Consider the following 57,018-nt stretch of genomic DNA (forward strand, 5'->3'; position numbering starts at 1 on the left):
TCGGTTTGCTGTGAGCACCGGGCCGCGTCCGCGGTCGCACCTTCCGCGTCCGGCGAGACACTGATCTGATGCGGATGTCGGCCAAGGCGGAGTACGCCACCCGGGCGATGGCCGAGCTGGCCGTACGCGACCCGGTAGGCCCGCCACTCAAGGCCGAGGAAATCGCCGCAGCTCAAGACATTCCCGCCAAATTTCTCCTCGGAATCCTCGGTGAGCTTCGGGCGGGCAACCTGGTGCGCAGCCGACGCGGGCCCGACGGCGGCTACCTTCTCGCGCGACCGGCGGAGACCATCACCCTGGCGGATGTGATCCGCTGCATCGACGGGCCGCTGGCCAGCGTCCGCGATCTGAGCCTGTCCCTCATGCACTACACGGGGCCCGCCGAACCGCTCACGGATGTCTGGATGGCGTTGCGCTCGAGCATCCGGACCGTGCTCGAGGCCGTGACCCTCGCCGACCTCGCCGGCCGCCGCCTCCCGACACACGTGGCGGCACTCGCCGGTCAGTACCGCCGGGAAGAGCTGGACCGGCACCCGCCAGCTCGGGAGGTCTGACTCCGGCGATGCTCGACTCCGAGCGCGCTCGCCTCGCCGATGCCGGCCGCGAACTGGCCGCCGAGCGGCTCGTCCTGGGCACGGCCGGCAACCTCAGCGCCCGGGTTGGAGGTCACCTGCTGGTGAGCCCGACCGGCGTCCGACTCGGCGACCTTAGGGCCGAAGACGTGGCCATCGTCAACCTCTCCGGACAGGTCCTGGACGGGCCTCGGCCGCCGACGTCCGAACTCGCCATGCACCTGGCGCTGTACGAGCGAGCGGACGTCGCCGCGGTTGTGCACACACATGCCCCGCTGGGAGTCGCCGTTTCGTGTGTCGTCGACGAGCTGCCCTGCCTGCACTACCAGATGCTGACGTTCGGTGGCCCGGTCCGGGTCGCCCCATACGCGACTTTCGGCAGCGCTGCGCTCGCCGAATCGGTGCGCGGCGCTATGCACGAACGCACCGCCGCGCTGATGGCCAACCACGGATCGGTCACCGTCGGACGCGACCTGCGGACGGCTCTCGAGCGGACGGTCCTCCTGGAATGGGCGTGCGCGGTCTACTGCCGCGCCTCGGCTCTCGGCCAGCCCAGATCACTGGGCCCGGACGAAATCGCGGCGGTCGCCGCTGCGGCCAAGGAGCTCGATTACCCCGGGCTGCTCGGGGACTAGGCGCGCTCCACGCCAGCCGGGTCCACTCCCGTTCGAGTCGACGTCACGAAACAATATTTCTCGTTGGGCGGCGGGCGAATCCGGTCGTATATTGGCCGCACGCGAGAAGGGAGGTGGTCCGCTTACATGTGTTTACAACGGACTCGTGAGGTGACTGTCCGCTAGTCGCCGACCCGTGATCTCGTGCGTCGGGTACGGCGCACGGCGAATTCCCGGCAGTCACCCGGCCCTCGAGCGTCGGTCTTAGTCCAACCGGCCCTGGCGATCCAGGAAATGCTCGGGGGCCGCTGCCTGCCGCGGGTCGCTCAGCGAAGCCGGGTCGCTCAGATCAGAGCAATCCAGGTCGCCGCGTCGGCAACACCGGTGACACCGAGGTGGGCACGCTGCTGGAATGCACGCACCGCGGCCACCGTCTGGGGGCCGTCGGAGCCGTCGACGGACAACCGGAAGCCGTGCGCCCGCAGACCAACCTGGAGTTGCTCGACTGTCGTTCCCTGCTCGCCCTGCCGGATCGGAAGCTTGAGCAGCGGGGCCGGGCGGAAGGCCGTCGGGAGCAACCCGTCCAGCCAGAGCGGCTCCTCACGGACAACCTGGCCGGTGTAGGGGGCATTGACGATGGTGTCGTGGCCGACGTAGAGCGCAACGTGGTAAATGGTCGTCGGTTGCACGAGATCGCTCGCATAGAAGACGAGGTCACCGGCCTGTAGCCGATTCAGCGGCACCGCGACACCGGCGCCGTACTGTGCACCGGCTACTCGGGGGACCGCGAGCCCGACCGACCGGTAGGAGGCATACACCAGGCCGGAGCAGTCATAGCCCTTCGGTCCCGTACCGCCCCACTGGTAGGGGTGGCCACGTTGGGCCAGGGCGAAGCGCATCGCGGCGGCGGCGATCGGGTCGGTGCTCGTCCCCGACGCCTTGGCGAGACCGCTCGTGAGCCGGATTACCTCGGAGCGCACCGCGGCCTGAGCGGGGCCGTCCTTTGGGGCGGCGTGGGCACCGGGCGATTGCACCTGAGCCGACGTCGGCTTGACCAAAGTTCCGGTCACCGCGCAGGCCGGGGTGTGCGCCAGCCTGAGGCCGAACCAGGTCAACGGGCCGACCGTTCCGGTGACGGGCTGGTGGAGGCGGCGTTGGGTCGCGACGAGGGCGGCTCGGGTCAAAGGTCCGAACCCGCCGTCGGGGGTGGTACCGATGGCGCGCTGGAGGACAGCCACCGCCGGCCCGACATCACCTTCGGTGAGCGTGGCGCAGGTGGCGCCGACACCGGTGCCAGCCGCTGGCTGGCCGCAGGCGGCCGTGGCCGTACCAAGCGGCAAGGCATGCCACGTCGCACCATCCACGACGCCGGTCACCGCCAGCCGATGAGCCCGTTGAAAACGCTCGACGGCACGGCGAGTCATCGGGCCGTAGTCTCCGTCGGCAGCAACCAGAACCGCCTTCTGGATGGTGGCCACCGCCGGACCGACGGCCCCCAAGGAAAGACTCGCGCAGATGGTGGTGACCGACCGGGCGGGAACCGGGCCGGCCTGGGCTGCTGCGGTCAATGCGGCAGTCGGCACCAGGGCGGCGGCGGTGAGCGCCACGCCGAGCACACGCATGCCCGACGCCTGCCCGATCGAGCTAGCCACGGAAAGGTCTCCTGATGGTTGTGGTGCCGCTGTTGCCCATGTGAAAGGTCGGCGCCGGACCCAGCCGACTTGACCGCCAGGGCGGAAACCGGAGAAATCGACGGCGTCAAACGAGGCGAGGTCGAACGCTGCACACCGGCACGCGGTCGCCGACGCCAGCGAATCTCCGCAAGCGCGGCCGGCCGAACTCCACCTGTTTCAGGTCGTCCGCGACCGCGTCGCGCAGATCGCCCGTCACCAGCACCTGTCCCGCATGCGCTAGCTCGGTGACCCGGGCCGCGACGTTGACCACATGCCCCACCACGTCGTTGCGCTGCACAACCACGTCCCCGTGGTGCGCACCGGCGCGCACGCGCAACGACCCCGGACGTGCCGCCACCAACTCCACGCCGGCGAGCACCGACGCGGAAGCTTCCGGGAACGTCATGAGCAGACCGTCGCCGAGGCGCTTCACGACCCGCCCGCCCCGGCTGCGGACAATGGGTCCGGCGCTTCGATAGTGCTCGACGAGGAGCCGGGCCGCCGCCTCATCGCCTTCAGTGGCGGTGAATCTGCTGAACCCTTCGATGTCGGTAAACATCACCGCCAGCCGACTCGTCGACGCGGCCGGATCCCGCTCCGCGTCCGACGAAGCGGACAGCACCTCCACGGCGGACAGCCCGAGAGCGGCAAGGGTGGACGGCCGCCGCTCGACCAGCCGCGCAAGTGACCGCTCCAGGACTTCGAATGGCGTCGCGCTCGTCATCGGGCCACTGCCCGGCTCGTCGACCCAGTCCCTTCGGAGCAAGCCCACATCCGTCATCCCGGCGAGCAATCCCGGGTCGGTGCGGCGGAGGAAGTCCACCAATCGCCCAGCCATGGCCGTGTGCACCGTTCCGACCACATGACGGCCACCGGCGAGTCGCCTGGAGAGCGGGCGGAAGGGCCGCTCGGGTTGTTCCTCCACGTTGTGATGATGCCCGAGGCGGGGGATCATCACAGACCCGGCTGCGATGATTCCCGGCGTTCGGGAGCCTTCTCAGTGGCGACGGCGTCCGAACGTGGAGGAGATCACGATGCGCTTGACGTTGCACACCTTCCTCACCCTGGACGGCGTCATGCAGGCGCCAGGCGGACCGAACGAGGACCGGGACGGTCAGTTCGAACACGGGGGTTGGTCGTTCCCGTACGGCGACCCGGACTTTGGCCGAGCCATGACCGGTTGGTTCGCCAACGCCGATGCGTTCCTCCTCGGCCGCAGGACCTACCAGATATTCAGCGCTCACTGGCCACTGGTAACCGACCCTGAGGACCCGATTGCGAGCAGGCTGAATTCGCGGCCGAAGTTCATCGCCTCGACGACCCTCGGAGCCGTCGACTGGCCCGGCGCCACGCTGCTCGACAACGACATCGTCGCCGAGGTCGCCGACCTCAAGCAGCAGCCCGGGAACGAGCTTCAGGTGCATGGCAGCGGAGGACTCGCGCAGACCCTGATCGAGCAGGATCTAATCGACGAGTACCGTCTCCTGATCTTCCCGGTCCGCCTCGGATCCGGCAAGAGACTCTTTCGGGAAGGCGCAAGAGCGGCGGCGCTCCGGCTGACATCCACCACGACGACGAGCATGGGCGTGATCATCAGCACATACCAGCCGGCCGGGAGCGCCCAGTACGGCTCGTACGAGAACAGCGCATCCTGAGCTCCGGTGAGACGCGGCGGATACCGTCACGGGCGTGACCTTCGGACTGGAACATCCAATGCTGCTTTACGACGGAGACTGCGCCTTTTGCACCGCGAGTGCCCGCCGGATCTCCGCCCGTTGGCGCGGGCCGGCCACGGCGGTGGCCTGGCAGCGGCTTGGCGGGGAGGGGCTGGCCCGCCTGGGGCTGACGGTGAGCGACGTGGAGCAAGCGGCCTGGTGGGTCCAGCCCGACGGATCGCGGAGTGCCGGCCATCTGGCGATCGCGCACGCGCTCATCGCCAGCGGCGGCTGGCGAGCCGCCATCGGCAGGCTCCTGGGCGCGAAGAAACTGCGCTGGGCGTTCGCTCCGGCCTATCGCGCGGTTGCCCGGCACAGACACCGCCTACCGGGCGCTACCGAAGCTTGTCGCCGGGACGGGTAAACCCCGCTCGCTTTCGCCCGCCCCCTCAACAGCCTCACCCTCCGACCGGGAAGTGTCAGATACTCCCTCCGTGCCCCGGTACAAGGTCACCCTGATCGCCGAGTTGGAGTCGCGACTGCCGCCGGATGCCCAGCTGCTTCGCACCGCGACCGGAGTCGCGGTCGAAATCATCGCCGGAAACTTCGTGAAGTTCAGCACGACCCAGCGCGGACGCGACCACCGCTGTGCCGCCGACCGGGTCACGGTCGACGTAGCCGGGTCGCTCGCACCGACGGCATCGCTGGTGGGTCCCGCGGTTTGGACCGTTCGACGCACCGGACTCCTCGCGCTCAGCGGTCGAAGGACCGGCCGGTCCTTCGCAGGAAACGGCGACGACGATGGGCTGACCGGGGTGCGTGAACCCCGTCGCCCGCTCCCCCCGACCGGGAGTACCTCACTCGTGATCGACAACCAACCTGGGCGAAAGCCCAGGTCAGAAGCCAGATGGAGCCGCCTAACGGAATCGAACCGTTGACCTGCTCATTACGAGTGAGCCGCTCTGCCGACTGAGCTAAGGCGGCGGACGCCTAACGGCCCGTCCAGTCTATGGGTCAGGAGCACACGGTGCCCGGACGGGGCAACTGCCGCGCGATGAGATATGCGTCGACATAGCCGTCGATGCAGCCGCTGCGTAGGTAGGCCGTGTGCCCGTCGCTGTTGTAGCTCAACAGTGTCGTGCGCAGTTGCCGGGCCAACGCCTGGGCCCACTGGTAGGGCGTCGCCGGATCGCGGGTGGTCCCGACGACCAGGATCGGCGGAGCGCCACCGGGCGAGATCGCGTGCGGCGTCTCTGCTGGTGGCACCGGCCAGTAGGCGCAGGCGAGGCCACCCCACTCGATGGCGGCGCCAAAGTACGGAGCGATCCGCTCGTTCCTAGCCGCCGCCCGCTCGTAGGTCGTCAGGTCGGTCGGTGACGGTCGATCGACGCAGTTGATCGCGGTGTTCGATTCGAGTTCGTTGGTGTAGGTGCCATTCGGGTTGCGTCCGACAAAGGCATCAGACAGTGCGAGGATCGGCGCGCCGTTCCCCCGCTCCGCAGCCGCGAGCGCTCGCTCGAGCGCGGGCCATCCGTAGGTGGGGTCGTAAAGAGTGAACGCGAGGCCGCTGAAGAACTCACCGGCGCCTGCGGTCCGGCCGCCACCCCCGGGCAGCGGATGATCGTCCACCGCACGGGTCAGGCGGTTGAGCTCCGCCATTGCGGCGGACACGCTCGAGCCCAGGGGACAGTTCGCCCCTTGCACACAGAACGCGAGAAAGTCGTCGAGATCCGTCTGGAACCCCTCGGCCTGAACCTCGTTGAGCTGGTCGACGGTAAGGGACGGGTCGAGTGCTCCGTCGAGAACGAGCGCCCGGATGTGGCTGGGGAAGAGCTGCACATATTTGGCACCCAGATAGGTCCCGTAGGAGAACCCCAGGTAGGTGAGCTTGGCATCGCCCACCGCCGCTCGGAGCACGTCCATGTCGCGGGCCTCGTCGAGCGTGCTCACGTGGGCGAGCAGTGCTCCACTTTCGTGCTCACAACCACCGGCGAACAGCTTCGCCAGGGTCACGAGGTTCGACAACTCGCCAGGTGCATCCGGAACCGGATCGGCCGCGACCTCCTCGTCCAGCGCGTGCGGGGACAGGCAGCGTACGGGAGTGGACTGGCCGACCCCACGGGGGTCGAAGCCAACGATGTCGAAACGGTCCCGGATAGCGGCCGGAAAGCTCTGTGCCGCGTCGAGCACGAACTGGACACCTGAGGCACCGGGGCCCCCGGGGTTGACGAGTAACGACCCGATCCGACCCGCAGTGTCGCGTGCGCGCAACCGAACCGCGGCCACCGTGATCGTCTGGCCACCGGGCTGGCGGTAATCGAGCGGAACGCGCAACGTGGCGCACTGGAACCCGTTGTTGCAACTGGACCAGGACAGCCGTTGGGCATAAAAGGCCCGGAGGGCGGCTGCCGGACCGGTGGCGCTGGGGGCGGCCAGCGCCGACCCGGTAGCGCTGACCGCGGGAGTCGCGGTGCCCCGAGCCGGGCCGTGCGCCGGGCTACTGCAGGCGGCAGCGGCGGTGACGAGGCAGGCCAGTACTGCGGCTAGGCGTCTGCGGATGTCTGCTCCTCTTCCGCGCGTACGGTTCCATCCCGGCGAGAGGTCTCGTAATCCTGCCGGGAGCCGCAAACACTAGCTTTCGGGCAGGCGCACCGGGCCCCGGAGTCGGACAGCCGGACGACGACCTGTTCGGCCGGAACGTTGTAGCCGACGACCCGGCCCGCCCCCTCCGGGGTATCGACGGCAGTGCCCAGTGCGGGAGCTTCGGCCTTGAACTTCTGATACAGCGGGTGCTCGTACTTAAGACAGCACATCAAGCGACCGCACGCGCCGGAGATCTTGAGCGGATTCACCGGAAGATCCTGGTCTTTCGCCATCCGGACCGAGACCGGCTCGAAGTCTTTGAGAAACGTCGAACAGCACAGATCGCGCCCGCAGGGTCCGATGCCGCCCTGCACTCGCGCCTCGTCGCGAGCACCCAGTTGGCGCAGGATGACCTTGGCCCCGAGACTCCGGGACAGGCTACGTACCAGCTCCCGGAAGTCGACCCGGTGAGGCGCGGAAAAGTAGATCGTGAACCGGTCTCCCGACCATCCGGGCGGCCGAGCGGGATCGCGGTCGCGCACGTCGACGAAGTCCACGCCGACGATCTTCATGGGCGCACCCGACTCGCGGACGAGGCGCTTGACCAGTACCCGGGCTTCCGCGCGACGTCGGCGGTTGCGCTCGTCTCGCTCCAGGTCGGCCTGGCTGGCCAGTCCGCCCAGCTGGGGTAGCCCACCGACCTGCTCGTCAACCCACTGTGGCGCCCAGACACACTCGGCGACTTCCGGCCCGTCTTCGGTCGGCACCAGGACTTTGTCTCCCACCCGTGGAGCGTGTCGCCCCGGGTCCAGGTAGTAGAGCCGTCCATGGCGCTCGAAGCTCACGGCGCAGATCATGCCCACGAGCGGGTGACCTCCCTCCGGGATGCGTGTCGATCAGCCTATGTCGCACATCTCGCACCCGCTGGCCGCCGCGGGACGAATCTCAGCTGGCGTGCAGGGCCAGCAGCATGGACTCAACGGCGAGCAACGGCGCCACATTCGCCTCGATCGCCGCGCGGGCATCGAGAATCGCCTCGATCCGGCGCAGACTGGCCTCCGTGGTGGTGGCCGCTGCCGTCGCGGCCAGCGCCGGCCCCAGATCCGCGCAGGTCAACGGGACCGGCGCCGACCCGCGGCCGAGCTGGAGGACGAGCACGTCCCGGTAGAACCCCGCCAGGTCGGTCAGGGCCCGGTCGAGCGCATCGCGCTTGCTTCGGGTGAGCCGGGAGCGCTGCGCGTCCTCGAGGTCCTTGAATGTGCCGGCACTGCCCCTCGGCCGGCGCGAACCACCCACACCCATCGCGACCTCCAGAGCCGACAGCTCACTGGCGTCCCGCTCTACCGTCGCGGCAGCCGCCTCGTTGTCGGCCGCCGCGACTAGAGCTTCCGCAGCGGCGAAGCACCTGGGCACGGTTGCGACTGCCGCCGGAATGGCCAGCACATCGCGCCGGCGGGCCCGCCCCTGCTCGTCGCGGGCCAGCCAGCGTGCACGGCCGACGTGTCCACCGGCAGCCTGCGCGGCGAACTGCGCGATGGCTCGGTCCACACCCTCGCGCCGGACCAGATGGTCGGTTACGGCACGGACCGAGGGGAGCCGCAGGCTGATCAGGCGGCACCTGGAACGGATCGTGGGCAAGAGATCTTCCGGAGAGGGCGCGCAGAGCAGGAAGACACCCCGCGGGGGCGGTTCCTCGATCGCCCGGAGCAGGGTGTTTCCGGTCCGGTCCTCCATGCGGTCGGCGTCCTCGATCACGGTGATCTGCCACCGGCCCAGGCTGGGGCTTCTGGCGGCCCGCGAGACGATCTCCCGGGTTTCCCGGATCGACAGGTGCAGCCCTTCGGGCACGACGTGATCGACGTCGGGGTGCGTCCCAACCTGCACGGTGCGGCAGGAATGGCAGTCTCCGCAGCCACTGGACGGGCATTGGAGCGCAGTCGCGAAGGCCCGGGCGGCTACCGATCGGCCGGATCCGGGCGGTCCGGTGAAGAGCCAGGCGTGGGTCATCGACGCGCCGAGGCGCCCGGCAAGTTCGTCGGCCGCGGACGCCACGGCCTCGGTCAGCCGGGCGATCACTGAGCCCTGGTCGATGAGCCCGTCGTACGCGTTCATAGGTCCGCCCTTGCGGCGGGCCTGGCTGCCTCCGCCGCGGTCGCCGTCACCGGCTTGGGGAGCAATGGCTCGACTCGGGCGCGGACCAGGCTGGCGACTTCGTCGGCGGGCAGCCCCGCGTCCACGACTAGGTAACGGTGGGGTCGGCGGCGGGCGAGTTCAAGGAAGCGCGCCCGTACCCGGTCGTGAAACTCCGTCGGCTCCGACTCGATGCGGTCCAGGGGGGCTCGCCTGCGCGCCAGGCCGAGCTGCGGCGAGACGTCGAGGACGACCGTAAGGTCCGGAACCAGACCATGGGTGGCCCATCGGGAGAGTCGGGCTACCTCGCCGGCGGCCAGGGTCCGGCCGGCCCCCTGGTAGGCCAGCGAAGAATCAACGTAACGGTCGGTGACGACAACCGCGCCTCGGTCTAGCGCCGGGGCAACTACCTCGTCGACATGCTGGGCCCGATCGGCGGCATAGAGCAGGGCCTCGGTTCGCGGGGCCATCGGCTGATCGCGCCGGTCCAGCAATGTGGCCCGCAACTGCTGCCCGACGGTCGTGGCTCCCGGCTCCATAGTGGTTACCACTGGATGGCCGTGCTCGGCAAGCCAGTCAGTGAGCAGCGCCACCTGCGTGGACTTACCCGCCCCGTCCCCGCCTTCGAAGGCGACGAAAACACCGCGGGGGTGCCGGCGCCCGGGTGCGACGAACGCTCCGAGCAGCTCCGACCACAGCGGGACGCCAGGATGATCGTCCATCAGCCGGTAGCAGGCGACGCCGATCACGGCGCAGACGACCCCGGCCCCGAGCAGCGTCACGACGACCCCGTCGACGCGCAGTCCCACGTGGACGAAGTGGAAGCGATGCGGGCCGATGGCTCCGGCGATGAACGGTGTGGTGGCCAGGACAAGGAGCAGGTCGATCCGCATGACCGTGTAGATGAACGAGAACGTCCGGCCGCGGCGATCGTCGGACACCTCGAGCCCCACCAGGGTGATCGCCGTCACCCAAGTGATCCCCGCGAAGAAGCCGACGATGAACGTCATGAGGATGGCCAGCAGGAGGTTCGGCATCACCGCGTCGACCGCGAGCGCGACCCCGGCGCTGATGATCACTAAGCCCATGAGCCGTCGACGCCCCAGGCCCGGGACGACCCGACTCGCGCTGAGCATGCCGATAGCGAGGCCGAGGAAGACGGTTGCGAACAAGGTTCCATAGGCGGCGTTGCCGCCGCCCAGGTCAGCAGCGAACGGTCTCCCCAAACCGATCGTCGCGGCTCCGGCGGCGACCGCCCCGAGGATGCCGATGGTAAGACCGCGTAACCATCGGGACGAGCCGATGAAGCGCCAGCCCTCGGAGATCGATCTGACCATCCCGACCTGCTCGCTGCCCTCGGGAGTGACGCGAGCTCGCGCCCGGGAGATTTCCGGGATCCGGAACACGGTGTATGCGGAGTACAGGAACGTCCCGGCATCGAAGTAGAGGGCGAGATCCACCGAATTGGTTTTTGCCTTCAGATAAGGCAAACCCGCCGCCAAGGCGCTGTTCAGCAGAGAGACGAGGGAGAACACTCCGGCCGCGACCGCCGCCGAGCCGTACGACGAGATAAGCGAGAGCTGGTTGGCCGCTTCCAGCCGATCGCGGGGCACCAGGTTGGGGACCGACGCTTCCTTGGCGGGAATCCAGAACAGGCTGAAGCACTCGGTGAGAAAGGATGCGATGAACAGCCACGACAGTGTGCGCACCAGTGGGATCGACGCGTAGAGGCCGAAGCGCACGATATCCGCGACGACCATCGTGTAACGCCGATCGAAACGGTCGACGAACGCCCCGGCGAAAGGCCCGATGACGAGCGCCGGGAGCAGGCGCACGATGAGGATGCCGCCGACGGCGTACGCCTGATGGGAGTAGCCGTGCACGAGCGCGTAGGCGAGCGCCGTCGTGGCGAGCAGGCCGAGCCAATCTCCGAGGCTGGACAGGGACAGGTTGATCCAGAGCCGGCGGAACGCCGGTATGCGTAAGACCGTGAACAGGCCGGGAGGCTGGACGATAGCCACGTCATCGCCGTCGGATCGGCGGATGGCGTCCGGGCTGGTCATGGTCTCCGGTCTCGAAGGCGCCCAGCGGCCTCCGTTCTCGGGGCCGCTCGCGATTCAGCCTAACCGCCGCCTGGACCCTTCCGTCGGGAAGAACGCCGCCGTGGAGCGGCCGGGCCGCGGGCCCGACGGTCGGCGAGGAGCTCGGCCCCGCGTTCTGTGGTCACCGTAGCGACGTCGTCCCCTTTGCGCAGGCTCGCGTTGGTCTCGCCGTCGGTGACGTACGGACCGAACCGACCCTCACGCACCAGCATCGCCCGTCCGGTCGCGGGGTCGACCCCGAGCTCACGCAGCGGCGGCGCGGCGGCAGCCCGACCGCGACCGCGGGCTTTCGGCTGTGCGAGCAACGCGAGCGCCGCGTCGAGGTCGACGGTGAACAGCGACTCCTCCGATTCCAGGGACCTCGACTCACTGCCCTTTTTCACGTACGGCCCGTATCTACCGTTCTGCGCGGTGACCTCCTCCCCGTCCGGGGCGGTCCCGAGCGTCCGGGGCAGCGAAAGCAGCTGCAGGGCGTCCTCGAGGGTCAGCGAGTCCAGCGACTGGGACTTGAGCAGCGACGCGGTCCGGGGCTGCTCAGCCGAGCCCTCGGGCAGAACGGTAGTCACATACGGACCGAACCGCCCGGACCGCGCGACGATGTCGAGGCCACTGTCGAAGTCGGTGCCGAGCAGCTTGTCCCCGGATGGTTGCTCGAGTAGTTCGACGGCCTTGTCGAGCGTCAGCTCGTCCGGCGCGAGATCCTCGGGGACGCTCGCCCGATCGTCGTCGCGCTGAACGAAAGGCCCATACCGACCGACCCGGACGACGATCGAGCGGCCGGATGCGTCGACCCCGATGGGGATCGAGTTCACCTCACGGGCGTCGATCTCTGCGAGCTGCTCGGAGACCTGGGACTGCAGGCCCGCGGCGGTGGCCTCTCCGGACGCCGACCCGAAGTAGAAACGGGTCAGCCACGGCACCCCCTGCTGCCGCCCGTTCGCGATCTCGTCGAGGTCGTCCTCCATCGAGGCCGTGAACCCGTAGTCGACCAGCCGGGAGAAGTGCCGCTCGAGCAGGCCGACAACCGCAAAAGCGGTGAAACTCGGGACGAGCGCCTGGCCGCGCCGGAAAACGTAGCCACGGTCCTGGATCGTGCCGATGATGCTCGCGTATGTCGACGGGCGGCCGACACCCAGCTCCTCGAGCGCCTTGACCAGGCTGGCCTCGGTGTATCGGGCGGGTGGGTTCGTGGCGTGGCCCTGCGGTTCGATGCCGGCGGCCGTGAGCGATTGGCCGGCGGCCAGGGCTGGCAGCCGGCGCTCGCGATCGTCAAGGTCCCCCTCCGGGTCATCGCTGCCCTCGACATAGGCACGGAGGAAGCCCGGGAACGTGATCATCTTGCCGGTTGCCGCAAATTCGGCGACCTCACCGCCGCTCGACGTGCCGGATGCCCGCACCGACACTGACTGACCCACAGCGTCGGTCATCTGTGAGGCGACGGTGCGTCGCCAGACCAGCTCGTAGAGACGCAACTCTTCGCTGGACAGCTCGCCAGCCAGTTGCGCCGGCGTTCGGAAGCGGTCACCAGCCGGTCGAATCGCCTCGTGCGCCTCCTGAGCGTTCTTCACCTTCTTCTCGTACCGCCGCGGCGCCGCAGGCACGTAGGCGTCCCCGTACATTTCCCGGGCCTGGTCGCGAGCGGCCACCAGAGCGGTGTCCGACAGCGTCGTCGAGTCGGTTCGCATGTAGGTGATGTAGCCGTTCTCGTACAGTCGTTGAGCGATCCGCATCGTGGTCTGGCTTGACAATCTCAGCTTGCGCCCCGCCTCCTGCTGGAGCGTGCTCGTCATGAACGGCGGGTAGGGCGAGCGCCGGTACGGCTTGTCCTCGACGCCGCGGACGCTGAACTCGATCCCGCGCAACCGCTCGGCAAGGGCCCGCGCGGCTGCCTCGTCGAGTTGACTGGCCTTCGCCGTACGCAAGCGTCCGTCTTCACCGAAGTCCCGGCCGGTGGCGACCCGCTCCCCATCCAAGGCGACCAAGGCTGCGCTGAAGCTCGTCGGTTCGCCAGGCTCGGCCGGCTCCCGACCCGTGTCAAAGGTGGCCTCGAGATCCCAGTAGGACGCGCTCCGGAAACGGATCCTCGCGCGCTCGCGTTCGACAATGATCCGGGTCGCCACCGACTGGACCCGGCCAGCGGACAGCCCGCGCATCACCTTCTTCCATAACACCGGGGAGACTTCATAGCCGTAGAGCCGATCGAGGATGCGCCGCGTCTCCTGGGCGTCGACGAGGGCCCGGTCGATGTCGCGTGGGCTCTCCACCGCCTCCCGGATCGCCTGCGGCGTGATCTCGTGGAAGATCATCCGACGAACCGGAACGCTTGGGCGGAGAACCTCGACGAGGTGCCAGGCGATGGCCTCACCCTCACGGTCCTCGTCAGTCGCGAGGAAGAGCTCGTCGGCGCCGGCCAGCGCCTTCTTCAGCTTCGCGACCTGGGCCTTCTTGTCCGGGGTCACGACGTAGAGGGGGGCGAAGCCGTGCTCGACGTCGACGCCGAGCCGGGCCCATGGCTTGCCTTTCTCACTTGCCGGTATGTCGGCCGCCCGGCTCGGCAGGTCCCGGACATGCCCGATCGAGGACTCCACCACGTAGGCGTCGCCGAGATAGCCCGCGATGGTCCGCGCTTTGGCCGGTGACTCGACGATCACCAGCCGACGGGGGCCGGCGGCGGCGCGGGACGGCGTAGTGGCGGGCACGGTTCGGTCATCCTCCAGTCGAGATCGGGCCGCCGGAGTGTGGCCATGCCCGCAGCCGTCGTGTCAACTCCCGGCCATCGGCCAGGCGTTCCCCGGGGCGCCGTCCGGAGGTTCGCCGACCAACTCCCGTAGCCGAGCCAGCCGGCGGCGGCCGACCACACGGTAGACCGGGCCGGCGCCCCGCGGGCGGACCAGCGCGGCCGGAACGCCGACGGCCGAAAGGGCGGCGCCCAAGGCCGGCCACGCCGACTGGTCGCCCTTGCCGAGGACCAACGTATAACCGAGCGGGCCACCGGAACCCGCGGACAGGCACCACCAGCGCAACCTGGATCCGTCGAGGACGAATCCGACCGGTGGCCGTTTCACGGCGCCCACGGCCCACCGATCGGCCAGCGGGTGCAGGGCGCGGCTGAAGGCGGTCCGCACGACGATCGTTCCGGCTCCGTCACTCGGGACGGTCTCCGGCTCGAGTCCCCGGTCCCGTAGACCGGTGAGCAGGGCGACCACGCGCCACGGCTCGTCGCTCACGACGACGCTCAGCCGGGCTTCCGATCCACGTCGGGCAATCTGCGCCGGTCCGGCAAGCAGTCCTTCGACATCGAGCGGTGACGGCGGCATCGACTCCGCGGAGAAGAACGACAGTTGGGACATCAGGTGCGACGGTAGCCGAAAGGTCCCGGCGACCCCGCCCGGTTATCCGGGCAGCTTCTCCACGACGTCCGGCTGCGGCCCGAACTCGACGACGCGCCGTTTGCTGACGACCACCGCGGCGACGATGCCGGCGACGGCGAGCAGACCCACGACGACGCGGAGCGCGGCGTTGGCGTGCGGACCACCGACCCCGTACTTCACGACCGTCGGGGCGATGAGCAACGACACCAGGTTCATTACCTTGAGCAGCGGGTTGAGAGCTGGGCCGGCCGTGTCCTTGAACGGGTCACCTACGGTGTCCCCGATCACCGTCGCGGCGTGAGCGTCGGATCCTTTACCCCCGTAAAGGCCTTCCTCCACGAGCTTCTTGGCGTTGTCCCAGGCTCCGCCTGAGTTGGCCAGGAAGACTGCCATCAGCACGCCCGCCCCGATGGCCCCGGCAAGGAACGCGCCGAGCGGCTCGTAGCCCAGGAAGAATCCGGTCGCGATCGGCGCGAGAACGGCCAGCAATCCGGGAGTAGCCAGCTCGCGCAGTGAGTCCCGAGTGCAGATGTCAACCACGCGGCCGTAATCGGGGCGCACGGTCCCGTCCATAATTCCAGGGTTGCCGCGGAACTGCGCACGCACCTCGATGACGACCCGTCCGGCCGCCCGCGCCACGGCACTGATCGCCAGGCCGGAGAAGAAGAAGACCACGGAGGCACCGAGGATCAGCCCGAACAGCACGTTGGGCTTGTTCACCGAGATGGCGAAGGTGGCCACTCCGTTGAGCCGAACGGCAGTCGCGAACGAGCCGAACAGGGCAGTCGCAGCGAGCACGGCGGTCGCAATCGCGATCCCCTTGGTGATCGCTTTCGTCGTGTTTCCGACTGCATCCAGGTCGGTGAGGACCTGCGCACCGGTCGTGCTCACCTCTCCGGACATCTCCGCGATGCCTTGCGCGTTGTCGCTCACCGGACCGAAGGTGTCCATCGACACGATCACCCCGACCGTGGTGAGCAGTCCGGTGCCGGCCAAGGCAACCGCGAAGAGGGCGACGATGACCGACCCGTGACCTAGCAGGAACGCGAGGTAGACCGCGCCCCCGATGAGAATCGCGGTGTAGACCGCGGACTCCAGGCCGACCGAGATGCCGGAGAGGATGACCGTTGCCGGTCCGGTGAGCGAGGAGCGACCGATCTCCCGCACCGGCTTTCGGCTGGTCTCGGTGAAGTACCCGGTGAGTACCTGGATCACAGACGCGAGGACGAGCCCGATCAAGACCGCCAGGAAAGCGATGAGCCTGGGATTACCCGACAGCTGAGCGACAGCAGCGACATGCAGCTTGGCGAACGTGGACGGCAGGAAGGTAAAGGAGGCGATCGCGACCAGAATGACTGAGATCAGCGCAGAAACGAAGAACCCGCGGTTGATGGCGGTCAGCCCGGTGCGGTCCGACGGTCGCGGGGACACGACGAGGATCCCGACCACGGCGGTGATCACACCAATGGCCGGGACGATGAGCGGGAACACCAGGCCCTTCATGCCGAAAGCGGTCTGGCCGAGGATCAAGGCGGCGACCAGCGTCACCGCGTAGGACTCGAAGAGGTCGGCAGCCATGCCGGCGCAGTCACCGACGTTGTCGCCCACGTTGTCGGCGATCGTCGCCGCGTTTCGCGGGTCGTCCTCCGGAATGCCCTGCTCGACCTTGCCGACCAGGTCGGCGCCGACGTCGGCTGCCTTCGTGAAGATCCCACCCCCGACCCGCATGAACATCGCCAGCAACGCGGCCCCGAAGCCGAAACCTTCCAGCACCTGCGGGGCGTGCTCGTTGAAGACTAGGAGCACGATCGCGGCACCGGCCAGGCCCAGCCCGACTGTGAACATGCCCGCCACACCACCGGCTCGAAAGGCGATCCGCATCGCCCGCTTCGAGCCGGTGGTTTCCGCCGCTGCGGCCACCCGGACGTTCGCCCGCACCGCGAGGCTCATGCCGACGAAGCCGGTAAGGGCCGAGAAGCCGGCTCCGAACAGGAAGAAGACCGAGCGCCCGATCTTGGTGCCCGTGGTGTCCGCCGGAAGGAGGAAGAGCACCGCGAAGATGATCACCGCGAATGGCACGAGTGTCTTGAACTGCCGCCGCAGGTAGGCGGCGGCGCCCTCCTGGACAGCGAGGGCGATCTCGCGCATCCGCGCACTGCCCTCGTCCGCGGCCAGCACCTCGCGGACCAGCACACCCGCGACGAGCAGCGCCAGCACAGCGATCACGAGGACCCCGACCACGATGCCGTAGTCGGCGCCGCCGACATGTGTGCTTCTCAGGGGGTCGGCGGCCACCAGCCGGAACATCATTCCTCCTTGAACACGGACGCACCACGCCTAAAGACGGGTGCGGACAGCCTCCGGGACACGATCGACGTACCCGGGCCGGCGCGAGTCTACGGAACCGGTCGGCGAGTAGCCAACCCAGGTCACCCAGCGAGGCGCCCAACGCACCACGCGGGACGCTCCGGCGGCACGGGGGAGGCTAGGAAGCCGGGATCGAGCCCTGCTCGGAGCCAGCCGGCCAGCTCATCCGCACCGTGGTCCCCTCGTGGTCGGTGGTAACCGCCACATCGTCGACCAACCCAGCGATCACGGCGAGACCGAAGCCCGGCGGCAGCAAGTCGGGCAACGGATCGGGCCCAGCACCCGGGGCGGGGGCGGCCAACTCGTCCGGATCGAACGCGTGCAGGTCGGCAGCTATCACGTCCTCGTCCGCCGGAGCGATGTCCGAGACGACAACCGAGTAGCGCCCGCCGTCGTCGCTCAGACTCAGGCCGACCGGCGCACTGGGCGCGTGCCGCTGGTGCAAGCCAACCGCCCGGGAGCACGCCTCCCCGACGGCCAGCCGAACCTCGTCCAAGAACTCATCGGGCACCCCGGCCCGACGGGCGACTGCCGTGGCGATCAATCGCGCGGTACGGACATGCGCCGGAAGCGCGGTGAACGTGACCTCGACCGTCGGCATCGGACGTCGAGATCAGTCCGAGGCCGAAACGGCCTCGGCCACCGAACCGTGGATCGGGAACACCTTGGTCAACCCGGTGATCCGGAAGATCTTGAGGATCCGGTCCTGCGTACAGACCAGGCGGAGGGATCCTTCATGCGCCCTGACCCGCTTGAGTCCACCGACGAGCACGCCGAGGCCGGTGGAGTCGAGGAACTCGACGCCTTCCATATCGACGATTAGGTGGTAGTTGCCGTTCGAAACCAGATCGATGAGCTGCTCGCGCAACTTGGGGGCGGTGTAGACGTCGATCTCGCCACCAACCGAGACGACCGTCCGGTCACCCTCCGTACGGGTCGACAGGGATAGGTCCACGCGGTCCTCCTCGATCGATCAAGCGCCGGCACACGCAAACCACAATCCCGCCCGGCGAGCCACCGCCGGCTGACCCACCGGTTCGCGATTCAATCATGCGAGGGCACATTCGGCCGACTCGGGCGTCCCTGGTGCGAGACTCATCTCCGATGTCCCCCACCGCCACGACCTCGGGTGTGCCCGTCCGCCCGGCCACCCCGGATGTCCTCGCCGCCATGCTCCGCGACCCTTCCCGAGCCGGACGGATCACCCATGTGGAACGTGTCCCGGGCCGCCCCGGCCGCAGCGGGCACTGGCCCTCATTCGTCGCCGCAGAGCTCCTCGAAGGGCTTTTCAGGGTCGGGATCCATGCCCCCTGGGCGCACCAGGTGGAGATCGCCGAGCTGGCGTGGGCCGGCGTCTCGACGGTAGTGGCGACCGGGACGGCATCCGGGAAAAGTCTGGGCTACCTGCTTCCGACACTCTCGGCAGCGATATCTCGCGGAGCGACGACGCTCTACCTGTCGCCCACCAAAGCACTTGCGGCCGACCAGCTACACGCCATCGAGTCGCTCGGCGTGTCGGGAGCACGGGCCGCGACCTTCGATGGCGACACCGCCTACGAGGAGCGCGACTGGGTACGGTCCTTTGCGCACCTGGTCCTGACCAACCCGGACATGCTTCATCGATCCCTGCTACCCCGGCACGAGCGTTGGGGCCGTTTCCTCGCCCGTCTCGAGTTCGTCGTCGTCGATGAATGCCACGGCTATCGAGGGGTGTTCGGCTCGCACATGGCCGCCCTGTTGCGGCGGCTGCGCCGGGTCGCTGAGCACCACGGCGCCTCGCCGACCTTCCTGCTGGCTTCGGCGACCGTGGCCGAGCCGGCACAGGCGGCAGCTCGGCTGATCGGTCTACCGGTGACCGCCGTCGTGGACGACGCGACGCCTCGGGCCGAGATGGCATTCGTCCTGTGGGAGCCACCGCTGCTGGATCCCGCCTCGGCCGGGGGCGGCCGGCGCAGCGCGACCGCGGAGACGGCTGATCTCCTCGCGCACCTCGTTGCCTCCGGCGTCCGGACTCTGGCCTTCGTCCGCTCACGGCGCGGAGCAGAAGCGGTGGCTATGTCCGCGCAGAACCACCTGGCGGACGTTCCTGGGCTCGGGAACCGGGTTGCCGCCTACCGCGGCGGCTATCTGGCCGAAGAGCGGCGGGCGCTCGAATGCGGCCTCCGCGAAGGTGAGCTCGTCGGCATGGCCACCACCCCGGCGCTGGAATTGGGCATCAACGTGGCTGGCCTGGATGTGGTGCTCATCGCCGGCTACCCGGGAACCCGGGCAGCCCTCGTGCAGCAGGCCGGACGGGCCGGTCGAGCCGGTCGAGGTGCGATAGCAGTGCTCGTTGGAAGTGACAACGCGCTCGACCGATACCTCCTGCATCATCCGGAGGCCCTGTTCGGGCAACCGGTGGAGGCCAGCATCTTCGATCCGGGCAACCCCTACGTTCTCGGCCCGCACCTAGCCGCTGCGGCCGCCGAGCTGCCGCTCACCGACGCGGATCTCCCGATATTCGGTGCGGGCGCGCCCGCGTTGGTCGAAAGCCTCGTCGACCAGGGGCTGCTTCGCCGCCGCTCGACCGGCTGGTACTGGACACACCGGGAGCGGGCGGGGGATCTCGTGGACCTGCGCGGGGTCGGCGGCTCCCCGGTGCGGGTTGTCGAAGAAGGAACCGGACGGCTGCTCGGCACCGTCGACTCGGCCGCCTCGCATGCCGCCGTCCACGACGGAGCGTTATACCTGCATCAGGGCGAGAGCTATCTGGTGCGCCGGCTCGAGGTCGAGGATGCGGTTGCCTTCGTCGAGCCCACCTCGGTCGACTACACGACGGTGGCCAGGGGGCACACGGATCTGCGCATCAACACCGAGGACCGGCGCACCCCTGGGGACGGGGCAACCCTTTGTTTCGGGACGGTGGACATTACGCACCGGGTGGTTTCCTATATCCGTCGGCGAGTGCTCACCGGTGAGATCCTCGGGGAGGATCCGCTTGATCTCCCGGAGCGCCAACTCCGAACTCGTGCCGTGTGGTGGACGGCGTCGGAAGCCCTCCTGGCCGCCGCCGCCATCGAATCGGGGGTGTTGGCCGGGGCGGCCCACGCCGCGGAGCATGCCGCGACCAGCCTGCTTCCGTTGTTCGCCACTTGCGACCGATGGGACATCGGCGGGGTGTCCACCGCGCTACACGTGGACACCGGGATGGCCACGATCTTTGTCTACGACGGTCACCCCGGCGGGGCGGGATTCGCGGAGCGGGGCTACGCGGCCGGGCGACCCTGGCTCCGGGCTAGCGCGGCAGCGGTGGCCGAATGCCCCTGCCTGCACGGATGCCCGTCCTGCGTCCAGTCACCGATTTGCTGGAGCGGGAACGCTCTCCTCGAGAAGCGCGCGGGCGCGCGCCTCCTTCTAGCCACGGTCGCAGCGATCTCGGATTAGCCGTCGACGCTGCGGCGCAGCCAGCTCTGCAGGTGCATCGCGATCAGCAGGAGCAATAGTGCGCCGGCGACCGAAGTCCAAAGCGGGCCCGAAGTCGCCACCGAGGAGAGCGCGGAGCTGAACGAGGATCCACCCTTGCGGAAGACCAACAACTGACCGGGCGTCGTCTGCTTGCCGTAGGGCAATTCCGGTTGATAGGTGCCCTCCGGCAGCGGGGCGAACACGGTGATCGGCGCGGGCGCCGACACGTTGGGCGGCGCCACCGTGACGGGGGCCGGCACGAAGTTCTTGAACGCCTGGAGGACGCCCCGCCGTGAGGCGATCGGCGGCGCGCCGGCCCGACCGGAGCCCGAGCCACCCGACAGGGAGCTGCCACCACCGCCGGAAACACCGCCCCCGCTGGAGTTTCCTCCCGCGGAAGGGGACGGCGACGGTGGCGGCTTCGGCACGCTGACGTCCGCCGCGGAAGAATCGGCCGACTGGACGGTGACTGAACCACCGGGGCTGGTGGTGCGGTCGGCCCGGACGACGAACGCGTAGTTGCCGGGGGGTGGGGCCGAGAGCGTCGCCGAGCAAGTGCCGCTGGTGCAGTACTGACTCGGGCTCAGCCCCGACGCCGCGGCCGAATCGTTACCGGCCGACTGCGTGTAGAGGTCGTATGCGGTGAGGTCCGGCTCACTGTTCGCAGCCCAGCCCACGGTGACCGTAGATCCGTTCGAGGCTGCCGTCGCCCGGACTCCCTGAACCGGAGCCGGGGGTAGGGCGAAGGTGAAATTCGTCGCACTCGTCGCGTCCTTGGCGGCCGTGCCGTCCCGGTACAGGGTGATCGTGTAGCTGCCGTTGTAGGGCGGTGGCGCATCACTCGCGCAGGTGCCCTGGTTGAAGGCAGTCGTCTCGATCGACTTGGGACCGATCTCGGCGCTGCCGCCGACGCCGGGATTCGCCGGCACCTGCTCGCTGTCGAGGGTGCAATTGGCGCTTCCCTGCCCGGTCGGGGAGGTCACTATGAGCATCCAGGTGTGGCCGTTGACGTCTCCGGCAGCGACCGGCACGGTGGCCGACACGCTGAGAACGTCGCCGAACGTAGTGACTTGACCACCGTCGGTGACCTGACCGCCGCTCGAGTCCTTGATCACGATACTGGCGCTCGCCGCCCAGGCCGGAGCGGCCAGGGCCAGCGGAGCCAGCACCCCGCCCGCCAGCACGAGCCCCGCGGCGAGCCGGGGCAGCGTACGGCCCCGGGAGGCTGCCCGGTCGGGGGCCGCGTCGCTCGCCCGGTCGTCTCCCGCCACCTCAGTGACCCGTTCCGGTGGGCTGCGGGGCCGGTCTGAGTACCTCGGTGTGGGTCAGCACAAGCCGGAGGATGAGTCGCTGCGCTGCGCTCCCCTTGGGATTGCATGTCGTCAGCGTCAGCCAATGGCCGGCGCCGAGGATCCCGGTCTGGGCAACGACGCGGTAGTTGTTGGGGTCGACGATCCAGGGATTCGCGTGGAAGTCACCGTTCAGGTCCGGCTGGTCGCTGGGGTCCTGGACCTCGGAACCCGGCACGACGCTGTAGGTGAACTTGCCGAAGGGAGTGATCAGATAGACGACCTGACCGGGCTTCAACTCATCGAGCCGGTTGAACGGGCGCCCGAAGGTCGTGCGGTGCCCGGCGATCCCGACGTTGCCCTTGGCCCCCGGCAGCGGGGTGTCCACGTAGTGGCCGGCTCCGGCCCGCAGCGCCGCCAGCGTGGTTCCCTGCACAACGAGAACGTCGACGTTGAGGCTCGGAATCTGAAGCTCGGTCAGCCCCTGGCCCACCTGGATGTGGCCGGTCAGATATTCCTGCACGTAGGAGGGGCTGGTGAACTGCGATCGCAGCTGGCCCTGCCGGTTGTGGGCTAGCCAGTCGGTGTACAGCGGCCACGCGAACATCCCGATCCCGGCTACCAACAGCACCACGGTGAGTCCCGAGATGCCCCGTCGACCGCCCGGCCGGCGCAGCGTGTCACCCAACAACCCGAAGACCCCCCGTGGCCGCCCCGGGAGCGGGGAAGGCACGAAACTCGGCGTCATCGGCAGGGCTCCTAAGCGGACGGCAGCGGTCGATGGATGAAACGACTATCGGGGCCCCAAGGTTACGCCTGGAGCCCGGAGACCCCGCCAAACCCGACAGCCCGCCGCCACCAGCCCAGACGCTCTCATGATCCGAGACCGTGATCCCGGGCAGCCGGCGCAAGACACCTCCGAACGGCCGAACGGTCACCACAACCCACACCGTGAGAAACCGGGGTGTTTCCTGGATCCTGACCGTTGCCCCGGGCGGCGCGTCCCGGGCGGCCACGGCGGCGACCACCGCGGCCGGAGCCCCCGCGTCGGCGGCGGCGGCCGCCGCGCTGGCGGCGGCTGTGCAGCGCAGGTGCGCCCACGCCGCCGCCAGCGTCCACAACGCCACCGCCAGGAGCACCACGACGGTCGGGAAAACCAGGGCGGCCTCGACCGTCACCATGCCCTCGCTTCTCACAGCCAGGCGTCGGGACCGGCGGCGGCCCGTCGATGACATTCAGTGACCGGTCGCTGCACTACCGAACAGGACCGACGGACTGATCTGGTGAAAGGCCATGTTGAAGATGCTGGCCATGTCACCGATGATCTGCGGGCTGGTGGCAATCTTGAACAGCAGCACCGCGAAGGCAACGGCGGCGAGGGTTCCCACCGCGTACTCGGCGGTTGCCATTCCATCATCGGCCCGAAGTCGCGCCCGTAGCCAGCGAAGCATGATTCCTCCCGGAAGCCGGCGATCCGGCCGGTGCGGGCCCGGCGCAGCGCCGAGCACCACCGACGATGCGCCGCGGCGCGTCGGTGCGGCAGCTTGCGCTGCTCATCTGTGGAGAACGACCGGCCCCGGGGAGGGTGGGGAAAACCCAGGGTCAGCCACGGAGCACCCGAAGCAACCCGAGCGCGATTGGGACCACGCCGAGCAGGACGAAGGCCGGAAGGAAGCAGAGGGTCACCGGCAGTAGCGCGCGGACGGAAGCGGTTCCGGCGCCGGCCACCGCCCGGTCCCGTGCTCGTTGCCGCTCACCGATCGCGAGCCGGCGGAGCGCACCCGACGCCTGCGCCCCCGTCGTGCTTGCCCGCAGGAGCACGCGCGCCGCCGGCGCCAGCAGTGGGTCGGCGGCCCAGCCGGCCCAGGCCTCGCTCGGCACGGCGCCAAGCGCGAGCCGCTCAACCGGGTCGAGCAGCCACCTCGAAAGCGCCGGCCCGGTGCCGCCCGCCGCCGCCCGCAGCGATGCCGGCATGGACAGACCGGCTCGCAGGCATCCGGCGATCAGGTCGAGGGCGAGCGGCAGGTCCTCCACCACGGCGGCCCGCCGGCGCCGCTCCGCTGCCGACTCCAGGCGAGCGAGCCAGCGATGCGTCGCGGCACCGACGCCGGCTCCCAGCGCGACACCGGCGAGACCGCCCACGACGGTGGCGACCAGCAGAGCCGCAGATGCCGCACCTACCGTGCACGCGCGACGCTTCCGAGCGGCAGCGCCCTCGAGGCGGGCCGGGCGTGGCCTGGGGTAGGCCCGGGACAGCCGGTCCGCCGCCGTCCGATCCGGAGTGGCCAGCCCGACGGCCACCCACACGGCGGATACGGCAATCAGGGACGTCACGACCGCCCGGCGCCGCGCGGCCTCAGGTCGGTGCTTCTCACACCCGTTCCGCGGCTCGGGCGACCAGGGTGCCCCAGCGCCACCCGGCAAAGTCGAGCAGGCCGCCACCGACAAGCAGGATGTGTCCCGTGCCGGTGTGCAGAAGCAGATGGGCAGGCGCCGCCCCGACTGCCGTGCCCAAGGCGATCCCAGCCAGCGGCAGGAGCGTGAGGAGTCCCATCGACGCCCGTGCGCCGGACAGTTGCGCATGGGCCTCTGCGCCGGCCCGGATCCGGCCCTCGAGGGCACCGATGACACCCTCCAGCGCGTCGGCGAGGCTGGCACCGCTCGACTCGGTGGCCGCCCAGCAGCCGGCGAGGGCCCGTAACCCCTCGGCGCCCGCAAGCTCGGCCAGGCCGTTCAACAGGAGAGGGACGTCGGCCCCCAGCTTGGCCTCAGCGGCCACCGTCGCTAGGGGGCCGGCCAGCTCTCCGGCCGCCGACGCGACCGCGGCAAGCGCTTGCCTGGGCGGCTGACCAGCACGCAGCTCGTCCATCAGGCCGGTCGTCGCCGCGACCACGCAGCTTCGGCGTCGAGCAACCACCCTTGCCTGGGCGCCCACGGCCCGGGTGCGGAGGAAAGCGAGCGCGATGACAGCGACGACTGCCCCCAGCCAGTCCCCGATCCCATAGCTCAAGCCGGTGCAAGCGACGGCCATGGCCAGGGCCCGGCCACCCGGCAGCACGGCGATCCGGTCGAGCGCGAGCAGCCGGTTCGCCGGATCGGCACGCATGCGACGCAGTCGCTCCAGCCGACCCAACGACGCGCCGCCGGGGACCGCCCAGTATCCGGCGAGGGCGGCCAGCCCGGCGGGCGCCACGACGACGGTGGTCATGGCGTTCCGGCGAGCCGGGCGTCGAGGTCGGCTGCGGCCGGACCCGGCACCGGCTCGCCCGCATCGAGGCGGCGATACGCCCCCACTACCTCGACCCGACCGTCAGCGAGCCGGCGGCAGAGCGCGAGTTCGGCCACCCGACGGACACCGTCCGGACGGCGATCGAGGTGAATGACGGCGTCGACAGCAGCCGCCAGCAGGCTGTGCAGGGCGTTGCGGGCCAACCCGGCCGGCGCGGCGAGTGCCTCCAACCGCGCGGGCACCTCGCAAGCGCGGTTGGCATGAACTGTGCCGCACCCGCCGTCGTGTCCGGTGTTGAGCGCACTGAGCAAGTCGAGCACGTCGACTCCGCGACACTCCCCCACCACCAGCCGGTCGGGCCGCATCCGCAACGCCTGCCGGACGAGCGTCGACTGCGCGATCGCGCCCGATCCCTCCGCATTCGCCGGCCGTCCCTGCAGCCGGACCAGGTGGCCCGCGCGGACGATGAGCTCTGCCGTGTCCTCGACAAGCACCAGGCGCTCACCAGGAGCCGCCAGGCTCAGCAAGGCACCGAGCAGCGTGGTCTTGCCGGATCCAGCGCCACCGGAGACGAGGAAGCTCAGCCGCCGCCGCACAACCCTTTGGAGCAGTTCGGCCCCCGCCGGGCTCACCGTCCCCGCGTCGACCAACTCGGCCATGCTGAACCCCCGGGACCGGGGGATCCGCAACGAGATGCAGGTCCCGCCGTCGGCTACGGGCGGCAGCACGGCGTGCAGCCGAATCCCTTCCGGTAGCGCGGCATCGACGAACGGCGAGCTGTCATCCAGGCGCCTACCCGCCGCCTGGGCGAGTCGCACCGCGAGGCTCCGCACCTGGTGTTCATCCTCGAAGGCGACGCCGGCTGGCTCCATGCCGTCACCTCGATCGATCCAGACCTCACGGGATGCATTGACGCAGATGTCGCTGACCCGCGGGTCGGAAAGGATTCGCTGCAACGGTCCCAGCCCAGCCAGGTCGGCGTGCACCGATTTCGCGACCTCGAGCCGGTCGACCGCCCCGAGCCAGGGCTGGACCTCCCGCAACGCAGAGCCGACCGCCTCCGGGCTGGCGGGCCGCCGGGATGCGACCAGCCGGTGGCGGATCTTCGCGGTCAGACCGAGTTCGGCAGAGGGCCCGGGTGGCCGCTCGGGCGCAGCCCAGACGTTCACGCCGCGGCCACAACCGGGATCAGTTCGGCAAGCAGACGGCGACAGAACGCTGCCAGCGGTCCGCGTCCGGAACGGCCCGGCGGCTCACCTCGCTCGAGCGCCGCAGCCAACCCCGGTTCGGCCCGCAATGAACCCGCGAGCGGGAGTTCGAGCGCGTCGGCGATGGCGGCCGGGTCGAGCCCACCCGGCGCCGGGCCACGGACGACGAGCCGGACATCCTGGCAGTGACCGGTCAGCCCGGCGGCCACCCGACCGGCTGCTGCTGCTGCCCGCAAGTCGGCCGGCACGACGACCAGGACCGTCCTCGTGAAGTCCAGCGCCGCCAGGGCTGCCGAGTCGATCTGGCGCGGCAGGTCGACCACAACCAGTTGATGCGTCCCGACCACCCCACCAAGCACCGCGGTCATCCAGGCCCCGGACTCCGACGGCGGGCTGAGCCGGTCCCAGGACAGAACGCGCAGTTCGTCCACCCGCACCAAGGCCTCCCTCAGGCCGGCCGGGTTCAACGGTGCCCGGCTCGCCGACAGGTCGGGCCAACGCAGTCCGCCCACCGCCTCGGCCCCGAGAATCAGGTCGATCCCCCCGCCGAGGGGATCCGCGTCGACGAGCACGCTGGGCCACAACCGGCTCCCGGTCAGCGCGAGGGCGGCGGCCAGGGTGGACGCGCCAGCGCCGCCGCGCCCACCGATCACGCCGACGCAGGCGGCCCGCCCTGCACCGGAAAGCGCCGCCGCGAGCACCGCTCGCAGGCCCGCCGCCTCCGCCGGCAGGCGGAACGTGCAGGCCGCCCCGAGCGCCGCGGCGACCGGCCCAGAGCTCCCGCGGGAACCGGCCACGACGACCACGTCCTCCCGAGCGGGGAGTGGCCAACTCGGAGGCGTGCCGATCGCCACGTCGGCGCCGACCAGAACGACCCGTGCGGTCGCCCAGTCCGGCCCCGCTGCACCGGGGCCGAGGACGACGGTCGGCTCGACGCCGAGCGACGCCAGAAGCGAGATCAACTGCTCCAGCAATTCCGGATCGGCAGTGATGATCAAGGGCCGGCCCTGAGCGGAGAGGCGGGTGTGGTCAGGCAACGGCGCCATGCGGTCCTCCGATCGGGCGGCGACGTGCCGCCGCCGTCACGATCCGCCGGCGGGAGGTGTCGGCCCAGCCGGAAGCGATCATCTGTGGACAGCCGGCCTGGAAGTTGTCCCTGTGGACAGCGGGGCCGAAGCCCGGGACAGCGGACGGCCCCCGCTGGGGGGTAGCGGGGGCCGTCCCGAGATCCGACTCCGGGGGGGATGAGCCGGACCGTTCGTGTGTCGCCGGCGGGCTTCCCGCCGGCTCGGATGCCGTTCGACTCGGGCCATCCCCCCGCGTCGGCGCGAGCAAACCCGAGAGCCCGAAAAAATTGTCGGGTCGGGTGTGCAGGACCGGGACGCCTATCCTCGGGGCCATGGATAGGGTCGGACCCGAGGTGCAGCGTACCGCGGCCTTCTTCGACCTGGACAAGACGATCATCGCCAAGTCGAGCACCCTCGCGTTCGGGAGATCCTTCTACCAGGGTGGCCTGATCAACCGCCGGGCCGTCCTAAAGGGGACCTACGCCCAGTTCGTCTACCTGCTCGGCGGGGCTGACGAGAACCAGATGGACCGCATGCGCGACTACCTCAAACGCCTGTGCAGCGGCTGGGACGTCGAGCAGGTCCGAGGCATCGTCACCGAAGCGATAGTCGAGCTGATCGACCCGTTGATCTACGCCGAGGCGGCTGCCCTCATCGAGGAGCATCAAAGCGCCGGTCGTGACGTCGTGATCGTGTCGAGCAGCGGAGAAGAGGTGGTCGGGCCGATCGGGGAGATGGTCGGTGCTGACCATGTAATCGCGACCCGGATGGTCGTGGCCGACGGCTGCTATACCGGCGACATCGCGTTCTACGCGTACGGGCCGGGCAAGGCCGAAGCGATCCGGGAACTCGCGGAATCCCATGGCTATGACCTAGCCGCCTGTTACGCCTACAGCGACTCGATGACCGACCTTCCGATGCTTGAGGCGGTCGGGAACCCAACGACGGTAAACCCGGACCGTGCCCTGCGCCGGGAAGCAGCCGCCCGCGGCTGGCCGGTCCTCGAATTTCGCCGCCCCGTCTCGCTCCGGAACCGGGTATCGCCGCCGGGCCCGATCCTCGTCGGCGCGCTGGCCACGGGTGCGATCGCTGGTCTCGGCCTGGCCTGGTACTCGACCCGACGCCGGACGCGGACCTGAGCCGCCCATTTCGGTTCGGGCTCTTCCCATCCGGGCGGGAACGGAGTAGAAACAGGGAGCCGGCTCGCCGGTCGCGAGGGGCGGTGTCCCCCCGATCGAGAGTCGGCGCACGGCAACCGGGCACCCACGCGCGACCAGCCGCGAGAGGCGCGTCCAGACGGGTCGAACCCGTCGGACTAGACGAAGGTGCACGCCTGGTAACCCGCCCGCCGTGCCAGTGGGCGGCGTCCCGAAGCCCGGGGCGCCGTTCGCATGTCCCCGTCCACCACAGGCCGTCGCCGCGCCCTTGCGAACCTCGGGCGCGAGGCAGACGATCTAGCCGAGACCCGCCCGCCGACAGAGGAGACCGAGCATGCCCGAGACCGAGGCTGGTCAGAGTTCTGCGCTGTCCGCACTGCTCCACGAGAACCGTCGCTTCGAACCGCCCGCCGATCTGGCGGCTGCGGCGAACGCGCAACCGGAAATCTACGCTGAAGCGGCAAAGGACCCGTTGGCGTTCTGGGCAGGACAGGCCGAGCGACTGACCTGGAGCACCCGCTGGAGCCAGGTTCTCGAGTGGAACCTGCCCTACGCCAAGTGGTTCATCGGCGGTCGACTCAATGTTGCCTACAACTGCGTGGACCGTCACGTCGAGGCCGGGGCCGGGGACAAGGTCGCCTTCTACTGGGAGGGGGAGCCCGGAGACACCCGGACAATCACCTACGCCGACCTGCAACGTGAGGTGTGCAAGACCGCCAACGCCCTTACCGACCTGGGCATCGCCGCCGGCGACAAGATCGCCATCTACATGCCGATGATCCCCGAGACGGTGGTCGCGATGCTCGCCTGCGCTCGGCTTGGCGCACCGCATACCGTTGTCTTCGGCGGCTTCTCGGCTGACGCCCTCAAGGGACGGATCCTCGACTGCGACGCCCGGATGGTCATCACCGCAGACGGCGGGAACCGCCGTGGGGCTCCGAGCGCGCTCAAGCCAAACGTCGACGAGGCGCTGAAGGAGTGTCCGGACGTCCACCACGTCCTCGTCGTGCGACGCACGGGGCAGGACGTCGAGTGGAACCCTGGACGCGACGTGTGGTGGCACGAAATCGTCGACTCAGCCTCTGAAACCCACGAGGCGCAACCGTTCGACGCCGAGCACCCGCTCTACATCATGTATACGTCGGGGACGACGGCGAAGCCTAAGGGCATCCTGCACACCTCGGGTGGCTACCTCACCCAGGTGAGCGCCACCCACCGATTGATCTTCGACCTGAAGCCGGACGCGGACGTCTTCTGGACCGCGGCCGACATCGGCTGGGTGACCGGTCACAGCTACATCGTCTACGGCCCGCTGGCGAACGGCACGACATCGGTGCTCTACGAGGGCACGCCCGATACGCCCGGCCGGGATCGCTGGTGGCAGATCATCGAGAAGTACAAGGTCACGGTTCTCTACACGGCCCCGACGACCATCCGCACCTTCATGAAATGGGGGGAGGATCTGCCCACCTCGCGCGACCTGTCCAGCCTCCGATTGCTCGGCTCTGTCGGTGAGCCGATCAACCCGGAGGCCTGGATCTGGTACCGCAAGTTCATCGGCGGCGACCGCTGCCCGATCGTCGACACTTGGTGGCAGACCGAGACCGGCGGCATCATGATCACGCCACTACCAGGGATCACCGCCACCAAGCCGGGTGCAGCAATGACCGCGTTCCCAGGGGTCAGCGCCGACGTCGTCGATAACGAGGGCCTCCCCGTCCCGGACGGGCAGGGTGGGTATCTCGTGATCACCCAGCCATGGCCCGGGATGCTCCGGGGAATCTGGGGCGATGACGAGCGGTACAGAGAGACCTACTGGTCGCGCTTTCCGGGGATGTACTTCGCCGGCGACGGCGCGAAGAAGGACGAGGACGGAGATTTGTGGCTGCTCGGACGGATCGATGACGTTATGAACGTCTCCGGGCATCGCATCTCGACCACCGAGGTGGAGCATGCGATCGTCAGCCACCCGAAGGTCGCGGAGGCGGCCGTGGTCGGAGCGAGCGACCCGATGACCGGTCAGGCCATCGTCGCGTTTGTGACCGTCAAGGGCAACGTCGCCGAGGACGAATCCAGCGGTGAGGCGTTCGTCACCGAGCTGCGCAACCACGTGGCCAAGGAAATCGGGCCGATCGCAAAGCCCCGGCAGATCCTGATCAGTCCGGAGCTGCCGAAGACGCGGAGCGGAAAGATCATGAGGCGGCTGCTCCGCGACGTCGCGGAGAATCGCGAGCTCGGGGACGTGACAACGCTGCTCGACCCGACGGTCGTCAACGCCATTCAGCAGCACATGGCCGGTGGCGCCGGCGAAAAGGAGGAGTAGTCGTGGCGGCCTGAGCACCCGGGGCGGTTTCCGGGCAGGATGCCGGGGGATCGCCGAGGTCAGAAGAGGAGGCGCCATGTCGACCGACCACGATGCACCGCCGATCGAAGAGCGCTCGATCGGGGAACTGGTGGCCACCGCCAGCCGGGACATGTCGCTGCTTGTGCATCAGGAGATGGAGCTTGCGAAAGCCGAACTCACCGCGGCCGCCAAGCGGGTGGGAATAGCTGCCGGGCTGTTCGGGGCAGCCGGCGGCCTGGGCCTGTTCGCGCTCGTCTTCCTGTCGGTGGCCGCGGCATTCGGCATCTCCGCTCTCGGCGTCTCGCTCGGCTACGGGTTCGTGTGCGTGGGCGGCGCCTACGGGGTCCTGGCCGGCCTGCTCGCCATCACCGGCGCAACAAAGGCGGTCCGCGTCGGCAAGCCGGAACGAACGATCCGTACCGTGCAGGACTCGCTGGCCTGGGCTCGGCACCCGACGGTGGCTCCCGATCCGGACGCGCACGAGCTGGCGGAGCTTCGCGCTCGACATACGGACTGACCCAGATCCGGCCGGATGTGCGAGGCTGTCGGCCATGGCCGGGCGCCGCGTCATCGACGACTCGGCGGTGCTCGTCGACGGCCCGTGGGTTCATCGGGATGTCAGCGCGAACGGCGTGCGTTTCCATGTTGCCGAGCTCGGCACCGGTCCGCTCGTGTTGCTCCTGCACGGTTTCCCGCAGTTCTGGTGGACGTGGCGGGCCCAGATCGTCGCGCTGGCCGCAGCTGGGTATCGGGTCGTAGCCCCCGACCTGCGAGGCTACGGCGCGAGCGACAAACCGCCGCGCGGCTACGACCAGGCGGGGCTGAGCGCCGATGTCGTGGGACTGATCCGGGCGCTCGGGGAGTCCGATGCCGCCATCGTCGGGCACGACTGGGGTGGGGTCCTCGCGGTATCCACCGCGGTGCTCCGGCCGGCGGTCGTTCGTCGGATCGCGATGCTCGGCATCGCCCACCCGCTGGCCATGCGGTCGGCCATCGTCCGGCGTCCGCAGGGACAGTTCGGCGCCAGCAGTTACCTGCTCGGCTTCCAGCTTCCGTGGCAGCCGGAACGACGCCTGGTCCGCAACGACGCCAGGTGGGTCGCCGAGCTACTCGCGCTATGGGGCGGGCCGGGGTATCCGGATCCGGAAGCCGAGCGGCGCTACCGGGACGCGATGCAGATCCTCTACGTTCCCCATCGCAGCCTGGAGTACTACCGCTGGTTTGTCCGCTCCCAACTCCGGCCCGACGGCCACCGCTTCTCCCGGGCCCTCCGGGAACCGGTTCCCGTGCCGACGCTGCATATCCATGGGGCCCTCGACCGGTGCGTGCTTGCGTCAACGGCCCGCGCGTCCGGTCGATACGTGGCAGCCGCCTACGAGTGGCTCCTGATCGACGGGGTCGGCCACTTTCCGCACGAAGAGGCGGCGGATCGCGTGAACGGGGAGCTCGTGCGATGGCTGAAGGACGGCTGACGCGGGACCGGGACGCATCGGGGCGTCCCCGTAACGCCCGTCCACGCGACGTCACCGGCCGACCGCTGGCCCGGGGCGCGGCCGGTGTGCCCGAGCCGGGAGCCCGGCCTTTCGTCGCGGAGGCCGGCGCCGTCCTAGGGGCCGCAGCCCGGCTCGTCGACGCCGGACGACCGTTCGCGGCGCACGAACTGTTCGAGCAGATGTGGAAGGCGGCCCCGGTCGATCGGCGCGACCTGTGGCGCGGGCTGGCCCAGATCGCCGTCGGCCTCACCCATGCCCAACGCGGCAATGTCACCGGAGCGGTCGCCCTTCTCGGGCGGGGAGCCGAACTCGTGGCCGGGTGCCGCGATGCACCTACCGAGCTTCGGATCGAGGTCCTACTCGGCGATGTCCGAGACCTCGTCGCCGAGCTGGTCGCGACGGGGTCCTGGGGGGTCCGAGTGCGTTTCCTCTAGCCGGCGTAGATCCGCACGTAGTCGACGATCAGGCTCTTGGGGAAGGCGGTCCGGCCTGGCGGCCCACCCCAGGACCCAACCGCCAGGTCGAGGACGAAGTACACCGGGGAGTTGAATACCCACCCGCCACCGGGGGGCAGGCTGGCGGGGGTGACCGACAGGTAAGGGACGCCATCCAGCGAGAACGTCAAGAGCCCGGGCGACACGTCCACCGCGTAGACGTGGAATCCAGCCGATAACGGCCGCGGCAACCAGTCCTGCCCGACGATCTGGTAGTGACCCGAGACCCCGTGGTACCGGGTCTGTCCGGGACCGAAGATGGGGCCGTGCGCGGTGGCCGTGGACAGGTTGGGGGCCTCTCCGGTGCCCTCCATCAGGTCGTACTCCCCGGTGATCGGCCAGGTCGGAGCCAGCGATGTGCCGCCCATCGCGAAGAATGCCGGCCACAGCCCCATCCCGGGTGGAAACTTGGCCCTGATCTCGGCACGGCCGTAGACGAAATCACCTGTCCGGGTGATCAGCCGTGCCGAGGTGTACTGCCGTCGCACCCCGTCGGGACCGGTGTAGTCCTGCCGGCGGGCGACGATCAGCAGGTGTCCGGCGCCGTCGAGGTGGGCGTTGGAGATCAGGTCGGTGTTCGACTCCAGCTCGTGAGTCCCGAAACCCCCGCCACCCAGGACGTGAGCCCAGTTCGCCAGGTTGGGCGAGCTGCCGGCCAGCCCGTTGAACTCGTCGTCGAAGATCAGGTGCGGGCCCGGGGCCACGGCCGACCGCAGGCCCCCATCCGCGTGGCTCGCCGGCGCGGCAGCGAGCAGGACGCCCGTGAGACCGAGCAGCGCGGCGCGCAATGCCGCTCGCCGTAGCCGCACATTGTCCTCCCTAACCGGGGCAAATCAGCCTACGGGCGACGGCGGCTGTGGTCCACAAGTTCGGCACGGGGGGGTCGCTCTCCTGCCCACCGGACGGCACTCACGCGGCGTGCGAACGCTGCTCCGCAACAGTCGCGAGATTGTCCAGGAAGGCCGAGGCGAGGGATCGCAGCCGGTCCGGCTCGGGTCCTGGATAGGCCAGTCGAAGCGCCGCACGGGTCGTCGGACGTGAACCGTCGGCAGCTGCGACGAAGTCGAGGACGAGGGCCCCGGACGTGGCGGGCACCTCACCGTCGAAACGGAATGCAACGACGAATGCGGTGGGCGTCCGCACCGGTGCCGCTGTCGAAACATCGACGCGGACTCGCCCGCGGCCCGGCACATCGGCTAGGACCCTGGTGGGTTCCCCGGCCTCCTGGACGTTCTGGACCCCGGGCCAGAGCGCGACCCCGGTCGGCCCCGACAGCAGCAGCGCGACGCTGCTCGGGTCGGCGGCGATCGGTCGTTCGACGCACACTGTGCTCATGATGATCGCCCGGTCCTTTCCCTCGACGGTCTTATCCCCGCTTGCAACAGTAAGCACGGGTTCGGTGCCCAGTACAGCCACCGGCTTGTGAGATGAGTCACCGCGGCTCGGGCCAGCCCTCCCGTGGGCCGCGATCGCGGGCCGCTAGCCGGGCCGTCTCGGCCGGCAATTGCCGAACCCGCGAGCGATCCCACGGGCGGGCCCAGCCACCGAGCTCGAGCAGGGTGTCGACCAACCGGGCGGTGAAGCCCCAGACCAGGAAGCCGTCCACCTCGAATCCGGGCCCCATGTAGCCGCTCGGGTGCACCACCTGGGTCCGTCGGGCTGGGTCAGCCAGATCACGCACCGCGACCCGCGCCACCCGTGCGACCTCCGCCGGATCGACGGCCCGGACGGCCGTCGGCCGGCGCCACCACGCGAGCACCGGTCGGACGACGAAACCGCTCGGCGGCAACCACAGGGGAGTCAGGGTGGCGAGCACCTCGACTCCGGCCGGATCGAGTCCGGTCTCCTCCTGAGCCTCGCGCAGCGCCGCCGCCGCCGGATCGGGATCAGTTTCTTCTACGACACCTCCGGGGAAGGCCGGTTGACCGGCGTGGCTGCGCAGCGTGGCGCTCCGCTCGATGAAGAGCAGGTCGGGCCCGGCGGAGGATTCGCCGAACAGGATTAGTACGGCCGAGCGCCGGCCGGCATCCACGGCGGGCGGCGCATAGCGATCGAAGCCGGTCCTTGGCGGGTCCGCGACCGCGGCCAGCAGGGGCCGCAGCCACTCGGGCGGGGATGCGCTCAACGCTTGGCCAGGGGGAGGCTGATCCCCAGGTACCGGTGGATGTCCGCCGCGAACTGCTGTCGGCTCCCGTACGGGCCGACATGAATGTCGACAAGGCGACCGGCAGCCGTGACGAAGGCGGTGTCGGGGAGTCCGATCAGACCCAGGCGATGCAGGCTCTCGCCACCCGGATCGACCACGGACGGATAGGTCATCCCGGCAGCGGCGGCAAAGCTGAGCGCGGCCCCGCCGCCGTCCATGACGTCCACACCGAGGACCCTCAGCCGAGAGCCGGCGTCTCGATACACCGACTCGAGCACTGGGACCTCGGCCTGGCATGGGCCGCACCAGGAAGCCCACAGGTTCAGCACCGTGGGAGTTCCGCGCAACCCAGCCAGATCGACCCCCGGGCCGACGCCGAGGCAGCGCAGGGAGAGGGCGGGAAGGCCACCCGCGATCGAACCCGAGCTGGTAGCCGGCGGGCACCGAGCCAGGTCAGCCGCCGCGACGGCGGGGCCGGTGGTCGGGCCCGGGGCTGCGGCCGTGCCGCAGGCGGCCACGGCGAGCATGGCGGCGCCCGAGAGCCCTCGGGCGGCCAACCGGCCGGTCACGGAACGCTACGGTTGCGGATCAACCGCTCGGCGACCGCCGGCTCGACGGGACCGAGCCCGAAGGACGGACACCAGCGGGCTAGTCCGCAAGCCCCGCAGGCCGGCCGCCGCGAATGGCACACCCGGCGGCCATGCCAGATCAGCCGGTGCGACAGGAGCACCCAGTCCGCCGGCCGGAACAGGGCTCCCACGTCGTGTTCGACTTTGACCGGGTCGTCCGCTGCGCTCCAGCCGAAGCGCCGGGAGAGCCGACCGAAATGGGTGTCGACGGTGATACCGGGGATACCGAACGCGTTCCCGAGCACGACGTTGGCGGTCTTGCGACCCACGCCCGGCAACGTTACGAGGTCTGCCAAGCTGCCCGGCACTTCACCGCCGTAGCGCTCGCAGAGAGCCTGGGCCATGCCGAGAATGTTGGTCGCTTTTGCCCGGAAGAACCCGGTCGATCGGATGATCGCTTCGAGATCGCCCCGGTCGGCAGCGGCGAGCTCGGCCGCGCTGCGGTACTCGCCGAACAGGCGGGGCGTCACCTCGTTGACCCGTTTGTCGGTGCACTGGGCGGACAGGATCGTCGCGACGAGCAACTGCAGCGGGGTGGAGAAATCCAGCTCGCAGTGCGCGTCCGGGTAAAGCTGCGCCAGCGCCCGGTTCATCCGCCGGGCCCGGCGCACCAACTGCGTTCGGTTCGAGGCGTCGGCCAGCGCGCCCGGCGAGCGGCCGACCGCCGCGGCACGAGCCATCACGCAGGCGAGCCTACGGCGCTCACCCGACCGGGTGACACCCGCGCCGCGAGCCTCAAGCTCCCGGGCCAGCCGGCCGATGCGCCGCATGTGATTACGGAGAGTAATCGCCCCTGCGTGAGAGGCCTCCCCGTGGAGAAAACGTCAACCGCCTCGTCCCGGTTACGACCGGTGCCCCAGCGTCAACCGGAATTCGCCCATTTGAGCCTCCCCGGACTGCGCCGCTACCGCGAGACACTCACCGCCGAGGAGGCACGGGTCTCCTACTGGCGGCGGATCATCCAGGCCCGGCTGGACCTCGTCCGGGCGTCGATGACCGGCGTACCCCCCGCGGTCGACAACCTGCGCGGGCTCTTTGCCGGACACCGGCTGACCAGCGAGCGCCGGGTGCTCATTCAGGTGGTGGCGATCGATGACATGCCACCGCTCCCGGACCTCGCCGACCTGTGGGCGCGCGACCACCGGCCTGGCGACCTCACCTACAACCAGACTCTGGTGCACGACCTGTCGAAGGCCGAGAGCCAACTGTCGGCCTACCGGACGGCGCTGCATCGTCGCCTGGACGGTGCCACCGGTGAGCTGATCGCCCGGTACCGGGCGGAGCCGGGGCTCTGCCTCTCCGCACTGCCGGTGGCTCCGAACCAGCGCCGAACCGCCGACGGGTAGCCCGGCTTCGACTCGCCGCCGGATAATCGGGGGTGGCGAGTGTGCGGCCACGCCGGATCGGGCACGATAGGCGCAACATGCTTCTCGTGGTGGCCCTGTGCTCCCCGCTCCTGCTGCTAGCCCTGATGCTGGCGATGGACCGGGTTGAGCGACCCTTGCGCGACGAGGCGCTCGGCGAACAGGTTGTCGCGGTGCTCGAGACGGCGCACCCGGATGAGGTGGAGATCATCGTGTCCACCGACGCGGCGCTCGCAATCAATCGGCACTGGCGCCGCTTCCGTCGGCGTGGGCGGCCGCTGGTGCGCCGGGCCGGGCGCCCGGCCTAAGCTGCCACACCGCGACGCCGTTCGAGGGGAGGATCCCGTGGACTCCCTGCTGGCGAGCGTGCCACTTTTCGCCGCGCTCGACGAGCCGGCGGCTACCGCCCTGGCAGCCCGTCTGCGGCCCGGCAACCTGGAGCGGGGCGAGATCGTCTTCCGCGAGGGCGAGCTTGGCGACCGGCTGTACATCGTCCTCGACGGCAAGGTGAAGATCTCCCGATCCGCCGGGGACGGCCGAGAGAACATGCTCGCTGTGCTCGGCCCCGGGGACCTGCTCGGCGAGCTCTCGCTGTTCGACCCCGGCGAGCGAACGGCCACCGCGACGACGCTCACGGAGGTCGCGCTCGTCTCGCTCGACCATGCGGATTTGCGACCGTGGTTACTCGAACACCCGCAGGTCGCCGAATTCCTACTGGCCGCCCTCGCCCGTCGGCTGCGCCGCACGAACGAGGCGATGGCCGACCTCGTGTTCACCGACGTGCCGGGACGGGTCGCCAAAGCACTGCTCGATCTCGCCGACCGATTCGGCGAGGTCGAGGGAGATGCTGTGCGGGTGACGCACGACCTGACCCAGGAGGAGTTGGCGCAACTGGTCGGCGCCAGCCGGGAGACGGTGAACAAGGCGCTGTCCGACTTCGCGGGCCGCGGCTGGCTGCGCCTCGACGGCCGCGCCGTCCTTCTCCTCGATGTGGACCGGCTGACCCGGCGCGCGCACTAGACGCCGTTGCCGGCGAGCAGTCCGGCGAGCAGGCGTCGCGTCGTGGGGCGCTCGCTCACCTGCTCGGTCGACCTCGCCAGAGCCTCAGCCTGCCGAGCGGCCAATCGGGCCGCGGGGGGATCTCCAGCGGCCGCGAGACATTGGGCGAGGACTCGGAGCGCCACGACCCGCGAGCGAACGTCCTCGGCCGGCACCGCTAATGCTCGATGGATCACCGCCAAGGCTGGGTGAACGTCTCCGGCCTCGAGGAGCGCCCCCGCATAGTGCGCGAGGGCCTGCCGGCGGGGGAACAGCAGGGAGGGTTCGTCGGTGACATCGGCCACGTCAGCGAGCAGTCGCAAGGCCTCGGCGAGATCACCCTCGGCCCGAATCGCCTGGGCGAGCAAGACCTGTGTACCGACCAGCGCTGCCGGCTCCAGCTCGAGACCGTCGAGCATGGCGACCGCGCGCTCGGCTGCCAGTCGGGCGGCCTTCGGGTCTCCCCGGTCGAGCTGGCAGTAGCCGATCCCGCAGAGTGCCAGCGAACCCGTCACTGGATGCGAACCCAACTCGGACGCCCCGACCGCCTGTTCGAACAGGTCGATCGCCAGGTCGGGACGGGCCGCGCCGCGCTCGGCAAAAGCCCGGGCGGCCAACGACATCGACCGGCCCCACGTATCGGCGAGATCCGCGAATTCGGTGTGCGCGCGAGCGGCCTCGTCTCGGGCGATGTCAAGATCACCGAGTTCTGCCGCAGCGAACGCGTCAATGGTGAGGCAGGCTGCCACCCCCCACCGCTCACCCATTGCCTCGCCGAGCGGGAGCAACCCGCGGGCGAGTTCCCGCGCTTCATGCAACCTGCCCTGCAAGAGCCGCACGAAGGCCTCGGTGCCGGCGCACCAGGACAGTCCACCAGAGTCGTCCAGCGACCCGAAGACGTCCGCGGCCCGGGCCAGCATGGACTCGGCGAGCTGATAGTCACCGCGGGTTGTGGCGCTCCAGGCGAGGTGCTGCAGGGCCCATCCAGTTCCCCGAACATCGCCGATCCGTTCGGCCAGGTCCAGCGCCTGCCCGAAGCGGGCTTCGGCGCCGGGGAGCCGACCGGCCCGGTAGTCAACCAACCCCAACTCACGCAGGGCCTCGGCGGTGACCCGATTCACGCCGCTGTCGCTTGCGGTCGCGAGCGCCGAAACGAAGGCGGCGGTCGCCGCATCGTCGTGGCCGCGCTGCGCCCGCAACCGGCCGAGAACGACGAGCGCGGCCGCCCGGATCGGAAGGTTGTCGGACTCGAGCGGTCCAGCGAGGTCGGCTTCGGCATCGGAGATCCGATGCAGCGCAGCCCGGGCCGCCGCCCTTCCGACCTGAAGATCGAGCAGATCGCCCTCCGCGCCGGCGCCTTCCGCGAACCCGAGAGCCTTCGTGTAGAGCCGCTCGGCCCGGACGTTGTCCTCCCGGCTCAGTGCCGCAGACGCGAGGCGGCCCAACGCTCGAACGCCAGACGGCCTGGCCCGCCAGGCGGGATCACCCGGGCCGAGCCCCATTTCGGTCGCCAGCTCGATGGCCCGCTCGGCGTGCGCCGCCACGAACGTGTCGACCTCGGCTGCCGGGGCGGCGAGATTGGCGACCGCCCACACCGCGGCGATCGCATGGCGACGGGCCCGCTCGGCTTTCGGGATTCCGGCGTAGGCCACATCCCGGGTAAGGGCGTGGGAGAAGACGTACGTGCGACCGGACTCCTCATCCTCCGCCGGCGCCAGGATCCCGCGCTCGACCAACTCGGCAACGCTTCGGACCACGAGGGCTGCTGCCTCCGGGTCGACAGCGAGCAGGGCCGTGAGCGCGAAGCGCGGGCCGACTACGGCAGCATCGCGGAGGACCGTCTTGGTGGCTGTATCCAGGGCATCGATCCGGGCGGCGAGAACGGCCTGAACGCCGGCCGGGAGGACGTCCGGCGGCAGCTCGCCCACTAGGGTCCAACTCGCGCCCGTGCGACGCAGCAGGCCGCGGTCGACGAGCAGGTTCAACAACTCGGCGAGGAAGAACGGGTTTCCTTGCGCCCGTCGAAGCAGCGCCTGTTGCGCGCCTGGCTCGAGCTCGGCCCCGCCGAGATAGGCCCGGAGCAGCCGACCGGCCGCCATCGAGTCGAGCGGCAGCAGCGGGATGAGCTCAGGATTAGGAAGGGTCCGCCACCAGTCCCCCTCGGGACCGGCCGGGAGTTCGCTGCGCCCCACGCAGATCACGATGACCGGGCCGCTCAACTTTCCAGCCACCCACCCGAGATCACGGAGCAAGCCGGCGTCAGCCCATTGCAGGTCGTCGGCAACCAGGAGCAGGGGGCCCTCGGCGGCGAGCCCGGCCAGCAGACGCAGAACCGAGAGCCGGATCGGATCGCCGGCCACACCCGACCCGCCCGGGGCCGCGGACTCGCGCGGAATCGAGGGCTCGCCCTCCACTCCGATCAAGGGCAGCAGGCGGTCGATGAGCGCAGCCACGGGAAGGCCGAGGGGCCCGGCGTCGGCCAGCCGGGTCACCGTTCGCCGGAGCCGGGCAACCGCCTCCGCCGGCGAGTCCATGTCGGTGATACCGCAGGCGACGCGCAACCAGTCGACGAACACCGACAGTTCCCGACCTTCGCCGTAGGGTCGCGCTCGACCCTGGAGCACCCGCAAGTCGGGCAGCTCGCCGGCGAAGCGGGTCACCTCCGAGACCAGACGGGTCTTTCCCACGCCAGCCTCACCGGTGACGACGAGGGCGACCGGCTGGCCACGGTCGATCACGTCCATCACCCGGCCGACGATGACACCGCGTTCGGCGTCGCGGCCGACGAAGGGGGCCTCGGCACCAAGACCGAGCCGGGTCTGTCCGGGCGGGCGGATAGCAACGAGTTCGAATGCCTCGAACGGCTCCCGCTTCCCCTTGAGCCGAACGGCCGGCAATGCTCGCCAAGAGGCGACGTGCAGGCTAGCCAGGGCGGTCTCACGTCCGGCCCACGTCCGGCCGACTCCCGCCGCGTCGGAGAGCCGGGCCGCTGTATTCACGGTGTCGCCGATCACGGTGTAGGACAGGTGGGCCTGGATCCCGGCGATGACCTCGCCGGTGTTCAGACCGACCCGAAGACCGAGTCGACGGCCACCCCCGGACTCCGCCTCCATCAGCCGGCGGATCTCGGTCTGCATCGTGGCCGCCGCACGCACGGCACGCTCCGCGTCGTCCTCATGAGCGGTCGGAGCGCCGAAGACGGCCATGATGCCGTCTCCGGTCAGCTTGTCGACGTGACCGCCGACTTCGGTCACAGCGTGGCTCATGGCCGCGAGGGCGCGGTCCGCGACCGCGCCGACCTGTTCCGGATCGAGCTCCTCGGCCCAGGCGGTGAAATCCGAGAGATCGCCGAACAGCACCGTCACGAAGCGGCGCTCCGCACTCGCCTCCAGCTCCTCGCTCCGTTCCTGCGGGGAGCCGCAGGCGAAGCAGAACCGGGCCCCCGGCACCAGGGGCGTTCCGCAGACGATGCAGACCAGCTGGACCGCCGTCACGACCTTCGATGTCCCTCGAGATAGTCCAGTTGCGCGCGCACCGACAGTTCCGCGGCCGGCCACAGGCTTGGGTCGACGTCGGCATACACCTGCCGAACGACCGCCGCCGGCTCGCGCACCCCCGCGTCCACTGCCGCCTGCACCTGGGCCAGGCGCTCTGCCCGGTGGGCCAGGTAGAAGTCGAGCACGGACGCGGCCGATGACACGACCGGCCCGTGCCCCGGCAGCAGCACGTCGACGCCGTCGTCGGCGAGGGCACGCAGCCGCCGGATCGACCCGAGGTAGTCGCCAAGCCGTCCGTCCGGATAGGCCACGACGCTGGTCCCGCGGCCGAGCACGGTGTCACCGGTGAGTACCGCTCGATCCGCTGGTAGCGCGAAACAGAGGGAGTCGGCGGAGTGCCCAGGGGTGGCGATCACCCGCAGCTCCAGTCCATCGACGGCGACGAGGTCGCCCTCGGCCAGCCCCTCCCCTCCGTAACGGTGCCGCGGGTCGAGGGCGCGGACCGGCGCGCCGGTGATCTCACTGAACCGTCTGGCCCCTCCGGAGTGGTCGGCGTGGCCGTGGGTGAGCAGGATGGCGGCTATCGGGCCGAACGCGGCCACCCGGGCGAGATGTGCGCCGTCTTCGGGCCCTGGATCGACGACGACCGCGCTGCGGCCGCCGGGTTCGCGCAGCACCCAGGTGTTCGTACCATCGAGGGTCATCGGTCCCGGGTTCGGGGCGAGAACCCGCTCCGCCCGCAGCATCAGGTGCCGTCGTCCGCGTGCGGAAGCAGCAGCCGGGCGGTGTCAGCATCGACCACGACCTGCGGCAGGCGGGGCCGGACATCGCGGTCGCTCCCGGCCGCGAGGACGTCCGCGACCCGGTCGTACGAGGACAGTTCTCGGAGCGTGACCACGGTCGGTGGCAACATGCCAAGGTCACCCTCGAGGTGGCGCGCGACGGCGGTTGCGGGGGCCAGCCATTGGGCATGGTCGGCCTCCCCACCGACGTCACGGGTGCGCTGGCCGGTCGGCAGCGCCGCGACGAAGAACCGGGTGTCGTATCGCTTCGTCTCGATCTCCGGGGTGATCCAATGCGCCCACGGCCGGAGTAGGTCCGCGCGCAGGACGAGCTCGCGGCGCTCCAGGAAGTCGGCGAACGAGAGCGTGCGGTCGACAAGGGCAGCCCGGTCCGCCTCCCAGTTCGCCCCGCGGGTGTCCTCGACCACGTCGTTTGCCGTGGGTCCAGCCAGTAGAACTCCGGACTCCTCGAAGGTTTCGCGGACCGCGGCGCAGACCAGGGCCCGGGTGAGGTCGGAATCGGCGCTGAGGATGCGGGCCCATTGATCCGGCGGCGCGCCCGCCCAGTGCCCGTCTGACAAGGCCGAGTCCCGCGGATCTACCGTGCCCCCGGGGAAGACGTACATCCCCCCGGCGAAGGCCATGGTTCGGACCCGGCGAAGCAGGTACCCCTCGAGACCGGACCCACCGTCACGGAGCAGGACAACCGTGGCCGCGGCCCGCGGGGTGACCGGCATGATCTCTCCGGCGGCGAGTTGCCGCGCCCGGACTAGGAGCTCGCGGGGAAGCGGCATGCTCGTGGGGAGCCCTGCCACCGGCGGGTCCGCCGACATAGCCGCATCGTACGGGGAAGAGCGGACCGGCTACCCGGCAACCTCGACGATGATCTCGACCTCCACCGGTGCATCCATCGGCAACACGGCCATGCCCACCGCGCTGCGAGCGTGCCGGCCGGAATCCCCGAAGACTTCGCCGAGCAGATCGCTGGCGCCATTGACCACCGTGGCCTGACCGGTGAAACCCGGGGCACTGGCCACGTAGCCGACCACCTTGACGATCCGCTCGACAAGGTCGAGATCGCCGATGACCGACTTCACCGCCGCCAACCCGTTGAGGGCGCAGGTCGCGGCCAGATCCCGGGCAGTCGCCTCGTCGAGGTCGGCACCCACCTTCCCGGTAGCCGACAGCGCACCTTCGACGAGGGGCAACTGGCCCGACGTAAAAACCAGCGACCCCGATCGGACAGCAGGCAGATACGCCGCGACCGGAGCCGCAACCGACGGCAAGCGGAGGCCGAGGGCGGCCAGCCGGTCCTCGGCCCGGCTCATGGCTTCGGCCGCTTGAAATAGGCGACGAGCTGCTCGCCGGAGGGGCCGGGCACCACGCCCACCAACTCCCAGCCGTCATCCCCCCAGTTATCGAGGATCTGTTTCGTCGCGTGGACCAGCAACGGGACGGTCGCGTACTCCCATTTAGCCATATCCGGCAGAGTAGCCGGCCGGTCCGGAGCTCAGGCCGTCTGGATCCGCCGGCGGCGCAAGATCCGCTTGCGCTCGAGTTCGTTGAGGCCACCCCAGATGCCGTGCGGTTCCTCGACGGCGAGGGAGTACTCGAGGCACTCGTCGAGCACTCGGCAGGAGCGGCACAGCGCGCGGGCCGACCCCTCGCGCAGGTCCTTCTCCGGCTTGCGCTCGAAGTGGCTCGGCGCGAAGAAATACTGCGCGTTCTCGCCCCGGCACTCGGCCATGCTTCGCCACGTGGTGTCGTCGAGCACGACTCGCTCCGTCCGGCTCCGGGACTCGGTGGGCATCGATCTCACCGCACTGTGTTCGCTGCCGGCGGCAATCTTCCTGCTGGGAAAGTTGGATTCGCCGAGCCCGGCTACGCTCGTTGGTCGTGGCCGACTTCCCGGATGTGCGCCTGCACGTGGTCACGGGCAAGGGCGGGACCGGGAAGACGACGGTGGCCGCCGCACTCGGCCTCGCGCTGGCGGCTGGCGGCCGCATGGTCCTGCTCACCGAGGTCGAGGGCCGGCAGGGAATCGCACAACTGTTCGACTGCCCGCCGCTGCCCTACGAGGAACGAAAGGTGGCGATCGCACCGCGCGGTGGCGACCTGTACGCCCTCGCCATAGACCCCGAGGCGGCCCTGCTCGAGTATCTCGAGATGTTCTACAACCTGCGCCGGGCCGGCGCAGCGCTGAAGCGTCTCGGCGCGATCGACTTCGCGACGACGATCGCACCAGGGATGCGCGACGTGCTCCTCACCGGCAAGGTGAAGGAGGCAGTGACCCGGAGTCGCCGGGGCGGCCCGCGCTACGACGCCGTCGTCATGGACGCGCCGCCTACCGGTCGGATCGCCCGGTTCCTCAACGTCAATACCGAGGTAGCCGGACTGGCCCGGGCCGGACCGATCCGCGCCCAGGCGGACAGCGTGATGGCGCTCCTCCGCTCCCCGGAGACCGCCGTGCACCTGGTCACCGTTCTCGAGGAAATGCCGGTGCAGGAAACCATCGACGGTGCGACAGAGTTGACCGCCGTCGGGCTACCGGTGGGAGGCGTTTTCGTCAATATGGTGCGGCCGCCCATGTTGCCCGCTGCCGAGCTGCGGCGCGCCGCGGCCGGGCGCCTCGGCCGGCCGCGGCTCGCCGCCGGCCTGGTGGCGGCGGGACTGGAAGCCGACGACGACCTGATCGACGTCCTGGTCGACGAGACGGCCGACCACGCCACGCGGGTCGCCCTCGAGTCGCGGGAACGGGCCGAGCTAGCCGACCTCGATCGGCCCCGGTACGAATTGCCGCTCCTCGACGAGGGCATGGATCTCGGTGGGCTATACCGGCTCGCCGCGCTCCTACACGACCAAGGGGCGGCGTGACCGGACCGCAGCCGCTCGATGTCGACCGCCTCGTCGACGAGTCACGGATCATCGTCTGCTGCGGCTCAGGCGGCGTCGGCAAGACGACGACCGCGGCGGCGCTCGCGCTCCGGGCGGCCGAACGAGGCCGGGCGACGGTTGTCCTGACCATTGATCCCGCCCGCCGGCTTGCCCAGTCGCTCGGTCTGGTGGAACTCGACAACACCCCCCGCCGGGTGGCCGGTGTAGACGAGAGCGCCGGCGGGTCCCTCGACGCGATGATGCTCGACATGAAACGCACGTTCGACGAGATCGTACTTTCCCATGCCGAACCGGAACGGGCCGCCCAGATCCTGGACAACCCGTTCTACAAGGCGCTGTCCTCCAGCTTCTCGGGCACCCAGGAATACATGGCGATGGAGAAGCTCGGTCAGCTAGCAGCCGATGGCCGCTGGGACGTCATCGTGGTGGACACCCCCCCGAGCCGTTCGGCTCTGGATTTCCTCGACGCGCCACAGCGAATGTCCACCTTTCTGGACGGACGGATGATCCGGCTGCTGATGGCGCCGGCCAAGGCCGGGGGACGGGCGTACCTGCGGGTCCTCAGCGCCGGGATGGGCATGTTCACCGGGATCCTCAACAAGATCGTCGGCCAGTCGTTGCTCAGCGATCTCAGTCTTTTCGTGTCCGGGCTCGAGAGCATGTTCGGCGGATTTCGGGAACGTGCCGAGAAGACCTACCAGCTGCTCAAGCGACGCGGTACGTCGTTCGTCGTCGTCGCGGTGCCCGAGCGGGACGCGCTACGCGAAGCTGCCTACTTCGTCGAACGGCTCGGCGACGAAGGCATGCCGCTCACGGGCCTCGTGCTCAACCGGGTGCACGCCTCGGGGGGGGAGCGACTGTCCCGGCAGCGCAGCCTCGGCGCCGCCGAGCTGCTCGACCGGTTGGGGGGGCACCCGGTGGCCGCGGCGGTGCTCCGGCTGCATGCCGAGCGACTCGCGGTCGCCGATCGCGACCAGCGGCTCCGGGACCGCTTCAGCTCCGCGCATCCCCACGTGGCCGTCGCCTCCGTGCCGGCCTTCGCGGGGGACGTTCACGACCTTGACGGGCTCCGTTCGGTCAGCGCTGCCCTGGCCGCGGGCAGCCGGCCGGGTGCCACCGCCGGCTGACCTCGCGGCCGGAGCCTTCCCCGGCTCAGCTGGCGACCGCGGAGCCCTGAGTCTCGAATTCGCGGCGGGCCGACTCGAGGAGGCCCCGCCAAGAGGTGACCGAGGGCCGACGGCGGAGCAACGCCCGGCGCTCCCGCTCGGTCATGCCGCCCCAGACCCCGAACTCGACCCGGTTGTCCAGCGCGTCAGCCAGACATTCGGTGCGCACCGGACAGCCCAGGCAGACTGCCTTCGCCCGATTCTGGGCCGCGCCCTGAACGAACAGCTCGTCGGGGCAGGCCTGGCAGCAGGCCGCCGATCTGGTCCAGTCTGACGTCCAGTTCATGGCACTCGTCTCCGGTGTCGTCGGGCCGCGGGTCCTGGCCGCTCGCAACTTCCGTTCACTGCTGTTCTGGGATAGACGGTAAGAAGCGGACACCAACCCCAACAGACCCCGTTCGTCCCAATCCGTATCCTCCATTCGGCTGATGCCGTGGCCGGCCCGGTGATATGGCGGGAGGGTCGGAGCGAGTCGGGCCGGCGCGATCGGCCACGTACCCTGTCGGCATGCCCTCCGGTTCCAGCCGCGAGTTCGGCCATCGCCTAGGCCTATTCGCGGCCGTCAGCGCCGCAGCCGGCCTCGTCGTCGCCGGCGTCCTGCTCCCGGTCGTCGGCGGTCTCGGGCTCGCCGCGAAGCACGAGATCAGCACCTTCGACAGCCTGCCGAGCGATCTCACCGTGCCACCGCTCCCGCAGGGATCCCGGATCCTCGCCGCGAACGGTCAGGTGCTCGCGACGTTCTACTCCCAGAACCGGATCCCGGTGACCTTCTCGCAGGTGCCGCCGGTCATGGTGCAGGCGCTGGTCGCCATCGAGGACTCGCGGTTCTTCGAGGAGAACGGTTTGGACTTCAAGGGCCTGGTCCGCGCGGCGCTGCGCAACGGGCAGGCGGGCGGGGTCCGTCAGGGTGGCTCCACCCTCACCCAGGAGTACGTGAAGAACATCCTCATCGAGGCGGCGCAGACTCCCGCGCAGGCAGCGGCGGCCCAGGCCGACACCCTCGCCCGCAAAGCGCAGGAGGCGCGCTACGCGATCGCACTCGGCCACCGCCTGACCAAGGATCAGATCCTCGAGGGTTATCTCAACATCGTCTACTTCGGGGACGGGGCCTACGGCATCGGCAGTGCGTCCGAGCACTATTTCGGCATCCCGGTGGAGAAGCTCGACCTCCCGCAGGCGGCGCTGCTCGCCGGGTTGCTCCAGGACCCGTCAGCCTACGATCCCGCATTGCACCCGGTGCACGCGCGCGCGCGCCGGGACATCGTGCTCGGCCGGATGGCGCAGCTTCACGTCATCAGCGCCGCACAGGCGAGCCAGGCAATCGCCACGAAGATCCAGCTGCACCTCACCACGCCGGGCAACGGCTGTGTCGGCACCAGCGCGCCGTATTTCTGCGACTACGTCCTCCGGGATCTGTTGGCCAACCCGGCGTTCGGACCGACCATCCAGGCGCGGAGCAAGCTTCTCGACGAGGGTGGCCTCACCGTCGTCACCACCCTCGACCCGAAGGCGCAGCGAGCGGCCCAGGGCGCGATCGATGCCAAGGTCCCCTGGACCGGTGAGTTCGGCGCCGCCGAGGCGATGGTCGAGCCCGGGACAGGCGCCATCCGGGCGATGGTGACGAACGCTCCCTTCGGGGCGAACTCGAAGAAGAACGAGAACTCGGTGAACTGGGCCGCCGACGAGGGCCACGGGGACAGCACCGGTTTCCAATCCGGGTCGACGTTCAAGGTGTTCATTCTCGCCGCTGCGCTAAAGCAGGGCATCCCGTTGTCGACCTCGATCTACTCGCCAGCGTCGTTCGGCCCGGGCAACCCGCTGACCGGGTATACCGGGTGTCCCGCCGAGGGCACCGAGTTCGGGTACCCGCAACGGTTGAGCAACGCGGGAGCGAACGAGGCCGGCAAGTTCAACCTGCTCACGGGGACCTGGGCGTCGGTGAACACCTTCTATGCGCAACTCGAGTTGAGGACGGGGATGTGTGATCCGGCGACCCTCGCCGCCGAGATGGGGGTGCGGCGGGCCGATGGCACCCCGATCCGCCAGGTTCCGTCCATGGTGCTAGGCGCGAATGAGGTCAGCCCGTTGGACATGGCGGACGCCTACGCGACGATCGCCGCGCACGGCCTGCACTGCCCGCCGGTCGCCATCACGAAGGTCACCGACCGGTTCGGCCAGCCGGTAGCGCTGAACAATCCGCCATGCAACCAGGTGCTCGATCCTGGGCTCGCGGACACGGTGACACAGGTGCTCACCGGGGTGCTCGACAACCCGATCGGCACAGCCTATGGGGACGGGCTCGGTGCCCAGCCCGCCGCCGGGAAGACCGGCACCGTGACCAACTACGACGGTGCCTGGTTCATCGGCTACACGCCGCAGCTCTCGAGCGCCGTGTGGCTCGGCTACCCGCACGGCACGCATAGCCTGCGGAACGTCACCATCGGCGGACAGTTCTACAGCCGGGTCTTCGGCGCAACGATCCCGGCACCCATCTGGCAGCAATCCATGCAGGGCGCGCTCGCCGGCACTCCGGTCGTGGACTTCGCGCCAGCCAACTCGAAGTACTCGCTGGGCTCCACGGCCGCCGTCCCCCGGGTGGCTGGACTGTCCCCCCCGGCTGCGGAGGCGGCGCTGACTTCGGCCGGCTTTACCCCGCAGCTCTCCGCGCCGGCGGTAGCCGGGACCACGCCGGCCGGCACGGTCGCTCGCACCGACCCCCCGGCCGGCGCCGTTGTGCCGGTCGGCTCGACGGTCACAATATTCGTGAGCAACGGGCGGGCACCGAAGGCGCCGCCCCCGTCCCCGTCCCCGTCGGCGACGCCCTCCGCCCCGCCGCCGGGCTCGCCGCCGCCAACCCCCACCGCGACGCCGAAGCACAAGCCGCACTGAGGGAGCCGACCCCGGTTGTCACGAGCCGAGTTGGCGGCGCACCTCCGCTGCGACCCGACCTCCGGACGCTCGACCGGCCACCTTCGCCTGCGCGATCCTCATCACCGGGCCGAGCATCCCGGGCCCCGATGGGCCGTCGGCCGCAACGGCTTCGTCGATCGAGGCGCGCACAAGCCCGGCCAGCTCGCCCTCGGGCAGCTCCGCGGGCAGGTACCCGACGATGACTTCGCGCTCGGCGTTCTCACGGTCGGCCAACTCCGGCCGGCCTCCGGCGTTGAACGCCTCCGCGGCTTCCGCCCGACGCTTCGCCTCGCGCCGGAGCACGGTCACCACGTCATCGTCGCTGAGACTTCGGGCTTCCGGGCCGGCCACCTCTTCGGTGGTCACCGCCGCCAGGGCCATCCGCAAGGTTGCCGTACGCAGCTCATCTCGCGCCTTGATTGCAACCGTCAGGTCTGTCCGCAGTCGTTCCTTGAACGTCGCCATACTCCGAGCGTAGGGCCGCCTGCGAGGATTACCCGATGCGCCGCACGCTTGCCTGGGCCACCGGCATCGCCGGTCTTGCGGTCAGCGGTGCGAGCTACGCGGTCATCGAAGCGCGGTCCCCACGCTTGCGCCAGATCGAGGTGCGGATCCTCCCGCCCGGTAGCCGACCGCTGCGGATCTTGCATATCAGCGACCTGCACATCACCCCGGGTCAGGAATGGAAGATCCGGTGGCTTCGCGATCTGGCGGGGCTGGACCCCGATCTCGTCGCAGACACCGGGGACAATCTGGCCCACCGCGACGCGGTGGCCTCGGTCGCCAGAGCACTCGAGCCGCTGCTCGAACGCCCAGGCGTGTTCGTGGGCGGCTCCAACGATTACTTCGCGCCGCGGTGGAAGAACCCGGCGCGCTACCTGCTACCCAACACCGGGCGCCGGGTACACGGCCGCCCGCTGCCCTACGCAGACCTCCGCCGGGTCTTCCTCGACGCCGGCTGGGTCGACCTGACCAACCGCCGGGTGCAGCTCGACATCGCCGGCCATCGCATTGATGCGGCGGGCGTAAACGATCCGCATATCAAGGCGGATCGATATCCCAAGGTGGCGGGCCCGGTCGCCGCGGGTGCGGACCTGGGTCTGGCGCTCGTGCACGCTCCAGAGCCGCGGATCCTCGACGAGTTCGCCGCCGACGGGTTCGGATTGGTGCTGGCCGGTCACACCCACGGCGGCCAGCTCCGCGTTCCGGGCATCGGCGCGTTGGTCACGAATTGCGGTCTGGAGACCCGCCGGGCGCGTGGCTTGTCCAGATGGGGCAGCTCAACCTGGTTGCATGTTTCCGCGGGTCTGGGGACGAGCCCGTTCGCCCCAGTCCGCTTTGCCTGCCCGCCAGAGGCGACCCTGCTCACCGTCCAGCCTGCCTGAGTGAACTTCGCCACCGCGGTGCCATCCGGCGGCCGACCTCGACCTCGACCGGACCGGCGGTCGCTTGCCGGCCCGGGGTCTCCGGGCACCCGCTAGACTGACGGCCCCTCGGGATGTGGCGCAGCTTGGTAGCGCGCTTCGTTCGGGACGAAGAGGTCGTGGGTTCGAATCCCGCCATCCCGACGGCCGGCGGCCGGTGTTTCTGCAAGGTCAGAGGCACCGGCCACCGCATTTTCCAGATCGGTGACGTGCACAGCGCACAGTACCGAGATTGGGACGGACGGGTTCACCGCACGGAGATTGAACCCGCAGTTCATCCGTTCCGTGCCGTCCTAGAATGCCCGTCGCAAACACACTCGCGGAGGACTTGACATGGCTCGTACCCGTTGGCTGCTCGGCCTGGCCGCAGTCGGTCCGATCCTGCTCGCAAGCTGCCACAGCAACTCGCCGGGCAGCAGCCCATCCAGCCCGAGTCCGAGCCAGACGCAAGTACAGCAGCCCAGCTCGGGCAGCGGCGGCGGCATCCCGCAGGGTGGCGGCGGCGACCACGATTCCGACAACAACGGCGGACCCAGCGACGGCGACGGCGGCATCTAGACAACCGCCACGCCGTCGATGCGTAGGCCCACGGTGCGGGTCGCCGCGCTCGCTCTGGTCCTCGGTGCAGCCCCTGCCTGCGCCCTGGCGGGCCACCAGACCCGCCCTTCTAGCACAGCCGGGTTCGGCTGGTTCCGCGCCGCGCCGCCCCCGGCCGGCTGGTCGGCGCAATCGATGCCGCTCCGAGCCGGTCGGCTCGCCGTGCCCCCGGGGCTCACCGTGATGCCCGGGGACCATGGCACCGTCTCCGCCGGCCGGGAACTGGCCGGGCAGATCGCTGTGTACCTGAACGCGACCCCGCAGCAGGGGGGCGAAACCCTGACGAACTGGTCGTCGTTCCGCGTCGAACACCTCATGGCGGAGGACGCGAGATCCGCGCATCTAGACGCCAGCGCCACCGACCTACGTTTCACCGGTGGACAGGGTTCATGTGTCATGGACGACTACGTCACCCGCGTCGGGGCCCACCACTACCGCGAAATCGCCTGCCTCGTGCACGGCGCCGCCGGCGGGAGCGTTATCGTCGTCGCCGCGCTGACCAGCGCCTGGGCCGACTACCAAGATGTTCTGCGCCGGGTGGTGGACGGCTACCAGCTCTGACCTCATTCCGGCGAGCCCCCGGCCGGCGCTCCGGTCCGCAACAGGTGCGGTTCACCACCCACCCCTGCGTCCCCAGGCCACCGATGGGTTGCCGGCGGTCGCCCCATGCGGACCCCGCCGCAAGGCCGCCCCCGGGCCGGCCGCACCCATGGTGAAAGCGAGGGCATTCGGGATGAACCGGACCAGGCCGGTGTACGTGTGATCCACGACGGGCGGTTCGATCTAGAGGGGGCCACACGTGCGCGCAGCGATCCGCGAGCAAGGCCCGGGCTCGTCGCCGCTACGGCATCCGTGCCCGTGCTGGCCGCGAGACCCCGCCGCAGGCCAATCAGTCGCCGGCATCACGCCCTTGCCCTGTTCCGTGCGCAACCACAGGACCGCATCATGAGACGACGCAAACTGACCGGCACCCGGCACGGCCTACTCGCTTTCGCCGCACTTGCGGCCCTGGCCAGCGGATGCAGCGGCGGTGCGCGCCAGCCAGCGGCACTGTCTGCCACCTCCGCGCCGCCCGGTGTCGGGGCCCCGAGGCCGCTCGCAACCACCGCCGGCACCGCGGCACCGCTCGCATCCGGACATAGTCGCGCCCCGGCTCGACCGTCTGAGCCGCCGACGACCGCGCCGTCAACCGTGCCCAGCTCAGCCACCACCCGTGCCACATCTCCGGTCGCCCAACCGACCCGACCCCCGAGTCGCACCGGCACGCCCGCCCCGGCTCCGGCCGGCACGATCGTCTCCTCCTGGGACTCGCCGTCCCTCGGCGAGACCATCAGCGACGCGACGGGACGGACCCTGTACATCTTCACCCCTGACGACGGAGCGAGCAGCCCGCAGTGCACCAGCACCGGAGGCTGCTCAACCACCTGGCCGCCGTTGCGCGCCCACGGTGCGCTCCACGCGCAGGGGCAGGCCCGGCAGACCCTTCTCGGCACCGAGGATGGCCAGGTCACCTACAACGGCCACCCGCTGTACTTCTACGCCGGCGACTCCGGACCGCACCAGACGAACGGCCAAGGGGTCGGCGGCATCTGGTACGTCATCAACACCGACGGCAGCGTCCACGTGTAGCCCACGTCGTCCGGCGAGGCTCTGTCCGACGCCACCGGCCGCGGACTGGCCGGCGGTGCCGGCCGCAGGTGCAACCGGTGCCTGAGCTGGCACCGCGCTCCTGGCCTGCTCGGAAGAAGCCCGGCTGGCGGCGCCAGCCGGTCACCCCCGTGGCGGACTAGTCAGCCACTGCCCGGTGGTGCCGATGGTGGCGGACCTTGAAGAAGCCCCAGAACGAAACCGACAGAGTCGCGAAGGCGATGAACAGGACCAGCCAGGTGACCAGCGGCACCGCCGTCTTCCGTCCAGCGAAGTCCGGGTGGACGACGATGTGGAGGAAGGCGAAGCCGGTCACGCCGTAGACCGCAGCCCACACGTACTTGTTCCACCGGAACAGCCGTTCCCCCTCCATGAACGTCAGCGGGGCGAGCGCGAGGACGAGGGCCGTGAGCCCCTCCACGGCGAGGGCCGCACAAAATGCCTCCGCGACGAGTGGCCAGAAGGCGCCGTGGGTGTGCTGCACGAGCTCCTTGACCGGGTAGAGCGCGAACCAGCCCGCGGCCGCGAGCCCGAGCAACCAGAGGGCCCAGGTGAGGACGGCCCGGCCGTCCTGGTCCGGGGACATCTTCCGGCTGAACTGGAAGCCGGCAACCAGACCGTAGACATAGCCGGGTTCGAAGTGCACCGCACGAGAGAGCAGGACGCAACCGAGGGCGAACAGGAGCGCGCCGGGACGTAGCCGCAAGACACCGGGCGCCTGGTAGCGCTTGCGGGCGTAGCCGAGGGCGATCTTGTTCCCGACGATGGTCGTCGCTACCAGACCCAGCGAGAGACCGAGGACCAGGCGGAGGGACTCCATCGTGAACCCGAACGTCGGGTCGACGGCACCGTAGATCACGCCGGTGGTGAGGACGAAGAGCAATCCCCCGAACAGGCGGCCGACCCTAGTCTTGCGCAGTCCCGCCTCGGGGAGTTTCGCAAACGGCCGGCGGACCGGTGCCAGCCAAGAGCGGATTTCGTCGTAGTTCTCCTTGAGCGTGCCGTTGAACAGCTCGGCCGGGAACGTGACCATGAGCAGCAGCGCACCGGCGAGCGCGGCGTTGAGCAGGAGCAGGCGGGTGGAGTGCGAAACGGTCTCGAAATCCGGCAACGCCGCCACGAACGGTGACTCGCCTTTCGCCAGAACCTCTGCGGGATTCGTCGCCGGGGCGGTGGTGGGGACCGAAGCCAACCCGGTGCCGCCGAGCGGCGCGGCGGCGAACGGCGCGGCGGGGAGCGGTGCGGGCGACGGCGTGGTGGCCGGTGAGCCGGCGTTCGCGGGACTAGGGGTTGGCGAGCCGATACTCGAACTGTAGGCAGGCGCCGCCAACGGCGTCGCTCGCGTGATTCTCTCGCCCAGCACACGCACCGTGGCCGAGGGCGTGGGTCTAGCCGCAGGCGGGCTCGTGCTCACCGGCCGGCTCGTCACAGCGGTCGGCCTCGGCGCCCCAGTCGCCCCTGGACCGGGGTGCCGGGTCGGTGCCACGGTCGGGGGTGGCGTGAGGGTCAAGGTCGGTGTTGGGGTCACGGAGGGCGCCGGCGGATACGTGACCGGCGGGTAGTAAAACCCACCTCCCGTCCCAGTCGTCTGGGTCGCGATCACAGTCGCGAGCGGTGGGCTGGGTGCGGTGAGGAGCGGGTCGTTGGTCAGGGCAGTGCCAACCGTATATATCCCGCCGGGGATGCTCTGGACGGTTCGCGCCAGGCCAGTCGGGTCAGTTGTCGCAGTGAACGTCAGCGGCCCGACAAGGTGAACCCGCGACTGAACCATCGCCGCTGGGCTGAAGCTGCCGCCCGCCGGTGGGGAGAACGTCGGTGAGTCGGTCGGGGAACTGAACGTCGGCGGCGGCGTCGGCGGCGGCGAGTGCCCCAGCCGGGTGAGCGTGAAGGTGACCTGATGTCCGGACTGGTCGCCGGTCAACGGGGCGCCCCCCACTCCGTGCAGCTGGGCGGCTAGGACGGCCGCGCCGGCGTCGACGACTGGCGGCCCGATGTAGTCCAAGGCGACCGGTTCGGGTTGGACGGTCACCGGCGCGGTGGCATTCGTCGCCAAATACGGAGAGGCTCCGGCGAACGTCACGGTCAGCGAATTCACGCCGGGCGGCTGCAGGACGGAGGCGAAGGTGTAACTCGCCGTCCCCGTGGCGTCCGTCTGCGACTGTCCGGACTGATCTCCGATCGAGAACGTGAGCGGCTCGCTCGCCACGCCGCTGGCCGCGCTGGCGCCCAGTGCCGTGGTCGAGGTCACCGGCGGCGCGGTCAGATGCGCGACCACGGTTAGCGGGGAGGCGTAGTTGACCGGGGCCGGGCTGTCGATCGCCAGGCTCGTCGGGGTGGACGCGGTCGTTAGGCTCTTGGCCTGGATGAAGACCGCCGAGTCGTACTGCCCGTCGCTGGTGTCGGCAATCGCCAGCTTGAGGTGGTTTGAGACGCCCGGCGTGACGGGGGCCGTGCAGGTCAGTACGGTGGTCAGGCCATTCAGGCCCACGTCGTACGGCGAGGAGTAGAGCCCGGACGTCGCGTCCTGGGTTGCGGGGTTATCCCGAAAGTACCCGGCGTTCGTCCCCGCGTTGACGGTGTTGATGGAGACCGGGCTGGTGGTCCCGGGGATGGTCGCGCAGTTTTCCCGTTGCTGCGTTCCGCCATCGGTCACGTAGAAGCCGAACACGTCGTTGTAGACCGATCCGACGAAGTCCGGGTACTCCTCCGAGCCGAACACGTACTGGAAGGAGACCGTTTTCGCGCCGGCGGCCGGGATGGCGTCGAATTCGAGGACGGCCGCGTCGTGGGTCAGTCCGGTGGTGGACGGACAGTACAAACTCGAAGTGGGGGTGCAAGGGGGCAGGTTGGCGGCAGCCAGCGCGTCGAGGTCGGGATCGCCCAGTAGCCCGAAGTCGGTGCTGGTAATGCTGGTCGTGTTGGGTCCGACAAGCTGTATGGCCGTCCCCGTGCTGAGAACGATGCCCCCGTCGAAGCCGACGCCCGTGTCCGCGGTTCCGCCCCCAGTGAAGGTCGCGGCGGCGGTGGTGGCCCCGGTGTACGTCGCGTTTTCCACCGTGACCCCGGAACCGACCAGCTGCTGAGCCAGTTGGGTCGCGATCGTGGCGTCCGAAGCCTCAAGGAAAGAGGTGATGCTCAGCGAGCCCCCGGCGTTCGCGCTGGCTGCGAAGAACGATCCCGCAAACGAGGAGACGCCCAGGATGAGGGCGACGAACGTGATCCGGACGAGGCGAGCGCCCCGCCGGCCTGCCGTCCGCATGCGAGCATGCCGTGCCACCGACACCCCACCCCCCGGCCGTCCCGCAATCTAGGTTCGCGAGGGCGGCAGCATAACCGGAGCGAGGGCAAGTTCGCAGCAAATTCCGACAGGATCTGATCGCCCGACCCGTCCCGGGTTCATCACCGCCGCCCGGAGTGGGAACGGATGCATGCTTTTGTCTGACTTCATCGACGCCCAATCACCGGCAGGGATATCCGCAGCGAGAATTTTCGGCATTCCCCCCTATCGGCGTCGCTGTCGGCGTAACGTCCTCGACCGACAGGGATCCGGTCGATCGGGGCTGAGCCAAGCGGCCCGGGTCGACTCAACAAACGGGGGCAATCGGGTGGGGACATCCCAGGGCCAGGCGGACGTATGGAAGCCGCCCGCGCTTGTCCTAGCCAGCAGCCATTCAAGAGCGGTTCCGAGGAAGAGGTAGTCATGAAGGCGACGCCGCAGCTGGCCGGGCCAACCACCCTGAAGGCGGACTCCTACTGGTCGAAGATGGCGATCCATCGGGTGCCCTCGAAGTACCTGCTGATCTCCGCCTTCATTTCCTACATGATCTTGGCTATCTCCTACCTCGAGGGTGCACCGCCCTGGATCGCCTTCGGGCTGGCGCTCCTCCCTTGGAGCCTGATGGTGATGTTCGAGCTCCAATGGACCTACAAGCATTTTCACTGGTTCGCGCTGTTCGGATTGATGGCGTTCGTGCAGACAATCCACTACAGCGAGCACTGCATCGAGATCATCCAGGTCCACATTTTCCACGAGCCGACGTACAAGGCGATCGCGATCTTCAGCACGCTCAACATCGAATGGGTGCACTTCCTCGGGGACACGTTCCTCACGATCGGCACCCTGATTCTGGT

55 protein-coding genes and 2 tRNA genes (2 of these 57 running past the window's edge) are annotated in these 57,018 nt (G+C 69.7%); 23 read left to right on the forward strand and 34 right to left on the reverse strand.

Annotated features, from left to right (window positions below; genetic code table 11):
- The 3 genes in view from VNG13_09190 to VNG13_09200 are tightly spaced (at most 54 nt apart) and all read left to right on the forward strand, a layout consistent with a single transcriptional unit that may run on beyond the window.
- Positions 1-14 carry the final stretch of a cysteine--1-D-myo-inosityl 2-amino-2-deoxy-alpha-D-glucopyranoside ligase gene (locus tag VNG13_09190; GenBank protein HVA60694.1) on the forward strand. Its footprint begins 1,087 nt before the window's first position, so the window shows 14 of its 1,101 coding nt (coding positions 1,088-1,101); its start codon lies beyond the left edge, outside the window; it ends in the stop codon at positions 12-14.
- Positions 15-68: 54 nt separating this feature from the next.
- On the forward strand, positions 69-554 hold the full coding sequence (locus VNG13_09195) for an Rrf2 family transcriptional regulator (GenBank protein HVA60695.1): 486 nt from the start codon (positions 69-71) through the stop codon (positions 552-554).
- Positions 555-562: 8 nt separating this feature from the next.
- Positions 563-1,207 (forward strand): class II aldolase/adducin family protein, encoded by a 645-nt coding sequence (locus VNG13_09200; GenBank protein ID HVA60696.1) that lies wholly within the window; start codon positions 563-565, stop codon positions 1,205-1,207.
- Between the two features lie 323 nt (positions 1,208-1,530).
- Here VNG13_09200 and VNG13_09205 read toward each other — a convergent pair whose 3' ends face one another.
- Together VNG13_09205 and VNG13_09210 are read right to left on the reverse strand one after the other, a co-directional pair.
- On the reverse strand, positions 1,531-2,838 hold the full coding sequence (locus VNG13_09205) for a peptidoglycan-binding protein (protein ID HVA60697.1): 1,308 nt from the start codon (positions 2,836-2,838) through the stop codon (positions 1,531-1,533).
- A 106-nt stretch (positions 2,839-2,944) separates the two neighbouring features.
- The gene (locus VNG13_09210) at positions 2,945-3,784 is read right to left on the reverse strand and encodes an adenylate/guanylate cyclase domain-containing protein (GenBank protein HVA60698.1); all 840 of its coding nucleotides are present in this window, start codon (positions 3,782-3,784) and stop codon (positions 2,945-2,947) included.
- Between the two features lie 109 nt (positions 3,785-3,893).
- On the opposite strand from VNG13_09210, the gene VNG13_09215 reads away from it, so the two are divergent.
- Both VNG13_09215 and VNG13_09220 read left to right on the forward strand, forming a co-directional pair.
- Entirely contained in the window at positions 3,894-4,514 is a 621-nt protein-coding gene (locus VNG13_09215) for a dihydrofolate reductase family protein (GenBank protein ID HVA60699.1), read from the forward strand.
- Positions 4,515-4,548: 34 nt separating this feature from the next.
- A complete protein-coding gene (locus tag VNG13_09220) occupies positions 4,549-4,938 on the forward strand; it encodes a DCC1-like thiol-disulfide oxidoreductase family protein (GenBank protein HVA60700.1) in 390 nt (129 codons plus the stop codon).
- A 484-nt stretch (positions 4,939-5,422) separates the two neighbouring features.
- Here the strand turns inward: VNG13_09220 and VNG13_09225 are convergent.
- The 10 genes from VNG13_09225 to VNG13_09270 all read right to left on the reverse strand — a co-directional run bounded on the left by VNG13_09225 (position 5,423) and on the right by VNG13_09270 (position 18,022).
- A tRNA-Thr gene (locus VNG13_09225) sits at positions 5,423-5,498 on the reverse strand.
- A 30-nt stretch (positions 5,499-5,528) separates the two neighbouring features.
- The gene (locus VNG13_09230) at positions 5,529-6,848 is read right to left on the reverse strand and encodes an alpha/beta hydrolase (GenBank protein ID HVA60701.1); all 1,320 of its coding nucleotides are present in this window, start codon (positions 6,846-6,848) and stop codon (positions 5,529-5,531) included.
- 209 nt (positions 6,849-7,057) lie between these two features.
- On the reverse strand, positions 7,058-7,942 hold the full coding sequence (gene ricT / locus VNG13_09235) for a regulatory iron-sulfur-containing complex subunit RicT (protein ID HVA60702.1): 885 nt from the start codon (positions 7,940-7,942) through the stop codon (positions 7,058-7,060).
- 100 nt (positions 7,943-8,042) lie between these two features.
- On the reverse strand, positions 8,043-9,209 hold the full coding sequence (locus VNG13_09240; GenBank protein ID HVA60703.1) for a DNA polymerase III subunit delta': 1,167 nt from the start codon (positions 9,207-9,209) through the stop codon (positions 8,043-8,045).
- Positions 9,206-11,290: a dTMP kinase gene (gene tmk, locus VNG13_09245; GenBank protein HVA60704.1), complete on the reverse strand. Its 2,085-nt coding sequence runs from the start codon at positions 11,288-11,290 to the stop codon at positions 9,206-9,208. The genes VNG13_09240 and tmk overlap by 4 nt, the downstream gene beginning before the upstream one ends.
- A gap of 59 nt (positions 11,291-11,349) precedes the next feature.
- Positions 11,350-14,028, reverse strand: coding sequence for a type I DNA topoisomerase (gene topA / locus VNG13_09250; protein ID HVA60705.1), 2,679 nt, complete (start codon positions 14,026-14,028; stop codon positions 11,350-11,352).
- Between the two features lie 63 nt (positions 14,029-14,091).
- A complete protein-coding gene (locus VNG13_09255) occupies positions 14,092-14,679 on the reverse strand; it encodes a hypothetical protein (GenBank protein ID HVA60706.1) in 588 nt (195 codons plus the stop codon).
- 42 nt (positions 14,680-14,721) lie between these two features.
- The gene (locus VNG13_09260; protein HVA60707.1) at positions 14,722-17,007 is read right to left on the reverse strand and encodes a sodium-translocating pyrophosphatase; all 2,286 of its coding nucleotides are present in this window, start codon (positions 17,005-17,007) and stop codon (positions 14,722-14,724) included.
- Positions 17,008-17,185: 178 nt separating this feature from the next.
- Positions 17,186-17,668, reverse strand: coding sequence for an ATP-binding protein (locus VNG13_09265; GenBank protein HVA60708.1), 483 nt, complete (start codon positions 17,666-17,668; stop codon positions 17,186-17,188).
- Between the two features lie 12 nt (positions 17,669-17,680).
- Positions 17,681-18,022, reverse strand: coding sequence for an STAS domain-containing protein (locus VNG13_09270; GenBank protein ID HVA60709.1), 342 nt, complete (start codon positions 18,020-18,022; stop codon positions 17,681-17,683).
- A 149-nt stretch (positions 18,023-18,171) separates the two neighbouring features.
- Between VNG13_09270 and VNG13_09275 the strand changes: the two genes are divergently transcribed.
- Complete coding sequence (locus tag VNG13_09275; protein HVA60710.1) at positions 18,172-20,490, forward strand: DEAD/DEAH box helicase; 2,319 nt, start codon at positions 18,172-18,174, stop codon at positions 20,488-20,490.
- Here VNG13_09275 and VNG13_09280 read toward each other — a convergent pair.
- From VNG13_09280 to ssd, 8 genes are all read right to left on the reverse strand, one after another.
- On the reverse strand, positions 20,487-21,782 hold the full coding sequence (locus tag VNG13_09280) for a hypothetical protein (protein ID HVA60711.1): 1,296 nt from the start codon (positions 21,780-21,782) through the stop codon (positions 20,487-20,489). The two genes, VNG13_09275 and VNG13_09280, sit on opposite strands and share 4 nt — an antisense overlap.
- Position 21,783: 1 nt before the next feature.
- A complete protein-coding gene (locus VNG13_09285; GenBank protein ID HVA60712.1) occupies positions 21,784-22,548 on the reverse strand; it encodes a sortase in 765 nt (254 codons plus the stop codon).
- Positions 22,481-22,981 (reverse strand): TadE family type IV pilus minor pilin, encoded by a 501-nt coding sequence (locus tag VNG13_09290; protein HVA60713.1) that lies wholly within the window; start codon positions 22,979-22,981, stop codon positions 22,481-22,483. The genes VNG13_09285 and VNG13_09290 overlap by 68 nt, the downstream gene beginning before the upstream one ends.
- A 54-nt stretch (positions 22,982-23,035) precedes the next feature.
- Positions 23,036-23,251 (reverse strand): DUF4244 domain-containing protein, encoded by a 216-nt coding sequence (locus tag VNG13_09295; protein HVA60714.1) that lies wholly within the window; start codon positions 23,249-23,251, stop codon positions 23,036-23,038.
- 151 nt (positions 23,252-23,402) lie between these two features.
- Positions 23,403-24,134, reverse strand: coding sequence for a type II secretion system F family protein (locus VNG13_09300; protein ID HVA60715.1), 732 nt, complete (start codon positions 24,132-24,134; stop codon positions 23,403-23,405).
- A 37-nt stretch (positions 24,135-24,171) separates the two neighbouring features.
- Positions 24,172-25,008, reverse strand: coding sequence for a hypothetical protein (locus VNG13_09305; protein HVA60716.1), 837 nt, complete (start codon positions 25,006-25,008; stop codon positions 24,172-24,174).
- Positions 25,005-26,198 (reverse strand): TadA family conjugal transfer-associated ATPase, encoded by a 1,194-nt coding sequence (locus tag VNG13_09310; protein HVA60717.1) that lies wholly within the window; start codon positions 26,196-26,198, stop codon positions 25,005-25,007. The genes VNG13_09305 and VNG13_09310 overlap by 4 nt, the downstream gene beginning before the upstream one ends.
- A complete protein-coding gene (ssd, locus tag VNG13_09315; GenBank protein ID HVA60718.1) occupies positions 26,195-27,283 on the reverse strand; it encodes a septum site-determining protein Ssd in 1,089 nt (362 codons plus the stop codon). The genes VNG13_09310 and ssd overlap by 4 nt, the downstream gene beginning before the upstream one ends.
- 353 nt (positions 27,284-27,636) lie before the next feature.
- On the opposite strand from ssd, the gene VNG13_09320 reads away from it, so the two are divergent.
- The 5 genes from VNG13_09320 (at position 27,637) to VNG13_09340 (ending at position 32,732) form a co-directional block, all read left to right on the forward strand.
- Positions 27,637-28,443 (forward strand): HAD family hydrolase, encoded by an 807-nt coding sequence (locus VNG13_09320; GenBank protein HVA60719.1) that lies wholly within the window; start codon positions 27,637-27,639, stop codon positions 28,441-28,443.
- A 352-nt stretch (positions 28,444-28,795) separates the two neighbouring features.
- Entirely contained in the window at positions 28,796-30,784 is a 1,989-nt protein-coding gene (gene acs / locus VNG13_09325) for an acetate--CoA ligase (GenBank protein HVA60720.1), read from the forward strand.
- A gap of 76 nt (positions 30,785-30,860) precedes the next feature.
- A complete protein-coding gene (locus VNG13_09330; protein ID HVA60721.1) occupies positions 30,861-31,322 on the forward strand; it encodes a phage holin family protein in 462 nt (153 codons plus the stop codon).
- A 34-nt stretch (positions 31,323-31,356) separates the two neighbouring features.
- Entirely contained in the window at positions 31,357-32,277 is a 921-nt protein-coding gene (locus VNG13_09335) for an alpha/beta hydrolase (protein HVA60722.1), read from the forward strand.
- Positions 32,259-32,732: a DUF309 domain-containing protein gene (locus tag VNG13_09340; protein ID HVA60723.1), complete on the forward strand. Its 474-nt coding sequence runs from the start codon at positions 32,259-32,261 to the stop codon at positions 32,730-32,732. The genes VNG13_09335 and VNG13_09340 overlap by 19 nt, the downstream gene beginning before the upstream one ends.
- Here the strand turns inward: VNG13_09340 and VNG13_09345 are convergent.
- The 5 genes from VNG13_09345 to nth form a co-directional block, all read right to left on the reverse strand.
- Positions 32,729-33,601 carry a glycoside hydrolase family 16 protein gene (locus VNG13_09345; GenBank protein HVA60724.1) on the reverse strand — a complete coding sequence of 291 codons (873 nt, stop codon included), beginning with the start codon at positions 33,599-33,601 and terminating at the stop codon, positions 32,729-32,731. The two genes, VNG13_09340 and VNG13_09345, sit on opposite strands and share 4 nt — an antisense overlap.
- A gap of 100 nt (positions 33,602-33,701) precedes the next feature.
- A complete protein-coding gene (locus tag VNG13_09350; protein ID HVA60725.1) occupies positions 33,702-34,184 on the reverse strand; it encodes a hypothetical protein in 483 nt (160 codons plus the stop codon).
- Positions 34,185-34,224: 40 nt separating this feature from the next.
- Positions 34,225-34,917, reverse strand: a complete 693-nt coding sequence (locus VNG13_09355) for a CoA pyrophosphatase (protein HVA60726.1) — start codon at positions 34,915-34,917, stop codon at positions 34,225-34,227.
- Positions 34,914-35,507, reverse strand: coding sequence for a TlpA disulfide reductase family protein (locus VNG13_09360; protein HVA60727.1), 594 nt, complete (start codon positions 35,505-35,507; stop codon positions 34,914-34,916). The genes VNG13_09355 and VNG13_09360 overlap by 4 nt, the downstream gene beginning before the upstream one ends.
- Positions 35,504-36,160: an endonuclease III gene (gene nth, locus VNG13_09365; protein ID HVA60728.1), complete on the reverse strand. Its 657-nt coding sequence runs from the start codon at positions 36,158-36,160 to the stop codon at positions 35,504-35,506. Before nth ends, VNG13_09360 begins: the two co-directional genes overlap by 4 nt.
- 258 nt (positions 36,161-36,418) lie before the next feature.
- Here nth and VNG13_09370 point away from each other — a divergent pair, with 258 nt between their 5' ends.
- The 3 genes from VNG13_09370 to VNG13_09380 all read left to right on the forward strand — a co-directional run bounded on the left by VNG13_09370 (position 36,419) and on the right by VNG13_09380 (position 37,951).
- Positions 36,419-36,913, forward strand: a complete 495-nt coding sequence (locus VNG13_09370) for a hypothetical protein (protein HVA60729.1) — start codon at positions 36,419-36,421, stop codon at positions 36,911-36,913.
- 77 nt (positions 36,914-36,990) lie between these two features.
- Positions 36,991-37,239: a hypothetical protein gene (locus tag VNG13_09375; protein HVA60730.1), complete on the forward strand. Its 249-nt coding sequence runs from the start codon at positions 36,991-36,993 to the stop codon at positions 37,237-37,239.
- Positions 37,240-37,276: 37 nt separating this feature from the next.
- Positions 37,277-37,951: a Crp/Fnr family transcriptional regulator gene (locus VNG13_09380; protein HVA60731.1), complete on the forward strand. Its 675-nt coding sequence runs from the start codon at positions 37,277-37,279 to the stop codon at positions 37,949-37,951.
- Here VNG13_09380 and VNG13_09385 read toward each other — a convergent pair.
- From VNG13_09385 to VNG13_09410, 6 genes are read right to left on the reverse strand one after another with little or no spacing between them, the layout of a single operon-like run.
- Positions 37,948-41,463, reverse strand: coding sequence for an adenylate/guanylate cyclase domain-containing protein (locus tag VNG13_09385; protein ID HVA60732.1), 3,516 nt, complete (start codon positions 41,461-41,463; stop codon positions 37,948-37,950). The genes VNG13_09380 and VNG13_09385 overlap by 4 nt on opposite strands.
- Positions 41,460-42,170, reverse strand: a complete 711-nt coding sequence (locus VNG13_09390; protein HVA60733.1) for an MBL fold metallo-hydrolase — start codon at positions 42,168-42,170, stop codon at positions 41,460-41,462. The genes VNG13_09385 and VNG13_09390 overlap by 4 nt, the downstream gene beginning before the upstream one ends.
- A 41-nt stretch (positions 42,171-42,211) precedes the next feature.
- On the reverse strand, positions 42,212-43,081 hold the full coding sequence (locus tag VNG13_09395) for an NUDIX hydrolase (protein ID HVA60734.1): 870 nt from the start codon (positions 43,079-43,081) through the stop codon (positions 42,212-42,214).
- Between the two features lie 30 nt (positions 43,082-43,111).
- Positions 43,112-43,576 carry a RidA family protein gene (locus VNG13_09400; GenBank protein HVA60735.1) on the reverse strand — a complete coding sequence of 155 codons (465 nt, stop codon included), beginning with the start codon at positions 43,574-43,576 and terminating at the stop codon, positions 43,112-43,114.
- On the reverse strand, positions 43,573-43,728 hold the full coding sequence (locus VNG13_09405; GenBank protein ID HVA60736.1) for a hypothetical protein: 156 nt from the start codon (positions 43,726-43,728) through the stop codon (positions 43,573-43,575). Before VNG13_09405 ends, VNG13_09400 begins: the two co-directional genes overlap by 4 nt.
- 30 nt (positions 43,729-43,758) lie before the next feature.
- Positions 43,759-44,058: a WhiB family transcriptional regulator gene (locus tag VNG13_09410; GenBank protein ID HVA60737.1), complete on the reverse strand. Its 300-nt coding sequence runs from the start codon at positions 44,056-44,058 to the stop codon at positions 43,759-43,761.
- Positions 44,059-44,144: 86 nt separating this feature from the next.
- Between VNG13_09410 and VNG13_09415 the strand changes: the two genes are divergently transcribed.
- Both VNG13_09415 and VNG13_09420 read left to right on the forward strand, forming a co-directional pair.
- Positions 44,145-45,122 carry an ArsA-related P-loop ATPase gene (locus tag VNG13_09415; protein ID HVA60738.1) on the forward strand — a complete coding sequence of 326 codons (978 nt, stop codon included), beginning with the start codon at positions 44,145-44,147 and terminating at the stop codon, positions 45,120-45,122.
- Positions 45,119-46,270: an ArsA-related P-loop ATPase gene (locus tag VNG13_09420; protein ID HVA60739.1), complete on the forward strand. Its 1,152-nt coding sequence runs from the start codon at positions 45,119-45,121 to the stop codon at positions 46,268-46,270. Before VNG13_09415 ends, VNG13_09420 begins: the two co-directional genes overlap by 4 nt.
- A gap of 25 nt (positions 46,271-46,295) precedes the next feature.
- Here VNG13_09420 and VNG13_09425 read toward each other — a convergent pair whose 3' ends face one another.
- Positions 46,296-46,595 (reverse strand): WhiB family transcriptional regulator, encoded by a 300-nt coding sequence (locus VNG13_09425; protein ID HVA60740.1) that lies wholly within the window; start codon positions 46,593-46,595, stop codon positions 46,296-46,298.
- 221 nt (positions 46,596-46,816) lie between these two features.
- Here VNG13_09425 and VNG13_09430 point away from each other — a divergent pair, with 221 nt between their 5' ends.
- Positions 46,817-49,198 carry a transglycosylase domain-containing protein gene (locus tag VNG13_09430; GenBank protein ID HVA60741.1) on the forward strand — a complete coding sequence of 794 codons (2,382 nt, stop codon included), beginning with the start codon at positions 46,817-46,819 and terminating at the stop codon, positions 49,196-49,198.
- Between the two features lie 18 nt (positions 49,199-49,216).
- Here VNG13_09430 and VNG13_09435 read toward each other — a convergent pair whose 3' ends face one another.
- Positions 49,217-49,684 carry a GatB/YqeY domain-containing protein gene (locus tag VNG13_09435; protein ID HVA60742.1) on the reverse strand — a complete coding sequence of 156 codons (468 nt, stop codon included), beginning with the start codon at positions 49,682-49,684 and terminating at the stop codon, positions 49,217-49,219.
- Between the two features lie 35 nt (positions 49,685-49,719).
- Between VNG13_09435 and VNG13_09440 the strand changes: the two genes are divergently transcribed.
- From VNG13_09440 to VNG13_09460, 5 genes are all read left to right on the forward strand, one after another.
- Entirely contained in the window at positions 49,720-50,604 is an 885-nt protein-coding gene (locus VNG13_09440) for a metallophosphoesterase (protein ID HVA60743.1), read from the forward strand.
- A 109-nt stretch (positions 50,605-50,713) separates the two neighbouring features.
- A tRNA-Pro gene (locus VNG13_09445) sits at positions 50,714-50,787 on the forward strand.
- 189 nt (positions 50,788-50,976) lie between these two features.
- Positions 50,977-51,201, forward strand: coding sequence for a hypothetical protein (locus VNG13_09450; GenBank protein HVA60744.1), 225 nt, complete (start codon positions 50,977-50,979; stop codon positions 51,199-51,201).
- A gap of 18 nt (positions 51,202-51,219) precedes the next feature.
- Complete coding sequence (locus VNG13_09455; GenBank protein HVA60745.1) at positions 51,220-51,801, forward strand: hypothetical protein; 582 nt, start codon at positions 51,220-51,222, stop codon at positions 51,799-51,801.
- Positions 51,802-52,185: 384 nt separating this feature from the next.
- Positions 52,186-52,869 (forward strand): hypothetical protein, encoded by a 684-nt coding sequence (locus VNG13_09460; GenBank protein HVA60746.1) that lies wholly within the window; start codon positions 52,186-52,188, stop codon positions 52,867-52,869.
- A 157-nt stretch (positions 52,870-53,026) separates the two neighbouring features.
- On the opposite strand, the gene VNG13_09465 is transcribed toward VNG13_09460, so the two are convergent.
- A complete protein-coding gene (locus tag VNG13_09465) occupies positions 53,027-56,146 on the reverse strand; it encodes an FGLLP motif-containing membrane protein (GenBank protein HVA60747.1) in 3,120 nt (1,039 codons plus the stop codon).
- Positions 56,147-56,587: 441 nt separating this feature from the next.
- Between VNG13_09465 and VNG13_09470 the strand changes: the two genes are divergently transcribed.
- Positions 56,588-57,018, forward strand: the beginning of a protein-coding gene (locus tag VNG13_09470) for a cyclic nucleotide-binding domain-containing protein (GenBank protein ID HVA60748.1). It continues 907 nt past the right edge of the window; the window shows 431 of its 1,338 coding nt (coding positions 1-431); its start codon is at positions 56,588-56,590; its stop codon lies off the right edge, out of view.

Source organism: Mycobacteriales bacterium (assembly GCA_035533475.1).
Lineage (GTDB): Bacteria > Actinomycetota > Actinomycetes > DATLTS01 > DATLTS01 > DATLTS01.

Excerpts from the sequence above, each read along its gene's own strand:
- VNG13_09195 (HVA60695.1), top strand. The coding sequence starts at position 69 with ATGCGGATGTCGGCCAAGGCGGAGTACGCCACCCGGGCGATGGCCGAG.
- VNG13_09200 (HVA60696.1), top strand. The coding sequence starts at position 563 with ATGCTCGACTCCGAGCGCGCTCGCCTCGCCGATGCCGGCCGCGAACTG.
- VNG13_09215 (HVA60699.1), top strand. The coding sequence starts at position 3,894 with ATGCGCTTGACGTTGCACACCTTCCTCACCCTGGACGGCGTCATGCAG.
- VNG13_09240 (HVA60703.1), bottom strand. The coding sequence starts at position 9,209 with ATGAACGCGTACGACGGGCTCATCGACCAGGGCTCAGTGATCGCCCGG.
- tmk (HVA60704.1), bottom strand. The coding sequence starts at position 11,290 with ATGACCAGCCCGGACGCCATCCGCCGATCCGACGGCGATGACGTGGCT.
- VNG13_09255 (HVA60706.1), bottom strand. The coding sequence starts at position 14,679 with ATGTCCCAACTGTCGTTCTTCTCCGCGGAGTCGATGCCGCCGTCACCG.
- VNG13_09260 (HVA60707.1), bottom strand. The coding sequence starts at position 17,007 with ATGTTCCGGCTGGTGGCCGCCGACCCCCTGAGAAGCACACATGTCGGC.
- VNG13_09265 (HVA60708.1), bottom strand. The coding sequence starts at position 17,668 with ATGCCGACGGTCGAGGTCACGTTCACCGCGCTTCCGGCGCATGTCCGT.
- VNG13_09275 (HVA60710.1), top strand. The coding sequence starts at position 18,172 with ATGTCCCCCACCGCCACGACCTCGGGTGTGCCCGTCCGCCCGGCCACC.
- VNG13_09285 (HVA60712.1), bottom strand. The coding sequence starts at position 22,548 with ATGACGCCGAGTTTCGTGCCTTCCCCGCTCCCGGGGCGGCCACGGGGG.
- VNG13_09290 (HVA60713.1), bottom strand. The coding sequence starts at position 22,981 with ATGGTGACGGTCGAGGCCGCCCTGGTTTTCCCGACCGTCGTGGTGCTC.
- VNG13_09295 (HVA60714.1), bottom strand. The coding sequence starts at position 23,251 with ATGCTTCGCTGGCTACGGGCGCGACTTCGGGCCGATGATGGAATGGCA.
- VNG13_09305 (HVA60716.1), bottom strand. The coding sequence starts at position 25,008 with ATGACCACCGTCGTCGTGGCGCCCGCCGGGCTGGCCGCCCTCGCCGGA.
- ssd (HVA60718.1), bottom strand. The coding sequence starts at position 27,283 with ATGGCGCCGTTGCCTGACCACACCCGCCTCTCCGCTCAGGGCCGGCCC.
- VNG13_09320 (HVA60719.1), top strand. The coding sequence starts at position 27,637 with ATGGATAGGGTCGGACCCGAGGTGCAGCGTACCGCGGCCTTCTTCGAC.
- acs (HVA60720.1), top strand. The coding sequence starts at position 28,796 with ATGCCCGAGACCGAGGCTGGTCAGAGTTCTGCGCTGTCCGCACTGCTC.
- VNG13_09330 (HVA60721.1), top strand. The coding sequence starts at position 30,861 with ATGTCGACCGACCACGATGCACCGCCGATCGAAGAGCGCTCGATCGGG.
- VNG13_09335 (HVA60722.1), top strand. The coding sequence starts at position 31,357 with ATGGCCGGGCGCCGCGTCATCGACGACTCGGCGGTGCTCGTCGACGGC.
- VNG13_09340 (HVA60723.1), top strand. The coding sequence starts at position 32,259 with ATGGCTGAAGGACGGCTGACGCGGGACCGGGACGCATCGGGGCGTCCC.
- nth (HVA60728.1), bottom strand. The coding sequence starts at position 36,160 with ATGAACCGGGCGCTGGCGCAGCTTTACCCGGACGCGCACTGCGAGCTG.
- VNG13_09375 (HVA60730.1), top strand. The coding sequence starts at position 36,991 with ATGCTTCTCGTGGTGGCCCTGTGCTCCCCGCTCCTGCTGCTAGCCCTG.
- VNG13_09390 (HVA60733.1), bottom strand. The coding sequence starts at position 42,170 with ATGACCCTCGATGGTACGAACACCTGGGTGCTGCGCGAACCCGGCGGC.
- VNG13_09395 (HVA60734.1), bottom strand. The coding sequence starts at position 43,081 with ATGTCGGCGGACCCGCCGGTGGCAGGGCTCCCCACGAGCATGCCGCTT.
- VNG13_09400 (HVA60735.1), bottom strand. The coding sequence starts at position 43,576 with ATGAGCCGGGCCGAGGACCGGCTGGCCGCCCTCGGCCTCCGCTTGCCG.
- VNG13_09405 (HVA60736.1), bottom strand. The coding sequence starts at position 43,728 with ATGGCTAAATGGGAGTACGCGACCGTCCCGTTGCTGGTCCACGCGACG.
- VNG13_09410 (HVA60737.1), bottom strand. The coding sequence starts at position 44,058 with ATGCCCACCGAGTCCCGGAGCCGGACGGAGCGAGTCGTGCTCGACGAC.
- VNG13_09425 (HVA60740.1), bottom strand. The coding sequence starts at position 46,595 with ATGAACTGGACGTCAGACTGGACCAGATCGGCGGCCTGCTGCCAGGCC.
- VNG13_09430 (HVA60741.1), top strand. The coding sequence starts at position 46,817 with ATGCCCTCCGGTTCCAGCCGCGAGTTCGGCCATCGCCTAGGCCTATTC.
- VNG13_09435 (HVA60742.1), bottom strand. The coding sequence starts at position 49,684 with ATGGCGACGTTCAAGGAACGACTGCGGACAGACCTGACGGTTGCAATC.
- VNG13_09440 (HVA60743.1), top strand. The coding sequence starts at position 49,720 with ATGCGCCGCACGCTTGCCTGGGCCACCGGCATCGCCGGTCTTGCGGTC.
- VNG13_09450 (HVA60744.1), top strand. The coding sequence starts at position 50,977 with ATGGCTCGTACCCGTTGGCTGCTCGGCCTGGCCGCAGTCGGTCCGATC.
- VNG13_09455 (HVA60745.1), top strand. The coding sequence starts at position 51,220 with ATGCGTAGGCCCACGGTGCGGGTCGCCGCGCTCGCTCTGGTCCTCGGT.
- VNG13_09460 (HVA60746.1), top strand. The coding sequence starts at position 52,186 with ATGAGACGACGCAAACTGACCGGCACCCGGCACGGCCTACTCGCTTTC.
- VNG13_09465 (HVA60747.1), bottom strand. The coding sequence starts at position 56,146 with ATGCGGACGGCAGGCCGGCGGGGCGCTCGCCTCGTCCGGATCACGTTC.